Origin of the sequence: Rhizobium sp. Leaf262, from assembly GCF_001422245.1 — a bacterium.
Classification (GTDB): domain Bacteria; phylum Pseudomonadota; class Alphaproteobacteria; order Rhizobiales; family Rhizobiaceae; genus Agrobacterium.
The window spans coordinates 115,344-170,132 of record NZ_LMMM01000001.1; the positions used below are offsets into that span (position 1 = coordinate 115,344).

General features: G+C 57.1%; 61 protein-coding genes (2 of these 61 running past the window's edge). 33 read left to right on the forward strand and 28 right to left on the reverse strand.

Going from position 1 to position 54,789, the window contains the following annotated elements; translation table 11 throughout:
- On the reverse strand, positions 1–190 hold the 5' portion of the coding sequence (rpmB, locus tag ASF29_RS00535) for a 50S ribosomal protein L28 (RefSeq protein ID WP_062447429.1). 107 nt of this gene lie to the left of the window's left edge; the window shows 190 of its 297 coding nt (coding positions 1–190); its start codon is at positions 188–190; the stop codon falls past the left edge of the window.
- Positions 191–442: 252 nt separating this feature from the next.
- On the opposite strand from rpmB, the gene ASF29_RS00540 reads away from it, so the two are divergent.
- Complete coding sequence (locus ASF29_RS00540; protein ID WP_062447430.1) at positions 443–1,216, forward strand: DUF3108 domain-containing protein; 774 nt, start codon at positions 443–445, stop codon at positions 1,214–1,216.
- A 3-nt stretch (positions 1,217–1,219) separates the two neighbouring features.
- Here ASF29_RS00540 and ASF29_RS00545 read toward each other — a convergent pair whose 3' ends face one another.
- Complete coding sequence (locus tag ASF29_RS00545; protein ID WP_062447433.1) at positions 1,220–1,654, reverse strand: cupin domain-containing protein; 435 nt, start codon at positions 1,652–1,654, stop codon at positions 1,220–1,222.
- Positions 1,654–2,424, reverse strand: a complete 771-nt coding sequence (gene gloB, locus ASF29_RS00550; protein ID WP_062447435.1) for a hydroxyacylglutathione hydrolase — start codon at positions 2,422–2,424, stop codon at positions 1,654–1,656. The genes ASF29_RS00545 and gloB overlap by 1 nt, the downstream gene beginning before the upstream one ends.
- 92 nt (positions 2,425–2,516) lie before the next feature.
- Between gloB and ASF29_RS00555 the strand changes: the two genes are divergently transcribed.
- The 3 genes from ASF29_RS00555 to ASF29_RS00565 all read left to right on the forward strand — a co-directional run bounded on the left by ASF29_RS00555 (position 2,517) and on the right by ASF29_RS00565 (position 5,395).
- Positions 2,517–3,278 carry a class I SAM-dependent methyltransferase gene (locus tag ASF29_RS00555; RefSeq protein ID WP_062447437.1) on the forward strand — a complete coding sequence of 254 codons (762 nt, stop codon included), beginning with the start codon at positions 2,517–2,519 and terminating at the stop codon, positions 3,276–3,278.
- An 81-nt stretch (positions 3,279–3,359) separates the two neighbouring features.
- Positions 3,360–4,469 carry a histidinol-phosphate transaminase gene (hisC, locus tag ASF29_RS00560; protein WP_062447440.1) on the forward strand — a complete coding sequence of 370 codons (1,110 nt, stop codon included), beginning with the start codon at positions 3,360–3,362 and terminating at the stop codon, positions 4,467–4,469.
- Positions 4,466–5,395, forward strand: coding sequence for a prephenate/arogenate dehydrogenase family protein (locus tag ASF29_RS00565; RefSeq protein ID WP_062447443.1), 930 nt, complete (start codon positions 4,466–4,468; stop codon positions 5,393–5,395). Before hisC ends, ASF29_RS00565 begins: the two co-directional genes overlap by 4 nt.
- A gap of 56 nt (positions 5,396–5,451) precedes the next feature.
- Here the strand turns inward: ASF29_RS00565 and ASF29_RS00570 are convergent, their stop codons facing one another.
- Entirely contained in the window at positions 5,452–6,453 is a 1,002-nt protein-coding gene (locus tag ASF29_RS00570) for a DUF2125 domain-containing protein (RefSeq protein ID WP_062447446.1), read from the reverse strand.
- A 46-nt stretch (positions 6,454–6,499) separates the two neighbouring features.
- Here ASF29_RS00570 and ASF29_RS00575 point away from each other — a divergent pair, with 46 nt between their 5' ends.
- A complete protein-coding gene (locus ASF29_RS00575) occupies positions 6,500–7,036 on the forward strand; it encodes a gamma-glutamylcyclotransferase (protein ID WP_062447447.1) in 537 nt (178 codons plus the stop codon).
- On the opposite strand, the gene ASF29_RS00580 is transcribed toward ASF29_RS00575, so the two are convergent.
- The 4 genes from ASF29_RS00580 to ftsE all read right to left on the reverse strand — a co-directional run bounded on the left by ASF29_RS00580 (position 7,015) and on the right by ftsE (position 10,354).
- The gene (locus ASF29_RS00580; protein ID WP_062447449.1) at positions 7,015–7,806 is read right to left on the reverse strand and encodes a 1-acyl-sn-glycerol-3-phosphate acyltransferase; all 792 of its coding nucleotides are present in this window, start codon (positions 7,804–7,806) and stop codon (positions 7,015–7,017) included. The genes ASF29_RS00575 and ASF29_RS00580 overlap by 22 nt on opposite strands.
- A gap of 130 nt (positions 7,807–7,936) precedes the next feature.
- Complete coding sequence (locus ASF29_RS00585; protein ID WP_062447452.1) at positions 7,937–8,638, reverse strand: YdcF family protein; 702 nt, start codon at positions 8,636–8,638, stop codon at positions 7,937–7,939.
- Positions 8,639–8,697: 59 nt separating this feature from the next.
- Entirely contained in the window at positions 8,698–9,702 is a 1,005-nt protein-coding gene (locus tag ASF29_RS00590) for an ABC transporter permease (RefSeq protein WP_062447454.1), read from the reverse strand.
- A complete protein-coding gene (gene ftsE / locus ASF29_RS00595) occupies positions 9,695–10,354 on the reverse strand; it encodes a cell division ATP-binding protein FtsE (RefSeq protein WP_062447457.1) in 660 nt (219 codons plus the stop codon). The genes ASF29_RS00590 and ftsE overlap by 8 nt, the downstream gene beginning before the upstream one ends.
- A gap of 185 nt (positions 10,355–10,539) precedes the next feature.
- Here ftsE and ASF29_RS00600 point away from each other — a divergent pair, with 185 nt between their 5' ends.
- From ASF29_RS00600 to ASF29_RS00610, 3 genes are all read left to right on the forward strand, one after another.
- On the forward strand, positions 10,540–11,211 hold the full coding sequence (locus tag ASF29_RS00600; protein WP_062447460.1) for a DUF3426 domain-containing protein: 672 nt from the start codon (positions 10,540–10,542) through the stop codon (positions 11,209–11,211).
- Between the two features lie 81 nt (positions 11,212–11,292).
- Positions 11,293–11,838, forward strand: a complete 546-nt coding sequence (hpt, locus tag ASF29_RS00605) for a hypoxanthine phosphoribosyltransferase (RefSeq protein ID WP_062447461.1) — start codon at positions 11,293–11,295, stop codon at positions 11,836–11,838.
- Between the two features lie 149 nt (positions 11,839–11,987).
- Entirely contained in the window at positions 11,988–12,356 is a 369-nt protein-coding gene (locus tag ASF29_RS00610; RefSeq protein WP_062448551.1) for a response regulator, read from the forward strand.
- An 82-nt stretch (positions 12,357–12,438) separates the two neighbouring features.
- Here ASF29_RS00610 and ASF29_RS00615 read toward each other — a convergent pair whose 3' ends face one another.
- The 4 genes from ASF29_RS00615 to ASF29_RS00630 form a co-directional block, all read right to left on the reverse strand.
- Positions 12,439–12,804, reverse strand: a complete 366-nt coding sequence (locus ASF29_RS00615) for a response regulator (RefSeq protein ID WP_062447464.1) — start codon at positions 12,802–12,804, stop codon at positions 12,439–12,441.
- A gap of 174 nt (positions 12,805–12,978) precedes the next feature.
- Positions 12,979–14,259: a TRAP transporter large permease gene (locus tag ASF29_RS00620; RefSeq protein WP_062447467.1), complete on the reverse strand. Its 1,281-nt coding sequence runs from the start codon at positions 14,257–14,259 to the stop codon at positions 12,979–12,981.
- Positions 14,260–14,263: 4 nt separating this feature from the next.
- Positions 14,264–14,878: a TRAP transporter small permease gene (locus tag ASF29_RS00625; RefSeq protein WP_062447469.1), complete on the reverse strand. Its 615-nt coding sequence runs from the start codon at positions 14,876–14,878 to the stop codon at positions 14,264–14,266.
- Positions 14,879–14,995: 117 nt separating this feature from the next.
- Positions 14,996–15,973, reverse strand: a complete 978-nt coding sequence (locus ASF29_RS00630; protein ID WP_062447471.1) for a TRAP transporter substrate-binding protein — start codon at positions 15,971–15,973, stop codon at positions 14,996–14,998.
- 370 nt (positions 15,974–16,343) lie between these two features.
- Between ASF29_RS00630 and ASF29_RS23725 the strand changes: the two genes are divergently transcribed.
- Positions 16,344–16,490 (forward strand): DUF1127 domain-containing protein, encoded by a 147-nt coding sequence (locus tag ASF29_RS23725; protein WP_082453319.1) that lies wholly within the window; start codon positions 16,344–16,346, stop codon positions 16,488–16,490.
- A gap of 345 nt (positions 16,491–16,835) precedes the next feature.
- Here the strand turns inward: ASF29_RS23725 and nagA are convergent, their stop codons facing one another.
- From nagA to ASF29_RS00655, 4 genes are read right to left on the reverse strand one after another with little or no spacing between them, the layout of a single operon-like run.
- The gene (nagA, locus tag ASF29_RS00640; RefSeq protein ID WP_062447476.1) at positions 16,836–17,990 is read right to left on the reverse strand and encodes an N-acetylglucosamine-6-phosphate deacetylase; all 1,155 of its coding nucleotides are present in this window, start codon (positions 17,988–17,990) and stop codon (positions 16,836–16,838) included.
- 2 nt (positions 17,991–17,992) lie between these two features.
- A complete protein-coding gene (locus ASF29_RS00645) occupies positions 17,993–19,015 on the reverse strand; it encodes an SIS domain-containing protein (RefSeq protein WP_062447478.1) in 1,023 nt (340 codons plus the stop codon).
- 32 nt (positions 19,016–19,047) lie between these two features.
- Positions 19,048–19,812 carry a GntR family transcriptional regulator gene (locus tag ASF29_RS00650; RefSeq protein WP_062447480.1) on the reverse strand — a complete coding sequence of 255 codons (765 nt, stop codon included), beginning with the start codon at positions 19,810–19,812 and terminating at the stop codon, positions 19,048–19,050.
- On the reverse strand, positions 19,809–20,696 hold the full coding sequence (locus ASF29_RS00655; protein ID WP_062447482.1) for a BadF/BadG/BcrA/BcrD ATPase family protein: 888 nt from the start codon (positions 20,694–20,696) through the stop codon (positions 19,809–19,811). Before ASF29_RS00655 ends, ASF29_RS00650 begins: the two co-directional genes overlap by 4 nt.
- 208 nt (positions 20,697–20,904) lie before the next feature.
- Between ASF29_RS00655 and ASF29_RS00660 the strand changes: the two genes are divergently transcribed.
- From ASF29_RS00660 to ASF29_RS00690, 7 genes are all read left to right on the forward strand, one after another.
- Positions 20,905–21,798: an N-acetylmuramic acid 6-phosphate etherase gene (locus ASF29_RS00660; protein ID WP_062447484.1), complete on the forward strand. Its 894-nt coding sequence runs from the start codon at positions 20,905–20,907 to the stop codon at positions 21,796–21,798.
- Between the two features lie 60 nt (positions 21,799–21,858).
- A complete protein-coding gene (locus ASF29_RS00665; protein ID WP_062447486.1) occupies positions 21,859–23,118 on the forward strand; it encodes an ABC transporter substrate-binding protein in 1,260 nt (419 codons plus the stop codon).
- Positions 23,119–23,248: 130 nt separating this feature from the next.
- On the forward strand, positions 23,249–24,196 hold the full coding sequence (locus ASF29_RS00670; RefSeq protein ID WP_062447502.1) for a sugar ABC transporter permease: 948 nt from the start codon (positions 23,249–23,251) through the stop codon (positions 24,194–24,196).
- Between the two features lie 11 nt (positions 24,197–24,207).
- Complete coding sequence (locus ASF29_RS00675; RefSeq protein ID WP_062447505.1) at positions 24,208–25,047, forward strand: carbohydrate ABC transporter permease; 840 nt, start codon at positions 24,208–24,210, stop codon at positions 25,045–25,047.
- Positions 25,044–26,102 (forward strand): Gfo/Idh/MocA family oxidoreductase, encoded by a 1,059-nt coding sequence (locus ASF29_RS00680; RefSeq protein WP_062447507.1) that lies wholly within the window; start codon positions 25,044–25,046, stop codon positions 26,100–26,102. Before ASF29_RS00675 ends, ASF29_RS00680 begins: the two co-directional genes overlap by 4 nt.
- A gap of 15 nt (positions 26,103–26,117) precedes the next feature.
- Positions 26,118–27,119 (forward strand): ATP-binding cassette domain-containing protein, encoded by a 1,002-nt coding sequence (locus ASF29_RS00685; protein WP_062447510.1) that lies wholly within the window; start codon positions 26,118–26,120, stop codon positions 27,117–27,119.
- 30 nt (positions 27,120–27,149) lie between these two features.
- A complete protein-coding gene (locus ASF29_RS00690) occupies positions 27,150–27,881 on the forward strand; it encodes a copper homeostasis protein CutC (protein WP_062447512.1) in 732 nt (243 codons plus the stop codon).
- Between the two features lie 73 nt (positions 27,882–27,954).
- Here ASF29_RS00690 and ASF29_RS00695 read toward each other — a convergent pair whose 3' ends face one another.
- From ASF29_RS00695 to ASF29_RS00705, 3 genes are all read right to left on the reverse strand, one after another.
- Positions 27,955–31,146 carry an efflux RND transporter permease subunit gene (locus tag ASF29_RS00695; protein ID WP_062448552.1) on the reverse strand — a complete coding sequence of 1,064 codons (3,192 nt, stop codon included), beginning with the start codon at positions 31,144–31,146 and terminating at the stop codon, positions 27,955–27,957.
- Positions 31,147–31,276: 130 nt separating this feature from the next.
- Entirely contained in the window at positions 31,277–32,467 is a 1,191-nt protein-coding gene (locus ASF29_RS00700; RefSeq protein ID WP_062447515.1) for an efflux RND transporter periplasmic adaptor subunit, read from the reverse strand.
- 49 nt (positions 32,468–32,516) lie between these two features.
- Positions 32,517–33,314 carry an alpha/beta hydrolase gene (locus ASF29_RS00705; protein ID WP_062447517.1) on the reverse strand — a complete coding sequence of 266 codons (798 nt, stop codon included), beginning with the start codon at positions 33,312–33,314 and terminating at the stop codon, positions 32,517–32,519.
- Between the two features lie 142 nt (positions 33,315–33,456).
- On the opposite strand from ASF29_RS00705, the gene ASF29_RS00710 reads away from it, so the two are divergent.
- A complete protein-coding gene (locus tag ASF29_RS00710) occupies positions 33,457–34,413 on the forward strand; it encodes a LysR family transcriptional regulator (protein ID WP_082453320.1) in 957 nt (318 codons plus the stop codon).
- Positions 34,414–34,512: 99 nt separating this feature from the next.
- A complete protein-coding gene (locus tag ASF29_RS00715; protein ID WP_062447520.1) occupies positions 34,513–34,995 on the forward strand; it encodes a pyridoxamine 5'-phosphate oxidase family protein in 483 nt (160 codons plus the stop codon).
- Positions 34,996–35,063: 68 nt separating this feature from the next.
- On the opposite strand, the gene ASF29_RS00720 is transcribed toward ASF29_RS00715, so the two are convergent.
- From ASF29_RS00720 to phnF, 7 genes are all read right to left on the reverse strand, one after another.
- Positions 35,064–35,582 carry a DUF992 domain-containing protein gene (locus tag ASF29_RS00720; protein ID WP_062447523.1) on the reverse strand — a complete coding sequence of 173 codons (519 nt, stop codon included), beginning with the start codon at positions 35,580–35,582 and terminating at the stop codon, positions 35,064–35,066.
- 41 nt (positions 35,583–35,623) lie between these two features.
- The gene (locus ASF29_RS00725; RefSeq protein ID WP_062447525.1) at positions 35,624–35,911 is read right to left on the reverse strand and encodes a BON domain-containing protein; all 288 of its coding nucleotides are present in this window, start codon (positions 35,909–35,911) and stop codon (positions 35,624–35,626) included.
- A gap of 63 nt (positions 35,912–35,974) precedes the next feature.
- The gene (locus tag ASF29_RS00730; RefSeq protein WP_062447528.1) at positions 35,975–36,154 is read right to left on the reverse strand and encodes a CsbD family protein; all 180 of its coding nucleotides are present in this window, start codon (positions 36,152–36,154) and stop codon (positions 35,975–35,977) included.
- 161 nt (positions 36,155–36,315) lie between these two features.
- On the reverse strand, positions 36,316–37,824 hold the full coding sequence (locus ASF29_RS00735; protein ID WP_062447531.1) for a helix-turn-helix transcriptional regulator: 1,509 nt from the start codon (positions 37,822–37,824) through the stop codon (positions 36,316–36,318).
- Between the two features lie 113 nt (positions 37,825–37,937).
- Entirely contained in the window at positions 37,938–38,393 is a 456-nt protein-coding gene (locus ASF29_RS00740) for a hypothetical protein (RefSeq protein ID WP_062447533.1), read from the reverse strand.
- 76 nt (positions 38,394–38,469) lie between these two features.
- On the reverse strand, positions 38,470–39,333 hold the full coding sequence (locus ASF29_RS00745; protein WP_082453321.1) for a glucose 1-dehydrogenase: 864 nt from the start codon (positions 39,331–39,333) through the stop codon (positions 38,470–38,472).
- A gap of 99 nt (positions 39,334–39,432) precedes the next feature.
- Positions 39,433–40,158 carry a phosphonate metabolism transcriptional regulator PhnF gene (gene phnF / locus ASF29_RS00750; RefSeq protein WP_062447536.1) on the reverse strand — a complete coding sequence of 242 codons (726 nt, stop codon included), beginning with the start codon at positions 40,156–40,158 and terminating at the stop codon, positions 39,433–39,435.
- A 115-nt stretch (positions 40,159–40,273) separates the two neighbouring features.
- On the opposite strand from phnF, the gene phnG reads away from it, so the two are divergent.
- The 11 genes from phnG to ASF29_RS00805 all read left to right on the forward strand — a co-directional run bounded on the left by phnG (position 40,274) and on the right by ASF29_RS00805 (position 49,412).
- The gene (phnG, locus tag ASF29_RS00755) at positions 40,274–40,720 is read left to right on the forward strand and encodes a phosphonate C-P lyase system protein PhnG (protein WP_062447539.1); all 447 of its coding nucleotides are present in this window, start codon (positions 40,274–40,276) and stop codon (positions 40,718–40,720) included.
- Positions 40,720–41,316, forward strand: a complete 597-nt coding sequence (gene phnH / locus ASF29_RS00760; RefSeq protein WP_062447541.1) for a phosphonate C-P lyase system protein PhnH — start codon at positions 40,720–40,722, stop codon at positions 41,314–41,316. The genes phnG and phnH overlap by 1 nt, the downstream gene beginning before the upstream one ends.
- A 3-nt stretch (positions 41,317–41,319) precedes the next feature.
- Positions 41,320–42,411: a carbon-phosphorus lyase complex subunit PhnI gene (locus ASF29_RS00765; protein ID WP_062447543.1), complete on the forward strand. Its 1,092-nt coding sequence runs from the start codon at positions 41,320–41,322 to the stop codon at positions 42,409–42,411.
- The gene (locus ASF29_RS00770; RefSeq protein ID WP_062447546.1) at positions 42,408–43,289 is read left to right on the forward strand and encodes an alpha-D-ribose 1-methylphosphonate 5-phosphate C-P-lyase PhnJ; all 882 of its coding nucleotides are present in this window, start codon (positions 42,408–42,410) and stop codon (positions 43,287–43,289) included. The genes ASF29_RS00765 and ASF29_RS00770 overlap by 4 nt, the downstream gene beginning before the upstream one ends.
- Positions 43,286–44,059 (forward strand): phosphonate C-P lyase system protein PhnK, encoded by a 774-nt coding sequence (phnK, locus tag ASF29_RS00775; RefSeq protein WP_062447549.1) that lies wholly within the window; start codon positions 43,286–43,288, stop codon positions 44,057–44,059. The genes ASF29_RS00770 and phnK overlap by 4 nt, the downstream gene beginning before the upstream one ends.
- A gap of 2 nt (positions 44,060–44,061) precedes the next feature.
- Positions 44,062–44,808 (forward strand): phosphonate C-P lyase system protein PhnL, encoded by a 747-nt coding sequence (gene phnL, locus ASF29_RS00780; protein ID WP_062447552.1) that lies wholly within the window; start codon positions 44,062–44,064, stop codon positions 44,806–44,808.
- Positions 44,805–45,419 carry an acetyltransferase gene (locus tag ASF29_RS00785; RefSeq protein ID WP_062447554.1) on the forward strand — a complete coding sequence of 205 codons (615 nt, stop codon included), beginning with the start codon at positions 44,805–44,807 and terminating at the stop codon, positions 45,417–45,419. Before phnL ends, ASF29_RS00785 begins: the two co-directional genes overlap by 4 nt.
- An 83-nt stretch (positions 45,420–45,502) precedes the next feature.
- On the forward strand, positions 45,503–46,345 hold the full coding sequence (gene phnC / locus ASF29_RS00790) for a phosphonate ABC transporter ATP-binding protein (RefSeq protein ID WP_062447557.1): 843 nt from the start codon (positions 45,503–45,505) through the stop codon (positions 46,343–46,345).
- Positions 46,346–46,370: 25 nt separating this feature from the next.
- Positions 46,371–47,366 carry a phosphonate ABC transporter substrate-binding protein gene (phnD, locus tag ASF29_RS00795; protein ID WP_082453322.1) on the forward strand — a complete coding sequence of 332 codons (996 nt, stop codon included), beginning with the start codon at positions 46,371–46,373 and terminating at the stop codon, positions 47,364–47,366.
- 64 nt (positions 47,367–47,430) lie between these two features.
- Positions 47,431–48,240 carry a phosphonate ABC transporter, permease protein PhnE gene (gene phnE, locus ASF29_RS00800; protein ID WP_200925496.1) on the forward strand — a complete coding sequence of 270 codons (810 nt, stop codon included), beginning with the start codon at positions 47,431–47,433 and terminating at the stop codon, positions 48,238–48,240.
- A gap of 32 nt (positions 48,241–48,272) precedes the next feature.
- The gene (locus tag ASF29_RS00805) at positions 48,273–49,412 is read left to right on the forward strand and encodes an alpha-D-ribose 1-methylphosphonate 5-triphosphate diphosphatase (protein ID WP_062448559.1); all 1,140 of its coding nucleotides are present in this window, start codon (positions 48,273–48,275) and stop codon (positions 49,410–49,412) included.
- Positions 49,413–49,419: 7 nt separating this feature from the next.
- Here ASF29_RS00805 and ASF29_RS00810 read toward each other — a convergent pair whose 3' ends face one another.
- Positions 49,420–49,857 (reverse strand): Lrp/AsnC family transcriptional regulator, encoded by a 438-nt coding sequence (locus ASF29_RS00810; protein WP_062448561.1) that lies wholly within the window; start codon positions 49,855–49,857, stop codon positions 49,420–49,422.
- 124 nt (positions 49,858–49,981) lie between these two features.
- Between ASF29_RS00810 and rocF the strand changes: the two genes are divergently transcribed.
- Complete coding sequence (gene rocF / locus ASF29_RS00815) at positions 49,982–50,902, forward strand: arginase (RefSeq protein WP_062447560.1); 921 nt, start codon at positions 49,982–49,984, stop codon at positions 50,900–50,902.
- A 19-nt stretch (positions 50,903–50,921) separates the two neighbouring features.
- Complete coding sequence (locus ASF29_RS00820; protein ID WP_200925509.1) at positions 50,922–52,001, forward strand: ornithine cyclodeaminase; 1,080 nt, start codon at positions 50,922–50,924, stop codon at positions 51,999–52,001.
- Here the strand turns inward: ASF29_RS00820 and ASF29_RS00825 are convergent.
- Positions 51,989–52,873 carry a DMT family transporter gene (locus ASF29_RS00825; RefSeq protein ID WP_062447564.1) on the reverse strand — a complete coding sequence of 295 codons (885 nt, stop codon included), beginning with the start codon at positions 52,871–52,873 and terminating at the stop codon, positions 51,989–51,991. The two genes, ASF29_RS00820 and ASF29_RS00825, sit on opposite strands and share 13 nt — an antisense overlap.
- Positions 52,874–53,109: 236 nt before the next feature.
- Here ASF29_RS00825 and ASF29_RS00830 point away from each other — a divergent pair, with 236 nt between their 5' ends.
- Positions 53,110–54,258, forward strand: coding sequence for a mandelate racemase family protein (locus ASF29_RS00830; protein WP_062447567.1), 1,149 nt, complete (start codon positions 53,110–53,112; stop codon positions 54,256–54,258).
- 6 nt (positions 54,259–54,264) lie between these two features.
- A protein-coding gene (locus tag ASF29_RS00835) for an SGNH/GDSL hydrolase family protein (RefSeq protein WP_062447570.1) crosses the window boundary here: on the forward strand, positions 54,265–54,789 show its 5' portion. Its footprint extends 105 nt past the window's final position; the window shows 525 of its 630 coding nt (coding positions 1–525); its start codon is at positions 54,265–54,267; the stop codon falls past the right edge of the window.

The following is a 54,789-nucleotide window of genomic DNA, read 5'->3' on the forward strand; positions in this document are numbered from 1 at the left end:
CACCGCGGTGCTCGACAGAGCGCAGAGCAGCAGCAGAAACGCGCAAACGGAAGCGCTGGCCGAGAGAATCGGAAATCAACGTAACCTGGCAGAGGTTCGGAAGGAACCGGCGCTTGGTTCTGTTGTTGGCGTGGCTGACGTTGTTGCCCGTCTGGACGCCCTTGCCGGTCAATTCGCATACACGGGACATGGGTACACCTATTTGTTGTCGTCTGTTTCACCAGCGGCCTGCTAACCGGCAAAGTCCGGTGCGCAATCCATCTGGCAATGATTGGAAAGTTGCGGTTCTATAGTCAGACAGGAACTTGCAGTCAAGCCGCTCGCTCTTTTTTGTGAGCGATTTCACCGCATTTCCGCGTCGCTCCGCTTTTTTATTGCCATAACTCGGCGTATATCATCGCCGCAGAGCGCGACTTTTTCGGCTCGTTGAGGTGTTACCTGAATGAATGTCAAGGCACAAAGGTTTTTCATGGCCGCCGCCCTTATCGTGGTGGGCGCGTCCCCGACCATGGCTGCGGAAACGCGACATGACAGCGAATACTCCATCAATCTGGGTGTTCTGCCGATTGCGCGCGCCAATTTCTCCACCAGAATGGACGGAGCGACCTACTCGATTTCAGGATCGTTCAGCGCGGCTGGGATCGCCAGCGTGCTCAAAGACATTTCTGGTCGCACCGTCGTTTCCGGTGCAAAGCGCGGAAACCGTATGCAGGCGAACGAATATTCCCTGGTTTACAAGGACGGAAAGCGGACGCGCACCTATGATGTGCAGTACCGAAACGGTAACGTTACCTCTACGACGGTCAAGCCGGAGCCGAAAGCACGTCCCGACAATTGGGTCGATGTGAAGGACCGCGATCTCCGCTCGGTACTGGATCCTATTTCAGGGCTTATCTTTCCGGTCGGAGGACGCATCTGCCCCAGCAGGCTTCCGATCTATGACGGCGAGTCGCGGCTGGATCTCGTATTGAGTTCCGGCGGCACGAAACCGTTTACCACCAACGGATTTACCGGTGATGCAATCGTCTGCAACGCGCGCTACGTTCCCAAATCGGGCTTCCGCAAGGGTCGGAAAGACATCGAATATCTAAAGTCGATCTCGATGGAAATATGGTTCGCTAAGGCTGGCGACATGAATGTCTATGCGCCCGTCTACGCCCGCATTCCAACCAAGGTCGGTCAGGTCTATATCACTGCGACGAAATATGGTGGCTGAACCTCAACCCGGTGCCCAGCCGGGTTCAGCCATCACGAAGCTCTCGAATGTGAAACCGGGCGCGACCGTGCAGCCGACGAGCGTATAGTCGCCCAGTGTTTCCGCCGACTGCCAGCAATCTGCTGCAACGATGGCTTGTGGCCTCTCTCCTTCCAGAACGGATGGGCCGAGCCTGACCGTTTCCGTTGCCTTCCCATCGACACTCAAGTGCAACAGAAGGGCTGCGCCGGCATAATAATGCCAAATCTCAGCTGCGTCGATAACACGGTGCCAATGCGAGCGCTGACCCTTTTCCAGAAGATAGTATATAGCCGTTGAGTGGCCTCGTTCCCCTTCGGCGGCATCGCGGAATGTCTGGCGGTAGTACCCCCCTTCCGGATGGGGCTCCAGGTCGAGTTCACGAATGATGTCGGCAACTGATAGCGTGGTTTCAGTCATTAGAAACTATCTTTCCGGCTTCTGATCTCGGCAAACACCTCTGCATCTGTGGCATCCGGCAGGCCAAGATGGGAACGAATGCCTTTATCCGCAACGCGCATGTAGGGATTGGTCTGTTTCTCTAGCCCGATCGTCGTGGGAATGGTGAACCCGCCTTTGTTCCGTAACGCTTCGACCTCGCTTGCGCGCTGCTTCAAAGCTGCGTTCTCGGGATCGACGGTCACTGCAAAACGGGCGTTGGACAGAGTGTATTCATGGCCGAAATAAACCTCGGTGGAATCGGGTAACGCCATGAGTTTTTGAAATGAGTGCCACATATCGGCGGCGGGGCGTTCGAAAAGACGCCCACATCCCATGGCGAACAGCGTGTCGGCGGCAAAAAGCAACGCGTCATCCGGGAAGTGGTAACAAATATGTCCAGCGGTATGGCCTGGCGTCGCGATGACCTGAACACGCCTGCCAGAGAATTCGAATTCGTCACCATCTGCTGCGGAGCGGTCCAGACCAGGTATCGCGATCGCCTCGTCGTGCGGCCCGCGAATTTCGCAGGTGTATCTCTCCTTCAGAGTCAGATTGGCCTCGACATGATCCTGATGGTGATGTGTCGTAAAAACATGGGTAAGCTTCCAGCCGCGGCGATTGAGCGCCTCGATAATCGCGGCTTCCTCGGGCGCATCGATCGAAACCGTCTCGCCGGTGTCGCTGTCGTGCAGAAGAACCCCAAAATTATCGCTGCGACACAAAAAGACTTCTATTTCCAACGGCTTCATCTTTTCCCTCCATCTGCTGCGCACAGGCTATCGTGCCGTCAATGTAGGCCACCATGGCTTGAAGTCCAACCGGGGGCTGCTACATTCTGTCGATGAACACCGATATTGTCGATCTGCGCGAATTCTATCATTCTCCGCTTGGCCGCTCCGCCGAGCAGGCGATTACCATGGCGCTCTCGACATTGTGGCCACCTCTTCCCGATGAGCGGCTGGTCGGTGTCGGATATGCAGTGCCTTTTCTCGACCGCTTCCGGCATGACACCGAGCGAACCTTTGCTTTTATGCCAGCCGGGCAGGGCGCGGTAAACTGGCCCGCGGGAGAGCTGTCGTCGACCGCGCTTGTTTTTGACGAAGAATTGCCGCTGCCCGACTCTTCCATAGACCGCGTCCTGATGGTGCATTCGCTGGAGTTTGCAGAAAATCCGCGTGAGACGCTCAAGGAATTGTGGCGTGTTCTTGCGCCCGGTGGGCGGCTGGTCATCGTTGTGCCGAATAGACGTGGCGTGTGGGCGCGTGTCGAGCATACGCCGTTCGGTTCAGGTCGTCCTTACTCACGGGGCCAGTTGACATCTCTGCTGCGCGAAACGAATTTCACGCCCGGGGCAACGTCTGAAGCGCTGTTCTTTCCCCCGTCCAAAGTCAGATCGGTTTTGAAGTTTCGCCGCTATATGGAAAGTACAGGGCGCAAGCTGTGGCCGGTGTTTTCCGGCGTCATCATCGTGGAAGCGCAGAAGCGGCTTTATCAGGGCCTGCCGGTCAGTCAACGGGCATCACGACGGGTTTTCGTGCCAGTGATGGCACCACAGGGAATGCCCACCACCCGCACTTCGCCGCCTTCGCAAAAGCCGCGCTGACCCTCGACAAAGCGCCTATTCCGGTCTAATGCCTCCGGCATTGTCTTGCCGGTCTTCCGGCGTTTTTCAAAGGTCGATGAAATGAGTGCAGAGCTTAACAAACCTGTCCCGCGCCCCGGTATTCTGGATATCGCAGCTTACGTTCCCGGCAAGGAACATGCAGACGGCGTGGCCAAGGTTTACAAGCTCTCCTCCAACGAAACGCCGCTGGGGGCAAGCCCGAAAGCCATCGAAGCCTTCAAGGCGGCGGCCGCGAATTTGGAAATCTACCCTGATGGTCAGGCAACAGCGTTGCGACAGGCCATTGCTGACGTGCATGGGCTGAACACCGCCAACATCTTGTGCGGCAATGGTTCGGATGAGCTGCTGGGGTTGCTGTGCCATGTCTATCTCGGCGCAGGCGATGAGGCGATCATTACCGAACACGGATTTCTCGTCTACAAAATCCAGATCATGGGTGCGGGCGCGGTGCCGGTGACAGTGAAGGAAAAGGATTGCACCGTCGATGTGGACGCAATCCTTTCTGCCGTGACGCCGAAAACGAAAATGGTTTTCATCGCCAATCCAGGCAATCCGACCGGGACCTATGTCCCGGTCTCGGAGATTCGCCGTCTTCAAGCGGCGCTGCCGGGGCACGTCGTTCTCGTACTTGATGCTGCCTATGCCGAGTATGTTCGCAAGAACGACTATGAGGCAGGGCTTGAACTGGTTTCCGGCAGCAGCAACGTGGTCATGACGCGCACTTTCTCGAAGGTGTACGGTCTGGCAGCGCTCCGGGTCGGCTGGATGTATGGTCCCGCGGCCATCATCGACGCCTTGAATAGGGTGCGTGGTCCGTTCAACCTGAACGCTCCAGCCATTGCAGCTGGTGCGGCGGCCATTCGTGATCAGGCTTTCATGCAGCAGGCCGTCGCGCATAATCTTGAATGGATCGAGAAGCTGACACAGGCCTTCGGCGACCTTGGTCTTAAAGTGACGCCGTCGGTTACCAACTTCGTCCTTATCCACTTTCCCGATGTCGATGGCAAACGCGCTGCCGATGCGGACGAATTTCTGACTCGACGCGGGTACATATTGCGCGCCGTTCGCAGCTATGGCTTTACCAACGCCTTGCGCATGACGGTTGGATCGGAAGAAGCCAATATCGGTGTCATAACCGCACTCAAGGAGTTTCTGGGGAGTGATCGATGAGTGCCGCCCTGTTTGAGCGTATCACGCTGATCGGTATCGGCCTGATTGGCTCGTCCATCGCTCGCGATATCAAGGAGCTCGGCATCGCGAGAGAGGTGGTGGTTTCGACGCGTAGCGAAGAAACCTTGCAGCGCGCAAAAGAACTTGAACTTGGCACATCCTATACGACGTCTGCTGCAGAGGCGGTCGATGGTGCAGACCTGATCATCGTTTCGGTTCCCGTCGGTGCATCCGGCGCTGTCGCTCAGCAGATTGCTCCTCACTTGAAGGCTGGTGCCATCGTCACGGACGTCGGTTCCACAAAAGCGTCGGTTATCGCCCAAATGGCACCGCATATGCCGAAAACGGTTCACTTCATTCCTGGCCACCCGCTGGCGGGTACGGAAAAATCCGGCCCGGATGCCGGGTTCACGGGGTTGTTTCGCGATCGGTGGTGCATCTTCACGCCTCTGCCTGAAACGGATGCTCAAGCTCTTAGCCGGCTTAAGGCCTTCTGGGAGATGCTTGGCTCGCGGATCGACGAGATGGACCCGGAGCATCACGATAAGGTGCTGGCAATCGTTTCGCATCTGCCACACATCATCGCCTATAACATCGTTGGCACAGCCGATGATCTGGGAACGGTGACCGAATCGGAAGTCATCAAATATTCCGCCTCTGGCTTTCGAGATTTCACGCGACTTGCGGCTTCGGATCCCACCATGTGGCGAGATGTTTGCCTGCACAACAAGGATGCCATTCTCGAAATGCTCGCACGCTTTTCCGAGGATCTGGCCTATCTTCAACGGGCGATCCGCTGGGGTGAAGGCGACAAGCTGTTCGAACTCTTCAGCCGCACCCGCACCATTCGCCGTTCCATCGTGCAAGCCGGGCAGGATGTGGATGCGCCCGACTTCGGGCGTCACTCCATGGATCAGAAGAAGTAAATTGAACCAACTGCGACCGGCGCAGGGATTGTGCCGGTCAGCCCATACACTGCCGATCAGATCGGTGGAATTTTTCCCAAGGGAATGAAGCCGCTGACGGTTGCGCGACCGCGATCAACTACGAGATCGACCGAAGTCCTGTCGCCACCGCCCGCCAGCGCGCCCAAAAGCTTGCGTGCGGTATCGATGGTGGACTGCAACTGTGGAAATGCCTGCTTGGCATTGTTGGCCCAATCGCCCAGTTTTTCGATTTCCAACTTGAACTGGCCGGACAGATAACCCTGATCGTCGAAGGAGAACGGGCCACTGATACGCATGGTGCGCCCCTCGCCAATATCAAGCATAACACGACGCAGCTCACCATTGGCACCATAAAGTCCGGAGCGATCGCTGCCGTCGATCATTCCCGCCTTTCCGGCCAGGGTCACATCGGCAATCGCGTTCAGGCGCGGAAGAAGTTGTGGCCAGTCCTTGATTACGGTTGAAGCGTCGGTCAGTGTAATGGCGCCGTCGAGGTCCGCACCGTTCTGGCGCAGATGAACTTCCGTCTTGGCAGCATCGAAATCGATGGTTTGTGAGGTGACCGAAGAGACGGCGGTCGCCTTCAACCCGTCGATCACAAGTGCGGTTCGATCAATTCCCTTCAGCTTTTTCACAAGGCTGGATTGAAGGCTGGACCATTGCGCGGAAATACTGAGCCCGTGCTGGGTCTCGATCTTGGCAGGGGAATCGAGTTCCCAGACAACGTGGCCTGGCGCGTAAATCTGCGCCGCTGAACGGAGCGCACCGAAGGAGCCTGAGACACCATTGCGGGTATCAGTGACATCGACTTTCGAGCAGAACAGGCCGATGCGGAAGGGGTAGCCCTTGAAGGCCATGTCTTCGCACTGGGCGCTGACGGGCGCAGTGCCGCCGGGTGCGATGACCCTGACGACGGTTTCCTGAAGTTTATTGGCCGCGTAAAACCAGGCGGCAGTATAGATGGCAACGAAAACTATTATCCCAATCGCGAGAAAAACGAATTTTCTGCTGCTGCGGGATTGGCTTGACGCTGCCATGATGATCTCCAATGGTAATCACAGGTGATTTGGTTTGGCTTGGGATATGGACGATTTTTGGGTCTTTGGCTACGGTTCGTTGATGTGGAATCCGGGCTTCCCGTTTGAGGAACGCCAGCAGGCGCGTCTCTACGGCTATCGGCGTGCCCTATGCATCCGTTCGAACGTGTATCGCGGAACGGATGAAAACCCTGGACTGGTACTGGGGCTGGAGCGGGGCGGTTCGTGCCATGGCGTGGCGTTTCGTGTGGCAGGGGTGAACCGCGAGCCGGTCCTTCAATATCTGCGAGAACGCGAGCTCGTCAGCCATGTCTATAAAGAGCGCGTGATTGCGGTTGGCCTGGCTGATGGCAGGCGGCTACCAGCCCTAACCTACGTGGCCGATATCAAGCATTCGCAATATGTCGGCGGACTTGCACTGGATGAGGCGGCCCACATCGTTCGTCACGCGGCGGGTCAGTCCGGCCCCAATGTCGATTATGTGTTCAATACGGTCAGGCATCTCAAGGAGATGGGAATCCGCGACGTGGTGCTGGAGCGTGTTGCAGCCAATGTCGAAGCTCAGTGCGCTGTCGTGCCCTGAAGCTCCGCCAGCCGTTTCACCGCAGTTGGCGGCAGCGGAAGTGACGGATTATCCCGCGCAGCGTCGAGCAACAACTCGTCACTGGCTTTTTCGGTGACGTCTATCAGTTGTTTGAAAAACACATCCGGGTCGAGACCGGGCTGGATCGCCGGAAGAATACGGACCTTGAAGTGTCCCGGATAGCGCATTGTGGACCTGCGCGGCCAGAAAAGGCCGGGATGCATGGCGACAGGAACGACGGGAACCTGCAGGTCGCGGTAAAGACGCGCTATGCCATAGCGATATTCCGGCTCTGCACCCGGCGCGCGTCGTGTTCCCTCGGGATAGATGATGAGTTCACGACCCTGCGCCATTTCCTGCTTGGCGCGCTCCATGACCTTGAGCATCACTTTACCGCGCGCCGATCGATTGACGGGGATCATTCTCTGCTTGGCGACATACCAGCCGAAGAGCGGAATCCATGTCAGCTCCCGTTTGAGAATATAAACAGGGTCCTTGAGGTTCGGTAGCAGGGCATAGGTATCCCAGAACGACTGGTGCTTCGGCGCAAAAATGCAGCCGGATTCGGGAATGTTTTCCAACCCCTCGATTTCGAACGTCGTCCCGACGATCTTTTCCATGAGCCAATGATTGGAACGCGCCCAAGCCTTGGGAATCTCATAGGCCAGCTTTCTCGGGACGAGGAAATAGATCGGCGTCAGCACGATCATGCGCAGAATGAGGTTCAGATAGAATGCCGTATTGAACAGGATGGAACGCAATCTGAGCATGAAAAAGGCTTCTCCAGGCGCATCCTATAGACATGCTGAAGCGATCTTCACTGTCGTGCGCAGAGCTGAACGCCTACACGAAAACAGGGTGTTTCAGCAAGGCCCATCAGTATGTAGGAAGGCCTTAACGTCAGGTCGACGTTGCACTATTGCGCAGGCCATCTCCTTTGCCGATGCCAGTCAGATCACGGGCGGCGACCGCGACGAACTTGATATATTCGTAAATCATGATGCGAACGACATCCGGGTTGGAGAACCAGTTGGTGCGCGCCAGATCCGAATTGATGACCGGATAGGCAATGAATGTCGTGTCGGGACTGGAGCTTCTCAGTTCGTGGAGGCTGCGATGCATGTGGTAGTTGTTGGTGACCACGACGACCGATAGATAGCCCTTGTCCCTGATCCATTTGGCGGCTTCGCTGGCGTTGCCGATCGTGTCGACGGCCTGATATCCCATGTCGACACAGCAGGCGAAAAGATCAGAGGAACTCTGTGTCATCTTGCGGATCTGAGCGCGCGTCGTGGCTGGATTGACACCTGAAATCAGCAGACGTTTACCGACACCATCGCGTAAGAGCCCAACTGCCTGATCGATCCTGAGATATCCACCGGTCAGGACGATGATGGCGTCGGCCTTGGCGCCGGATGGCGGGCGCATCGAGGCGACGGAATCGGCAAACCACAGAAAGCCGCCGAACAGAGCGCCAAGCACCACGAGGCAGACCAGAAGGACGCTGCGCACGAACCGGCGCAAGCGCCCGCGCCGCGAAAGCAGACCGTTGCGCGGCGTCTGGGTCGGTTGATCATCCGGGCCTGTGCGACTCATTACCATCCGATATCGGTAAGCGTGGATTAAGGCAAGGAACGGGCGGTTGAAGCAACACTGATAGCTTAAACGCCCTCGCTCTTGGACGGGTCCGAGCGAACACGATCAATGTCGTCAATTGTGCGGATGACGGTCACTCTTGCCGTGATCGTCGTCAGCAATGCGATCACCATCATCGTTGCGAAAATACCCAGATAGCCTTCCATTCCGACGGAAAATGAACCGAAAAGCGCGCTTGCCTGGTCGCTCTGCGGTGTCGCAAGCGAGCGGGACTGCCAGAAGCCGGCAGCCAGAAAGACGCCAGCTGCCAAAGCGCTTCCTGCCCCGGAGCCTTTGAGGCTGATCTTCAAAAAGTGCTTTTGAAATTCACGGGCCACGAAACTGCTTTCCGCGCCAACGAAATGCAGGACCTCGACGATATGGCGATTGCCAGAAAGCGCGCCGCGGGTTGCAAAGACCACGGTCAGCACCATGGCGCTGAAAACCAGGATCAAGACGCCAAGGCCGATCATCACAGTGGTATGGGCCATGGAAACAAGACGGTCGACCCATGTCCGGTGGTCATCGAGAAAAGCCTGGGGAATTTCCGCCTTCAGCATGGCACGCATTGCCGCGAAGTCGGGTGGATTGGTTTCGTCAATTGTGATGATTACCAGACGCGGTACGGGCAGTTCGGACAAATCGAGCCCGGCGCCCAGCCAGGGCTCCAGCAAACGCGCGGTCGCTGCCTCATCCATGATGGTGCCTTCACGCGTGCCGACGAAGGACAGAGCCAGATTGCGTGCCTTGTTCAAGGCGGCGTTCATGTCCAGACCCTCTTCCGGTTTTATCTGGATGGTGATTTCGCGGGAAATCTGACTTTGCCAAGTCGACGCAGTCGCCCGTACCATGCTGACGGCACCCAGCGTCAGGCAGGCGAGAAACGCCATGATGGCGATGACGACGATCAACGCATTGCCCTGAATGTTGGAAGGCGGCAGAATTGGCGCCATGGGCCTGATCCGCATCTGCGGCAGTTTGGCTGCTGGCTTCTGTTCGGGTTTAAGCGGCTTTCGGTTCATCTCATTCATAGACGTCGAGCCGCCCTTCGGTCAGAATCATGCGGCGCGCATCCACCTGATCCATCAAGCCAAAATCGTGGGTCGCGATGACGACCGCAGTGCCCAGGCGATTCAATTCCAGAAAGAGATTGAGCAGCCGCTTTGCCATGGGCGGGTCGACGTTGCCCGTGGGCTCGTCGGCCAGAAGGATTTCGGGTTGGTCCATCAAAGCGCGGGCTATGGCTGCGCGCTGTTTTTCGCCACCAGAGAGGATAGGCGGCAGCACATTGACACGCTCTCCCAGTCCCACCCATTTCAAAAGCTCGATCACGTCGTTGCGATAGGCGCTTTCTTCCTTGCCGCGCACGCGCAGCGGTAGCGCGACGTTTTCATAGGTGGTGAGGTGATCCAGCAGTCGGAAGTCTTGAAACACGATGCCGACGCGCCGCCGCAATAGGGGCAGTTCGCTGCGCGGAATGCGCGATACGTCGCGGCTGAACATGCGAATGTTGCCACGTGTCGGCTGCAGCGACATGAGAAGCAGGCGCAGCAACGTGGTCTTTCCAGCGCCGGAAGGGCCGGTCAGAAACTGAAAGGACCCTTTCGGAATATCGAAGGTCATGTCCCGCAGGATTTCCGGGCCCATCCCGTAGCGCAACCCGACATTTTCGAAATGGATCAACGAACTTCCAGTCTTTTGTTTATCATCGTGTAGCCGCCGGTCCGTCCGTCATATCAGGAATCACGTCGGCTGCCCTCAAGCGATCTTTGCGAAGCATTAACCAATTAAATTTACGACTAGGCAGGATTTCATTCAATGCCCAAGTTTTTCGGGGCCGAAACACTGATCGAGGGAACTTCATGGCTATGTTCCGTTCATCCCGCCGGCACGCGACACCTGATTTGGATCTCCTGATGCCTGATGCGCCGCTCCGTCAGACCTGGCGCACGCGCACTAGCAACGACATTCTAGATGCCGAGTTTGTCACGATAAAGGAAACGCCCTTTCGTGACTATGGAAACGACAATCGGCATCGCGCTTATCAACAAGCCAAGCCGCCGCAGTCCGTTTCCGCATTGAGCGCACTTAGGTCTCTGGTTGATTGGATAGACAGAAAACTTTCCAGCCTTTCCGTCGATGGTTACTCGGCCATTGTCGCTGCAGCGGTCGTGGGCGTGTTCTTTATCTCGGGTGGATTTACGATGCTGATGCATCAAAACTCTGCCCGTGCCGCGCCTGTCGATCCTCTTGCGATCACCCATATCTCCGTAACGCCGCAGGATGCGGGTGGCATGGACGTACTGGTGATCAACGGCATCGTGGAAAACAACGGCAGGACATCGCAACAAGTCCCGACCATCCGCGCCGACTTGTTCGCCTCAAAGGGTGAAAAAGTGGCCAGCATGCTGATCGAGCCCCCGGTCACAGAGATGGAAGCCGGTGTGAGCCATGGTTTCTCCGCGAAACTGCGCCATCCCGGTGGAAAAAACCCGGAAATCAAGCTTTCTTTTGCCAAGCCGGGTGTTTCCGAGCGTTGATTGTGCTACCGGACGCCCTTCGTTTCGTTCCTGGCGACAGTCTTGAGAGGGACGTTGCAGCGGGAAAGCGCAGGAGAAAACATGCCCGTCGTTCGTGGAAAAAATATCGAGCCGCTTTACACTGCCGAGCAGATTGCGGAGCGCAATCGCGATCTGGCCAAGCGTATAGCAACTGGCCCCACCAACGATCTGCTGGTGATTGCCGTGTTGAAGGGCTCGTTTATTTTCGCAGCCGATCTCATTCGTGCGCTGCACGATAGCGGGCTGGCGCCTGAAGTGGAATTCATCACCTTGTCGAGCTACGGCACGGGCACGGTTTCTCAAGGCGTCAGGATCGTCAAAGACATCGACAGCGACGTAAAGGACCGTGATGTCCTGTTGATCGATGACATTCTGGAATCCGGCCGCACTTTGCTATTCGCCAAGGAATTGCTCTATGAGCGCGGTGCACGCAACGTCTCGATTGCCGTTCTTCTCGACAAGAAAGTGAAGCGCAAGGAGCAGCTGGAAGCGGACTATGTCGGCTTCGAATGCCCCGACTATTTTGTGGTCGGCTACGGCATGGACGTTGCTTACGCGTTCCGTGAACTCCCATTTGTGGGCGTTGTGACCGGCGACGCGGAGTAAAGTCCGGTTGTTGGAAATCGGCACAACCTCCGGCAATACAAGCATGGATTGTTAACCATGCCGCCCGGATGCCGGGTTCCATTTACCTCTTGCAAAGGGAAATGACCGAGTTTGTTGCTCGCTGGAATGAATACCAGGAGCAATGGAAAATGGCAAAAATACTGATTACTGAAGATGAAGATGCGCTGCGCACATTCGTAGCGCGTGCGCTTCGTCTGGACGGACATGAGACTTACGAGGCCGCCGATGGCGAACAGGGTTTCGAGAAGCTGAGCGAACAGGCGTTCGACCTTTTGCTGTCCGATATTCGCATGCCTGTCATGGATGGTATCGAACTGGCTCATCGCGCATCATCGCAATTTCCGAATCTCAAAATCCTTTTGATGACCGGCTATGCGGAACAGCGCGAACGGGCAGATGACCTGATGGAAAAAATCATCGACGTCGTGCCGAAGCCTTTTGCGCTGCCCGATATTCGCAAAGCTGTTGCGCGTGCGCTGGCCGCTGTTCCGGCTTGAATCGAACAGGCGAGCCTCTCGCCTATTTTTTCAACATATTCGTCAGATTATGAGTTGCCTCAATACTTGAGGAAGCCACGGTTTATTGCCGGGATGTCGCTTCGGTCATGGCATTCAGGCGCGAGACGATCGATGAGAAATCATATGGTTTTGAAAAAAACTCGGCTGAAGCGGGAAGATCGATATCGTCGGGCGTCAGGCGACCGGACGCCACGATGATTCCCGCTTCCGGAAATCTTTTGGCGACGACATGAGCCAAATCTATTCCTGTCATGTCTCCCGGCATCTGAATGTCGGTAAAAAGAAGGTGGACGGTATGTTCGGCGATCAAATCCATCGCCTCATCAGCGGTCTCGGCCTCGATCACGCGAAATCCCGCATCTTCAAGAGCATCGATCAGCGTAAGCCGTATCAGAGGCTCGTCTTCGACCACTAGAACCGTAGGCACAGGACACCTCCATTGATGTATTGTGCTCAAACCCTAGATCATTGAAAGGGTTCCATAAAGTTCAGTGCGCATGGCAGGAGATGCAGGCTTTTTTTGGTATTGAGGCGGCGAAAATTGCAAAGCCGCTTACGCCGGAAGACGTAAGCGGCTCGATATGCCTGGCATCAGCGGTTCTTATTTAAAAACGCTCGGTAGCCAGAGAGACAAGGCCGGGATGTAGGTCACCAATCCCAGAACGACGAGACCTGCGCCATAGAAGGGCCAGATGGAACGCATGGCTTCCCAGACACTGATCTTGCCCACAGCGCAGGCGACAAATTGCACCCCTCCCACCGGTGGCGTATTGAGGCCGATGCCATAGTTGAGAATCATGATAACGCCGAAATGGACGGGATCGATGCCATAGGCGCTGGCGATGGGCAGGAAGATCGGCGTTGTGATGATGATCGTTGGACCCATATCCATGAAGGTGCCCAGCAGCAACATCAGGACATTGAGCAGGAGAAGGATGACGATCGGATTGTCCGACAATGTCTGCATCCACACGACAAGCGTTGCCGGCACTCTTAAAAATGCCATCAGCCAGGAAAATGCGGCTGCACAACCGATGATCAAGAGGACCATGGCCGTCGTGCGCACCGCGCCCATGGTGGCGTGGACGAAGTCCTTCCAGCTCAGTTGACGATAGATCAGGACTGTCACCAGAAGTGCGTAGATGACGGCGATGCAGGAGCTTTCAGTGGCGGTGAAGATGCCGGAGCGCACGCCGCCAAAGATGATCGCAATCAACAGAAGGCCGGGAATGGCAACGGCGAGAAGGTGGAGAGCGACTGCAAAGCCGGGGAAGGGCTCGGTTGGATAGCCGCGGCGGCTCGCGACGATGTAGGCCGTTACCATCAGCACCGCAGCAAACAACAGGCCAGGAATGACGCCTGCGGTAAAGAGGTCGGCGATGGAAATCTTACCGCCTGCGGATATCGAGTAGATGATCATGTTATGCGATGGCGGCAGCAACAGCGCGATCAGTGCGGCCATAGAGGTCACGTTGACAGCATAATCGGCTCCGTAACCGCGTGCTTTCATCTGGGGGATCATCAGCCCGCCGACAGCTGCGGCCTCGGCCACGGCGGAGCCGGAAATGCCGCCGAACAGTGTCGACGTCACGATATTGACCTGCCCCAGCCCACCGCGCAAATGCCCGACGATAGAAGCCGCAAAAGCCACGATGCGCCCGGCAATGCCACCGCGGACCATCAGGTCACCTGAATAAATGAAGAACGGAATGGCGAGCATGGAAAACACGCTCATGCCAGAGTTCATTCGCTGAAAAACGACCAGCGGCGGCAAGCCCATGTAAAGCACGGTCGCCAGGCTGGAAATTCCCAGGCAAAAGGCGATGGGCGTACCGATCAACATCAGCAGCGTAAAGCTGCCGAACAGAATCCAAAGTTCCATCGTGTCATTCCCCCTTCACGATGTGGGATGGGCTTTTGGGATCGAGTTCTGCCGCGTCGCGACGGACATCCTCGATATTTTCAAGTTCCACGGCGATTTCCGTCGGTGCCATTTCGTCGAGGGCATCGTCGATCGGAGCACCCAGCGCGCGCGCGATGATCCGTTCCAGCGCAAACAGGGCGATGAGCACACCGCCGCCGACGAGCGGCACGTAATCCCACGCCCCGGAAATGCCGAGCGCGGGCATGGTTGTTGCGGCTGTCAGCCCCACGAGATTGGCACCGTACCAGATCATTCCGACACCGAAGGCGAAGATGACGATGTCGGAAACCATGCGCAGCCATTTCTTGCCCCAGGGCGGCAGAACATAGAGCAGGACATCGAAGCCCATGTGATTGTTTTCCCGCACGCCGACGGCTGCACCGAGAAAGATGAACCAGCTCATCAAAATAACGGCACCGGGTTCGGTCCAGCTGGGAGAATCGTTGAGGACGTAGCGGCAAAACACCTGCCAGGCGACAATCACCGTCATGGCGACGAGACCAGCCCCCGCCAGATAAAGGATGGCAGTATTAAGTTTTGTAAGGATAGGCAGACCCGATTTCAGTGGGATCGACATGGATTTTCGCCTCCTGACCTTTTGCACGGCAAAAGGCCGGACCTGAAGCCCGTTGCAGTGGTTGGATGACATGTAAAAAACCCCTCGGTCGATAAACCGAGGGGCTAAAATCATTGGTTATTGCGTGGCCTGCACGTCAGCGACGAGCTTCTTCAACACCTCGTCCTTGATGTGCTTGTCGTAGACCGGCTTCATGGCGTCGATGAAGCCCTGCTTTTCGACCTCATTGATGGTTGCGCCGCCCTTTTCCACCGTGCCGCGGGATTGGGCTGTTCTTGCCGACCACAATTCGCGCTGCTTGGCGACGCTATCCTTTGCCGCTTGTCTGAAGATCGCCTGATCTTCCGGCGTCAGCTTTTCGAAGGCGGCCTTGTTCATGACGAATACTTCCGGGAGAATCGTGTGCTCATCCAGCGAATAGTATTTAGCGACTTCGAAATGCTTGGCGGAATCGTAGCTCGGAAAATTGTTTTCCGCGCCGTCGATAACGCCGGTTTCAACGGAAGAATAGACTTCCCCATAGGGCATCGGCGTTGCGTTGGCGCCGAGTGCGGTCGCCATATCGACGAAGATGTCCGACTGAATGACGCGGAATTTCATTCCCTTGATGTCGGCAACGGTTTTGATCGGCTTTTTCGAATTGTAGAACGATCTTGAACCCGCGTCGTAAAATGCCAGCGCAACGAGCCCGGCAGGCTCAAAGGCTGCCTTGATCTGATCGCCAATCGGGCCGTCCATGACCTTATGCATGTGGTCTTCCGAGCGGAAAATATAGGGCAAGGCTGGAATGATGGTTTCCTTGACGGTGCCGTTGAATGGCGCCATCGAAACGCGGTTCAGTTCGATAACACCTGAGCGAACCTGCTCGATCGTATCTTTTTCCTCGCCCAGCTGTGCGGAATGATAGATTTCGACCGCATAGCGACCGCCGGTGCGTTCTTTGAGCAGCTCGCCGAAATACTTCACGCCTTCGACCGTCGGATAGCCGTCGGGATGCGTGTCCGATGACTTGAGCACGGTTTGGGCGGACGCCGACCCCAAGGCCAACATCGTCACCACGGCTGCGCTTGTCCATAATTTTGTAAGATACAACATAGTCTCCTCCCCGGAATGCGGACGTGCGTCCGCCGTTGTCGCGATAGCCCATTGGAAAACCGCTCCGCAGCCAACTCGCCGGGAACGTCTTCTCTGCATGCAATGAACCAGCCGATCCTCCCTCGGCTAGATATGATTGGTATGGGCGAAAAACCCTAATGTCAACATATCAGAAAGTATAAGATGTATGATGACATCAAAATGCGATAGTTTGCATAAGTCAAAATGAATATATGCATTCAGTGCATGGCGGCCCTGATGTCTTGTGCCTTATCGAAAGGCCGGTAAAGGCCTACATCACAAGCATCGAAACGACGTTGGGGCCGTGACAAGGTTGCTGGCGTCAAGAGACCTCTGAAAGGGGATCATCATGAACGTAGCACGCTCTTTCAACAATTGGCGCAAGTATCGTCAGACCGTGACTGAACTCGGTCGTATGAGTTCGCGTGAGTTGCAGGATCTCGGTATCAACCGCGCCGATATCCATAGCGTCGCTCGCGCATCCGTCGGTCGCTAATCTATTCCGGTAGAAAATGTCTGCTTGACGCCCGCCAACTGCGCGGGCGTTTGCGTATCTTGTACCCAACCGGGCAGCGCTGAAAATGCGATCCTTCAAATTTGCATAGCTGCGCTGCAATGTCGTCTGTTTATTGGGCGGTAAAAAAAAGATATCTTCTACTCATCGAAGCGATGCACCTCCTCCCGCAAAGCTTCGAAATCAGACGGCCCACTCCTCCTCCCAAGGGACGTCTGTAGGAACAGCAGCACTCCTCCTCCCAGCTGCTGTTCGGTTCTTTTCGAAAAGCCTGCCGCACCTCCTCCCGCGGCAGGCTTTTTCGTTAAGGGGACTTTCTGACTGTCTTCATGCCTCATAGACCTGTTGACCACTGATCCACGTGCTTTTCATCCGAAGGTCGGCGTCGAGCACCACGAAGTCGGCATCGTAGCCAGCAAGCAGCATTCCCTTGCGCTCGCCTATTCCGATCGCTTGCGCCGGATAAAGGCTCGCCATACGAACCGATTCCTCAAATTCGATACCAAGTTCACGATGAACGAACAGGACAGACGACAACATGTCGATGTCTGCACCGGCCAACGTTCCATCGGCAAGCGTCAGGCGTCCGTTCTTTCGGTAGATCTGCCGATCGTTCAGCAGGAGTCCGTCGAGATTAGTGCCGATCGTGGACATGGCATCCGTGACGATGAAAACATGACCAGGGCCGCGCTTCGAGCGAATGGCCGTGCGCATCGATGCAGGGTGGACGTGAAAACCATCTGCAATGATGCCACAGGAAAGCTCGCCGAGGTCAAGTCCTGCACCGACCAACCCGGGAGACCGATTTTCCAGCGGGCTCATGGCATTGAACAAGTGGGTAACAAGGCGAGCGCCTGCCTCTGCATAGGCTTTCGCCGTTTCGTAGGTCGCATCGCTATGACCCAGGCTGACGATGAAGCCCCCCTGAGCGAGGGCTTCGACCTGCTGAAGCGTCACGTTTTCAGGAGCAATGGTGATCATTCGCGTGCCGACGTCATTGCCGATGGCAAGCAACCGCTGCAGATCGGTGTCTTCCATCGGCCTGATCAGCCTGGGATGGTGCGTTCCTTTGCGGGCGATGGAAAGGTGTGGCCCCTCCAGATGCAGACCGAGAAAGCCGGGGATCCTTGCCTGTCGTGCTTTCACGCCGGCATCGATTGCCGCTGCCGTAATATCGGGCGTGTCGGTTATCAGCGTCGGAAGCAGGCCCGTGGTACCGAATTTCGCATGCGCCTCACAAATCTTTCGAATGCCATCGACGGACCGGTCGTCGTTGAGCATGACGCCGCCTCCGCCATTGACCTGTAGGTCGATGAAGCCCGGAATCATTATGGCTTGCTCCGAATCGACGATTGTCACCCCCGGGCTCAGATCATTTTTAGCGACGATGCCCACCACCTTGCCGTCATCGACGACGAGTGCCCGGTCTTCGTGCCAGCCGTCTCCGTCGAAAATCCTGGCATTGGTGAATGCTGTTGCCATGGTCAGTGCGTCTCCGTGACTTTCTTGAGGGCGGCTGGCGCGTCTGGATTGAAGCCTTTTGCACGCGACCACGCTTCGACAAACCCGTAAAACGGCAAAATAAGTGTCAGCGAATCGGTCAGGGGATGACCGGTTTCCACGAAGGGAAGGCGACGGGCATACTTGGTGCCATCAGCCGTAATGAAGGACAACGCACCCTGCTGCGCCAGCCCTTCCGCCGTCTCGAGTACCGAAGGTGTTGCCGCGTCGCGAGCTGCGAAGGTGATGATGGGGAACCGGCGATCGACCAGTGCTACCGGACCATGATGCACTTCGGCACTGGAATATGCCTCTGCATGCATTTCCGATGTTTCCTTGAATTTCAAAGCGGCTTCACTGGCAATGGCAAGAGACGGGCCGCGTCCCAGCATATAGAGCGACTCCGCTTCACCCAGTTCCGCAGCCAGACCATTCCAGTCCAGCGTGACTGCCTGGCGGAGTTTTTCCGGCAGTTGCGAGATAGCGCGCTGCAACTCCACGTCCAACGTCCACTCCGCCAAAATGGAAAGGCCCGCCAGCACCGAGTTGAAAAAGGATTTCGTTGCGGCCACCGCCAGTTCCGGCCCCGCATTGATATCGACGGGATAGGCGGAAGCATCCGACAACGGGGAGGGCTGCGTATTGGTGAGCGATATCGTCAGAGCGCCGGACGCGGCGGCGGACTGCGCGAGCGCGACGATATCTGGGCTTTTGCCGGATTGAGAAATGGAGATGGCCGCCGCCTGATCAAGCTTCAGCGATTTACCATAGATCGAGGCCAATGAGGGACCTATCGACGCAACCGCACGCCCTGCCTGCTGCTCGATGGCATATTTCAAAAAATGTGCTGCATGGTCCGAAGAGCCACGCGCGATGGTGATGAGGAAAGCCGGGTCGCGCTCCCGGAGTGCCTGTCCGGCTGCGCATAGAAACTGTCGGGAACTGTCAAGCAGCCGGGCGGCTGCCTCAGGAATTTCATTTATTTCCTGGCGCATATGCGTGGGCATGGCACTCTCTTTCAGGTCGTTCGTGGAGGCAATCAGCCATCTGTAAGGGTCATTTCAGCAACGAAATCATAGGCGTCGCCGCGATAGAGCGACCTCGTCAACTCCACTACGCGGCCAGAATCGAGATAGGATATGCGCTCGATAGCCAGCCCCGCCGATCCCTCGGGAACAGCGAGCAGCGCGGCATCCTCGCGCGTCACATTGCAGGCGGAAATCCGCTGCACGGCGCGCACGGGTCTTTGCCCGGTGCGGTGCAGCTCCGCATAGAGTGAGGTTCCGACGGCCAGTGGGTCGGGTAGGATATCGGAGGCGAGGCTTGCGCGCTCGATGGCCAGCGGCAACTCGTTGGCGATGCGCAGGCGTTCCAGTCGCGCAACCATCATGTCCACCTTCAATCCCAGCATCATCATTTCATCCGACGATGGATGAAAGAGACCGCGTCCCAGCCATTCGGAGCGTGTCACATATCCGCGCCGTGCCATGTCTTCCGTAAAAGAGGTCAGTCTGGACAGTGGTTGCTGAAGACGTGAAACCGGCTTCATAACGAAGGTGCCGGAGCCGTGCCGTCGCGTCAGCAGGCCGTCCTTGACGAGGTCATCGACGGCCTTTCGAACTGTGACCCGGCTGACATTGGCGAATTCGGCGAGGTCACGCTCCGGCGGGAGTGCTTGCCCATGTCCGAGCTTGCCCGACAGGATCGCCTGCTCCAGCGACTGGCGCAACTTCAGATAAAGCGGTCCCGAGCCGCTTGATTGAAGGTCGTCCGCAGACAGGAGTTCCGTCAAGGCCGGGATCATGCCACACCTCGCTCTTGATGGATAAAAGTGCCTTTCGCCAGTGCAATCGCGCCTGACAGCGCGTCGGCCACGGGTTCCACGAGGCGTTCTTTATGACGGGCAGACAGGAACGGTGCGTAAAGACCAGATAGTCCTCCGAGCAGGCAGAGCCTGCCGCCACCGGTGATCTCAGAGACGCGATCCAGTGCGACATCGATGAAGCCTGCGGACTGATGCAGGATTGAAAGCGCTGCCTCGTCTCCAGCAGAGGCGAAGTCGAACACCCGCGGTGCGTAACGGCCAAAATCGCCTGGCTTTGCGGCTTGCGAAAACGCTACCATCCTTCGCGGCGACGCCTCGAACTCCTCAAGCAGGCTACGGGTGAAGGGCGTGCTGGCAGCAATGCCATCATAGGCAAGCAGGCTTTGTTGCAATGCTTGTTGTCCGAGACGTGCACCGCTTCCCAGATCACCTAGATGATAGCCCCAGCCGCCGATCGTGTGAATATCGTTTCCCGTGCGGGCGAGGTAGATCGTGCCCGTTCCAAGAATGGCTACCGCGCCGTCGCCTTCTCCCAAGGCTCCCTGCAGCGCAATCATTCCGTCGGATTCGATCAGCGACTGTGCAAAGGGTAGGCGCGGCAGGACGTAAGAGACGGTATTTTCGACATTGTTACCTGCGAGCCCGAGATAGGCCGACGCATGGCTTAGCAGCCCGATATCAAGGCCGGCATCGGCGAAGGCGGCTCTTGCGGCATCCGTGATGTTGACGATAGCCTGGTCGGGCGCGCTCATGATATTGGACGCGCCGCTTTTGCCTCGACCTAGTATTTTGCCGTCTGCATCTGCAACGGCAGCCCTGCAACTCGTGCCGCCGCCGTCCACTCCCACGAGATATCGCTGCATGAAATCGTCTCCTTATTGGAAGATACCAAAAAAATACCAATTTCCAAGAGCTTAATTTCAGATTTAAGTTCGATTTGAATTATTCATATTTTTCAGTAATATAAATGTGAGGCTTGCTGTTTCAGCCTAAAGAAATAAACCTCTTGTTAAAAGATGCTGGACAATTGGTATTTTTTTGGCATTAAATTCGCGCCGAGGGAGTTTATTCATGAACGCTGGTGGTACGGAAGGTTTGCACGAGAAAGCGAAAGGGCTCGACACGATGTTGCCGGGCGATGTCCTGTCGCTTTTGAGCGCCGGCCAGCAGCAGGCAGCGCGCTCGGTCGACCTCGCCCTTGACGCTATTGCTCAAGCCTCGTGCTTTGCGGCGGACGCTGTCGGTGCCGGTCACAGACTGGTTTATGTCGGAGCTGGCAGCTCTGGCCTGATGGCAATGGCAGATGCCCTGGAACTACCGGGAACCTATGGTATTGGCCGCGAACAGATAGCCATCCTGTTTGCAGGTGGCACCAGCAATTTATCCGACATGCCGGGTGGGCCCGAAGATGATATCGAGCAGGCCGCCATGGACGCCGAGCTTGCTATCGGCGAGGGCGATTGCGTCGTTGCGATTTCCGCAAGCGGATCGACCCCTTATGCTTTGGCAGTGGCTCAGGTGGCCCGCGCCAAAGGTGCGACCGTCGTGGGAATAGCGAATAACCCGGATGCAAGGCTTTTCCAGCATTCCGATGTTGCCATTCTGTTGCAGACCCCCCCGGAATTCGTCTCGGGTTCGACGCGTATGGGCGCAGGAACGGCGCAAAAAATAGCCCTCAACATGTTCTCCACCCTGATGGCGATCCGCCTCGGCCATGTCTATGATGGCTACATGGTCAACCTTCGGGCTGACAACAAGAAGCTCGTGGCGCGTGCTGCAAGAATTGTGTCGGGTATCGGAAATGTCAGTATCGAGGAAGCCGGTCTTCTGGTGGAGAGGGCGACCGGTTCGATCAAGATCGCCATCCTGCTTGCAGCAGGAGCAAAAGACAAGAATTCAGCCGAAAGCATATTGCGGGAAAGCGGCCAGAACGTTCGGCGCGCACTTCAATCGATCGGCGGATAAACTGGGAAAATCACAAGTGATGGGCGTCGCTCAGACGTTACACCAAGAGGGAGAACAAGAATGACCCGTAATCTCACCAAGGCGTTGCTGTTGGGCGCCAGCCTTTTTAGCTATTCCGGCATGGCATCGGCTGCGGATGTGACATTGACCATCGAAAGCTGGCGTAATGACGATCTGGCAATCTGGAAAGACAAGCTCATTCCGGCTTTCGAAGCGAAGAACCCCGGCATCAAGCTCGTCTTCCAGCCTATGGCACCCACCGAGTACAACGCTGCTCTCAACGCGAAACTTGAATCCGGCTCGGCTGGCGACCTTATCACATGCCGTCCATTCGATGCCTCACTTGAACTGTTCAAGAAGGGTTATCTCGGTGATCTGACCAAGAACCCTGGCATGGAGAATTTCTCCGACGTTGCGAAATCCGCATGGTCCACGGACGATGGTGCTTCGACCTTCTGCGTGCCTATGGCGTCGGTCATCCACGGTTTCATCTACAACAAGGACGCCTTCGATTCCTTGAAGATAGAGGTTCCGAAGACACAGGCCGAGTTCTTTGCCGCCCTCGACAAGATCAAGGCTGACGGCACCTATGTTCCCATGGCTATGGGAACAAAAGACCTCTGGGAAGCAGCGACCATGGGGTACCAGAACATCGGTCCCAACTACTGGAAGGGTGAAGAAGGCCGCCTCGCACTGATCAAGGGCGAGCAGAAGCTGACTGATCCCGATTGGGTCAAGCCTTTCGAGGTGCTGGCGAAGTGGAAGGACTATTTGGGGGATGGTTTCGAGGCGCAGACCTATCCGGACAGCCAGAACCTCTTCACGCTCGGTCGCGCTGCGATCTATCCCGCAGGCTCATGGGAAATCTCTGGATTTAACACTCAGGCACAGTTCAAGATGGGCGCGTTCCCCCCACCGGTCGAAAAGGAAGGCGATGCCTGCTACATCTCTGACCACACCGATATCGGCATGGGCGTGAACGCAAAGTCGAAGCATCCGGAAGAGGCAGCGAAGTTCCTGACATGGGTCTCCTCGCCGGAATTTGCTGATCTCTATGCAAATGCGCTGCCTGGCTTCTTCAGCCTGAACAAGACTGCCGTGAAAATGGCGGATCCTCTCGCGCAGGAATTCGTCTCCTGGCGTGAAAAGTGCAAGCCGACGATCCGTTCGACCTATCAGATCCTGTCGCGCGGAACGCCCAATCTCGAGAACGATACTTGGGTCGAGTCGGCAAACGTCATCAATGGCACGGACACGCCAGCGGTGGCTGCTGAAAAGCTGCAGAAGGGTCTGGACGGCTGGTACAAACCTGCAAAATAAATGCGGTCACCGCAGACATGGCAGCTTATGCGCTGCCATGTCTGTCGACAGCTGAGCTTTTTGATCGCTGGCGATATAACGCCTGCGCTGCTAAGCCTATCTTGTCCTCAAAACAGTCCGGACTGATCTCATGAGCCTCGACGATATCTCAAGCGACCAAAGATCGTCCCGGCGGCCGTTTCGCTGGCATATCATCGTCTTCATGCTGCCAGCCTTTCTCGTCTACACCGCCGTCATGATCATTCCGTTGGGCGGCACCTTATGGCTGTCCTTCTTCCGCGACATCGATGGACAGCGGGTTTTCGTGGGACTGGACAATTTCAGGGCGCTGTTTTTGGAAGACCGCTGGTCTGCGAGCTTCTGGAACGCGCTCGTCAACAACATCATCTTCTTCGTCATTCACATGCTGGTGCAAAACCCGATCGGTGTGGCGCTAGCCGCATTGCTGTCGCTGCCCAAGCTTCGCTTTTCAGCATTTTACCGGACGGCAATCTTTCTCCCAACATTGCTTTCCTTTGTCATTGTCGGTTTCATCTGGAAGCTGATCCTGTCGCCGCTCTGGGGCATTGCGCCAACGTTGCTGGATGCCGTGCATCTGAAGTTTCTGTTCGCGCCATGGCTTGGCCGACCCAATTCGGCGCTGATTGCGGTGTCGCTGATATCCGTCTGGCAATATGTCGGAATCCCGATGATGCTGATCTATGCGGCACTTCTGAACATTCCTGACGAGGTTATCGAAGCTGCCGAAATGGACGGCATCACCGGCTGGAGCCAGTTCTGGAAAATCAAACTGCCACTGATCCTGCCCGCCATCGGCATCATTTCCATTCTGACATTCGTCGGAAATTTCAATGCTTTCGACCTCATCTATACCGTGCAGGGCGCGCTGGCTGGACCGGATGGCTCGACGGATATTCTTGGCACTCTGCTTTACCGCACCTTTTTCGGTTTCCAGCTCCAGCTCGGTGACCGTTCGATGGGAGCAGCGATTGCGACCGTAATGTTCCTGATCATCCTCGCTGGGGTCAGCTTTTATCTTTTCACCATTCAGCGCCGCATGCGCCGCTACCAGTTCTGAAGGGGAGAACGATGTCCAAAGCACGCTCGTCCCTTGCCCGTACGGCCAGTGCCCACGCCATCCTGCTGGCCTACACGGCAATTTCGTTGTTTCCGGTCGTTTTGACGATCATCAATTCGTTCAAATCGCGAAACGCGATTTTTCGCGATCCGATGCAGCCACCCTTGCCTTCGACGTTCGATCTGGTCGGCTATGTCACTGTTCTCGGGCAGAGCGACTTCGTACACTATCTGCAAAACTCGCTGATCGTCACGGTCGTTTCGATTGCCTTGGTGCTCCTGTTTGGTGCGATGGCCGCTTTTGCGCTGTCCGAATATCGTTTCAAGGGAAATACACTGCTCGGCCTGTATATGGCGCTCGGGATCATGATTCCCATTCGTCTCGGTACGATCGGCATTCTTCAGGGCATGGTGGCGACTGGTCTGGTCAATACCCGCACGGCGCTCATTCTGGTCTATACGGCGCAGGGCCTGCCGCTTGCCATTTTCATCCTCTCGGAATTCATGCGTACCGTTTCCGATGATCTGAAGAATGCAGGCCGCATCGATGGCCTGTCCGAATATAAGATCTTTTTCCGGCTGGTCCTTCCGCTCGTTCGTCCGGCCATGGCGACGGTCGCGGTCTTTACGATGATCCCGATCTGGAACGATCTGTGGTTCCCCCTCATTCTGGCACCGAGTGAGGCAACGAAAACCATCACGCTGGGCGCTCAGATATTTATCGGGCAGTTTGTCACCAACTGGAATGCAGTTCTGGCAGCGCTGTCGCTGGCCATAGCGCCTGTGCTTGTACTCTACACGATCTTTTCGCGGCAACTGATCCGCGGCATCACCGCAGGAGCAGTGAAATGACCGAACGACCTCTCAAGGTTCTGGTGGCCGGTCTTGGCAATATGGGATTGAGCCACGCATTGGCCTATGCAAACAATCCTGGTTTCGACATCGTCGGTCTTGTCAACCGTTCGACGCCTGTCTTGCCCGAGCCGCTTGCGGCCCATACAGTGCTGCCGTCATTCGACGCGGCCTTGAGCGAGCTGAGGCCGGACCTCTGCTCGATCAATACATATTCAGACAGCCACGCCGATTTTGCCGTACGGGCCATGGAAGCAGGCGCCCATGTCTTCGTGGAAAAACCATTGGCGACCACAGTGGCCGATGCGGAGAGGGTCGTGGCCTGCGCGCGGGCGAATGGACGCAAGCTGGTGGTCGGTTACATCCTGCGGCATCACCCGTCATGGATGAAGTTGATCTCGCTTGCCCGGGAACTGGGTGGACCTTACGTCTTTCGCATGAATCTCAATCAGCAGTCCTCAGGAAAAACCTGGGAGACGCACAAGGCGCTGATGCAGACCACTCCACCTATTGTCGATTGCGGCGTCCATTATGTCGATGTGATGTGCCAGATCACCGATGCCAAGCCGGTGTCGGTGCGGGGTATGGGTCTGCGCTTATCGGACGAGATCGCGCCTGACATGTACAATTACGGCCATTTACAGGTGACATTCGATGACGGATCGGTCGGCTGGTACGAAGCGGGATGGGGTCCGATGATTTCGGAAACCGCGTTCTTCGTCAAGGACGTGATGTCGCCCAATGGCTGCGTTTCGATCGTCATGGACCCGAACGCCAAATCCGACGACATCGATACCCATACCAAGACCTCGACCATTCGCCTGCACAGAGCCCAGACGGATTCCAGTGGCCGGTTTATGCAGCCGGATCAGTTTCTGCAGATGGCAGGAGAACCGGGCCACCAGGAATTGTGCGACAGAGAGCAGGCCTATGTTCTAAAAGCCATCCGCGAGGACATCGATCTCGACCGTCATATGACCGACGCCGTGCAATCCCTGCGCATTTGCCTTGCTGCCGATGAAAGCGCCCGTACTGGCCGCATGGTCGACCTTTGAATTTGGAGAAGCGCTTTGGGTAACCTGACATTGAAATCTCTCGCCAAGTCCTTTGGCACCGTCGATGTGCTGAAAGGAATAGATCTTGAGGTCCAGGATGGGGAGTTCGTCATTTTCGTCGGACCATCGGGCTGCGGCAAGTCCACGCTTCTGCGCACGATTGCTGGTCTCGAAGATATCAGTTCTGGTGAAATCATCATCGACGGTCGCGAAGTGTCGGCGGTTCCGCCAGCCAAACGCGGCATTGCCATGGTCTTTCAATCCTATGCGCTCTATCCACATCTCACCGTCAAGGACAATATGGGGCTTGGCCTCAAGCAGGCCGGGACTGCCAAGGACGAGATCGATACGCGGGTGGCGAAAGCCTCTTCCCTCCTGTCGCTGGAGCCTTATCTGGAACGACGCCCTGCCGAATTGTCCGGTGGTCAGCGGCAGCGGGTTGCCATCGGTCGTGCCATCGTTCGCGAGCCGACCCTCTTCCTGTTCGATGAACCATTATCCAACCTCGATGCGGCGCTGCGAGTGCAGACACGATTGGAAATTGCCCGACTGCATCGACGCCTGAAGGCGACCATGATCTATGTCACCCATGACCAAGTCGAGGCGATGACGCTTGCAGACAAGATCGTCGTTCTCAACGCAGGACGCATCGAGCAGGTCGGCTCTCCCATGGAACTTTACAACAGACCGGCCAATCTGTTCGTCGCAGGTTTTATCGGCTCGCCCCAGATGAATTTCATCGATGCCGATCGTCTCGGCGAAAGCGGATACAAGACACTCGGCCTTCGACCGGAACACATATCGCTGTCGCGGGAGACAGGTACATGGTCTGGCAAGGTCGTGCATGTTGAACATCTGGGTGCTGATACGATCGTCTATCTGGAAAGCGAAACCGTTGGTCTTTTGACCGTGCGACTGTTCGGCGAACATCCTTATGCTGCGGATGATGTCGTTTACGCGTCTCACGGCGGGACTGCGACCCACCGGTTCGATACAGACGGAAATGCCATTCGATGAGCCGGCTATCGAGTGCCTTTCAGGTGATTGATGGCTGATATTCTTCTGGAAGTCTGTGTCGACGATGTTGCGGGTCTCGAAGCGGCCATCGAAGGCGGGGCGGATCGTATCGAATTGTGCAGCGCGCTCGCGCTCGGCGGATTGACGCCTTCACCTGGGTTGATGAGCCTTGCGGGGCGTTCCCCCGTACCCTGCTACGCCATGATCAGGCCCCGCGCGGGGGACTTTGTCTATACGTCTCAAGAACTTGCCATCATGGAAGAGGATATTCTATTTGCGGCCACAAGCGGCATTTCCGGCATTGTGTTTGGTTGCAATCACCCCGATGGCCGATTGGACGAGGCCGCGCTGACAAGGCTTTCCCAGCTCGTCAGTTCGATGCCGCGCACCTTGCACCGATCCTTTGACCTCGTACCGGATCTGGCTCCCGCCATCGAACTGGCCGTTGGCTGTGGCTTTGAACGGATCTTGACGGCGGGGCGCGCCCGCACGGTCTGTGAGGGTATGGAGGATTTAAAAACCTCGATCAAGCTCGCAGCCGGACGTCTATCCGTCATGCCGGGCTCTGGCGTCAATCTCGACACGATTGACGCCTTACTTGCGACACTGGATTTAAAAGAGGTGCATTCCTCCTGTTCCGCCAGCACCGATACCGGCCACCCGTTTGTCGCTGCCTTCGGTTTTTCATTGCCGGGGCAGAAGCGGACCGATGTCGATCTCGTTCGTAAGATGAAAGCTCGCCTGTCCGCCGCGAAATCCTGATTGTTGAATGCTGTAGAATGACGAAAAGCCGCGGGACTTTCGACTCCCGCGGCTTTGAGGTCATGTGGATGGCTTAGATCGCCTGGTCCAGTTTGTAGTCCGTATTCGCAGGTTCGTCCTTGTGCTGGATAAGCGGACGGTTGCCCGAGAGTTTGCGCACCAGCACGTAGAAGACCGGTGTCATGAAGATACCGAAGATCGTCACGCCGATCATGCCCGAGAAGACCGCGACACCCATGGCTTGGCGCATTTCAGCACCTGCACCGGTAGAGATCACCAGCGGCACCACGCCCATGATGAAGGCGAGGGATGTCATCAGGATCGGGCGCAGGCGAAGACGGCTTGCCTCGATGGCTGCGGCAACGGGAGAGCGTCCTTCGAACTCCAGTTCCCGGGCGAATTCCACGATCAGGATCGCGTTCTTCGCCGATAGTCCCACAAGGACGATGAGGCCGATCTGGGTGAAGATGTTGTTGTCACCTCCCGTCAGCCAGACGCCGGTCATGGCGGCGAGCACGCCCATGGGCACGATCATGATGATGGCAAGCGGCAGCGTCAGGCTTTCATACTGTGCCGCCAGCACCAGATAGACGAGCAACAAAGCCAGCGGGAAGACGAGCAGCCCCGAATTTCCAGCCAGAATCTGCTGATAGGTCAGGTCCGTCCATTCATAGGAAACGCCCGATGGCAGGGTTTCGGCGGCGATGCGTTCAATCGCGGCCTGTGCTTCGCCGGACGAGAAGCCCGGTGCCGGACCACCGTTTATATCGGCGGCAAGGAAGCCGTTGTAACGCGTGGTGCGTTCCGGTCCGGTCGTGGCGTCCACCTTCAAAAGTGCCGACAGCGGGATCATCTGGCCATTCGAAGAGCGTACCTTCAACTGGCCGATATCCTCCGCCTGCGCCCTGAACTTCGCGTCTGCCTGTACCCGCACGCTGTAAGTGCGGCCAAAGGCGTTGAAGTCATTGACATAGAGCGAGCCGAGATAGATTTGCAGGGTCTCGAACACGTCGGTCACGGAGACGCCGAGCTGCTCTGCCTTGGCGCGATCAAGATCGGCGTAAAGCTGCGGCACGTTGATCTGGAAGCTGGAGAACAGTCCTGCCAGTTCCGGCGTCTGATAGGCTTTGGCGAGGAACGCCTTCGTCACGTCATCGAGCGACTGATAGCCGAAGCCAGCACGATCCTCGATCTGCATCTTGAAGCCGCCCGTGGTGCCAAGGCCATTGACCGGTGGCGGCGGGAACATGGCGATGAAGGCATCCTGAACGGCACCGAATTTCTGGTTGAGCGCCATGGCAATGGCACCACCAGACAATTCAGGTGTCGTGCGCTCTTCAAAGGGACTCAGGCCAACGAAAACAACACCCGCATTGGAGCTGTTGGTGAAGCCGTTGATGGACAGACCCGGAAAGGCGATCGCATGCTCGACGCCCGGCTGCTGCATGGCGATATCGCTCATGCGCTTGATGACATCTTCCGTACGATCGAGACTGGCGGCATCCGGCAATTGCGCAAAGCCGATCAGATACTGCTTGTCCTGCGCAGGCACGAATCCGCCCGGCACAGCACTGAACATGCCATAGGTCGCGCCAGCAAGAACCACGTAGACCACCATCACGATGCTTTTGCGGTTCAGCAGCCCACCGACGCTCTTGCCGTAACCGCTCGACGCTGCGCCGAAGGCACGGTTGAAGCCACGGAAGAAACCGCCAAGTACCTTGTCCATGCCACGCGTCAGCCAATCTTTCGGCGCATGGTGATCCTTCAGCAGCAAGGCTGCCAGGGCAGGAGACAGTGTCAGTGAGTTGATTGCCGAAATCACCGTCGAGATGGCAATGGTCAGCGCGAACTGCCGATAGAATTGGCCCGAGAGGCCGGAAATGAAGGCAAGAGGCACGAAGACGGCAACCAGCACCAGTGCGATGGCAATGATGGGTCCCGAGACCTCCTTCATGGCGCGGTATGTCGCGTCACGCGGAGAGAGACCATTTTCGATGTTTCGCTCGACGTTTTCCACCACCACGATGGCGTCATCCACGACGATACCGATGGCCAGCACAAGCCCGAACAGGCTGAGCGCGTTGATCGAAAAGCCGAAGACATACATTACCGCGAATGTGCCGATGATGGAAACCGGTACGGCAATCAGCGGAATGATCGAGGCGCGCCATGTCTGGAGGAACAGGATGACAACGACGACGACGAGCGCGATGGCTTCGAGCAGGGTGTCTATGACCTTGTCGATGGAAGCGCGTACGAACTGCGTGGTATCGTAGACGATCTCGTATTTCACACCGTCCGGCATGGCCTTTTGCAGGTCCTGCATGGTGGCGGCCACCTGGTCGGAAATGGTGATGGCGTTGGAACCCGGTGCCTGGAAGACGGGAATGGCGACGGCGGATTCGCCATCGAGCAGCGAGCGAAGCGAATAGTCGGACGCGCCGAGCTCGACGCGCGCGACATCCCGCAGGCGGGTGATTTCGCCATTGGTCCCGCTTTTCACGATGATATTGCCGAACTCCTCCGGTGTGGAGAGGCGGCCCTGCGCATTGACGTTGAGCTGAAGATCGACGCCTATCAGACTTGGCGATGCGCCGATGGTGCCGGCTGCGGCCTGCACGTTCTGTTCGCGAATGGCATTGCTGATATCGCTGGCGGCTAGATTGTGTTCGGCAGCTTTCTGCGGATCGATCCATACGCGCATGGAATAATCGCCCGCGCCGAAGATTTGTACCTGGCCTACACCTTCGATGCGTGCCAGCCGGTCCTTGATATTGAGAACGGCATAGTTCCGCAGGTAGGTCAGATCATAGCGGTTTCCGGGCGAGACCAGGTGCACGACCATCATCAGATCGGGGGAACTTTTGACGGTTGAAACGCCAAGGCTCCGCACTTCTGCAGGCAGACGTGGCTCGGCCTGCGAGACACGGTTCTGCACGAGCTGCTGGGCCTTATCAGGATCGGTGCCGAGCTTAAACGTTACCGTCAGCGTCATGACGCCGTCGGATGTCGCCTGGCTGGACATGTAAAGCATGTCCTCGACGCCGTTGATCTGCTCTTCCAATGGCGTTGCCACCGTTTCGGCAATGACCTTGGGGTTGGCGCCGGGATAGGTGGCGCGCACGACGATGGATGGTGGTACGACTTCGGGATATTCCGAAATCGGCAGCGCGCGCATGCCGATCAGGCCTGCGACCACGATCAGGACCGATAACACGCCGGCAAAGACCGGCCGGTCCACAAAAAATCTGGAGATATTCATAGCAAAGGCCCTCTCGCCTCCGGGTGGAATTTGGATGCAAAAAAACCGCTCCGGCAGCATTTGCCACCGACGGGTCTTCCTTATTTTGGAAATGCTTGGCGGGCCCTTGGGATTGGCCCGCCGTAATCGATTACTGCGAGGTGGCGACCTTCTCTTCGCTCTGCGGCGCAACGATTGCGCCGGGGCGAATACGCTGAAGGCCGTTGACGACGATCTTGTCTCCGGCCGCAAGGCCGCTTTCGATGATCCGCTGACCGTCGGCGATCGAACCGGGCTTGACCTGCCGGTAGTTCACCTTGTTTTCACCATCCACGACGAAGACGAACTTCTTGTCCTGATCGGTTCCGATGGCGCGATCGGTGATCACGATACGGTTTTCGGATTTCGGTTCGCCCATGCGAACCCGCACGAACTGGCCGGGGATGAGGTGCCCGTCGGTGTTGGCAAATACGGCCCGCACGCCGATGGTACCGCTGGCAGCGTCCACCTGGTTGTCGATGAGGTGCAACGTGCCTTTGATCGGTGTGCCTTCATCGGCAAGCGTGCCGACTTCGACCGGGATCTGTTCCAAAGCCCGAAGCGCGCCGTCTGCAACGGGCAACTGGGACAGGGCCTTTGCTACCATTTCCTCACTGGCATTGAAGCTGGCGTAGATCGGATCGACGGATACGATCGTGGTCAGCGCTGGAGATGTGGAGCCAGCGGCAACGAGATTGCCGACGGTGATGTCCAGCTTGCCGACGCGTCCAGAAACCGGTGCGCGAAGCTCGGTGTAGCTTAGGTCCAGCTGGGCAGTCGTCAGTGCTGCACGTGCGGCCTGCAATTGTGCTTCTGCATCGGCGACGTTGCTCTGCCGCTGGTCGAGATCGCTTTGCGAAATCGTGCGGTTGTCGGACAGTCTGCGTCCGCGTTCCAGTTCGGTTCGGGCAAGGCCGACCTTCGCCTCGGCAGAGGCCACCTGTGCTTGTGCACCGGCAACCGTTGCCTTGTAAGGTGCTGGATCGATGGTGAACAGGGCGTCGCCTGCCTTCACCAAAGCGCCTTCGCGGAAGTGAACGGCCTGAATTTGGCCAGCCACGCGTGAGCGAATCTGGACACGCTCGACCGCTTCCAACCGGCCGGAAAACTGTTCCCAATGGGTAACGTCGCGGCTTTCCACGGTCGCGACGGTCACTGGAATGGCAGGAGTTTCAGCCGGGCCGGATGCAGCAACAGCGCCCGTCGTCATGGGAAGATCGAACAGGAATGCCGCCGCCGCAGCGGACATAGCGAGGCCGATGCCGGCACCCGCAAGGGCCCGGCGCTTGTTCTTGAGCGTCATGGGTATCTCCTTGGCTCCATCAGGAGCCGATCACTAATCTCGAAAAATGCTAATGCTTCAGGTCTTGAACGAAATCCGCAAACTCGGTGCAAACAGCCGAAAGCCACTTGCCACCTTCACCGCGATAAAGCCCTGTCCAGCCGGAGCCAGTAGGGAAAACATGCTGCCGAACCTTCACCCCCGCGTCACTCAGGCGACCGGCATAATTGACGGTCTCGTCGCGCAGAGGGTCGTCCTCGGCTGTAAATATCAGCGCAGGTGCCACGAGGTTGAGCCGTGTGCACAGGCAGGGCGCGGCATAGGGGTGGGCAAACCCGCAAGCCTTTGCCAGATAATGGCTCCAGCCTTCCGCCCAACGCTGCCGCATCCCGATCTTGTCAGCATCCCGAAAGGATGCAGTCGCCATCAGCGGGTCGATCATCGGCGACAGCAGAATTTGCCCCGCCAGTTTTCCCGGCATCCGATCTCTCGCCTTAAGCGCCAGACCAGCCGCCACGTTGCCGCCCGCCTCTTCTCCGGCAACGAATAGCGGCGATTTTGCGCCGCCATAGCGTTTTCGGTTTCTGCTTAGACAGTCGAGGGCGTCGAATGCCGAATTGATCACGCCGGGAAACTCGTTGCAGGATGTCGTACTGTAGTCAGCTTCAATGACGACAGCACCGCTATCAGCAAGTGCTTGGGCAACCGGTAATTCGGGGCATGCGCCGCCTTGTTCCAGAAAAGACCCACCGCGCAGATAAAGAACGAGCGGAGGCGTCCGGTCTTCAGTTTCCTTCTTGTAGACACGCACCGATAGTGGCGGGCGTGTATCGCCGCCGGTTTCGATAGTGTGCCATTGGCTGGTCATAAGATGCCCTCGGATGACGTTTGGTCGTCACCCCTTGTGGTAATTTCTAATTTAGATATTATTATTCGGGATAAATTGCACAAGCATGCAAAATTGAAAACACTATTCCAAAAATATGGATAATAGCCTCAAGAGGTGAATAATGGATCAGCTATCGGCAATGCGTGTCTTCGCGCGGGTTGTGGAAACGGGTAATTTTACCCGTGCTGCCAATGCGCTGGACATGCCAAAGACAACCGTTACCAACATGGTACAGGCGCTGGAGGCGCATTTGCGCACCACATTGCTCAATCGGACGACGCGTCGCGTTATGCTGACGACCGACGGAGCACTCTATTACGAGCGAGCGGTGCAGATCCTGTCGGAAATAGATGAGCTGGACGGCAGTTTGTCCAACACCAATACGCAGCCGTCCGGCAAATTACGCGTGGAGATGGCTGGCGCTTTCGCTGACAGCATCATTATACCCCACCTCTGCGACTTTCATCAACAATATCCGCTTATCCGCCTCGATGTCGGCGTTGGGGACAGGTTGGTGGACTATATTGCAGAGAATGTGGACTGCGCGCTTCGGGTTGGAACACCCCGCGACCAGTCGCTGATCGCCCGAAAGGTCTCAGAACTGGAATTCGTGACATGCGCCTCACCGGCATACATCGAGCGTTTCGGCATGCCGCAACAGCCCGAAGACCTCGAGGGTGACCACTACTGCATCGGATATCTTAACGCCACCTCGGGACAGGTCATGACGATGCCATTCGACAACGGCATCCGCTCGGTGGAAATTTCCCCCCGCTACATTATTTCTGCCAATGATAGTCGGACTTACCAAAACGCGGCACTGGCTGGCATGGGTGTCGCTCAGCTCGCGCCTTTCACCATTCGCGAGGAGATCGCAAGTGGTCGTCTGGTGCAGGTGTTGCCAGAATGGAAACGTGAGCCCATGCCCGTCTACATCGTCTACCCGCAAACACGCCACGTCACCAACAAAGTCCGTGTTTTCGTCGACTGGTTAGCCAAAATCCTGCACAAGGGCGCGCTTGGAAAGCTGGAGCTACAGACGGGGGCGGAAACGCCAGAGCGCCGTCAGGTGGCCTGATCGCGCCATCGCTGGCAAGCCATTCTTGTCTCCGAGCGTCCTGCCATGGAACGTTGCTGCATAAAGGCCGTTTGCTGGGCATACCAAAGGAGACCACACATGGCCAACACCGATAATGACATCACCAAGGTATGGGAACTGGCAGACAAGATCGGCTTTTGCATGCTGACCACGCAAACAGGCTCGGATTTGCGCGCACGTCCCATGTCTGCCTATGCGGAACAACTGGAGAATGCGTTTTATTTTCTAACGGATGTCGCAAGCCACAAGGATGAGGAGATTTCCCGGTCACCCAACGTTTGCCTCGCATTTGCCGATTCCAAGGGCCAGAAATATGTGTCGATTTCCGGTACTGCCGAGGTCCAGAACGACAGGGAGAAAATTCGCGAGCTTTGGGCGACACCTGCCAAGGCGTGGTGGGATGACGCCGACGATCCATCTATCCGCATCCTCAAGGTCACGCCGTCTTTTGCGGAATATTGGGACAGCCCCGGTACGGTCATCAGTTACATCAAGATGGCTGCCGCTGCCGTGAGCAATACGCGCCCGGATATGGGTGAGAATGCAAAGGTCGAGATGTAGTTTAGGCGATACGCCTGCATTTTGAGCCAAGAGGGTAGGGCGCACGACATGATCGTGCGCCCTCTTATTTATTTGATGGAGCGCAACTGGAGGCGTGAAACGCCGGCTGCGACATTGAGGCCCGTTCCGGCTTCGGCACTCAGGGGCTGAAGACCGAAATTCTTTGAGTTGCCGCCAACAAGTGCATTGGCGCCGAGACCCACGCCGACCGAAGCGCCTGCCGAGGCGCCGACATAAGTGCCGGCTAGGCTCCCCTGGCCAACCGTGGTCGGTGCGGTGTTGACGACAATCCAGCTCAGATAGGACTTCCCGGTCACGCCGACATCGATGCCAAGCTTGCCGATTGTGCCCGTATAGCGCTCGACCTTGCCTGTTCGTTGCTTGAACTGGCACTCGACAGACTTGCTGGAGCCGATCAACAGGCCTACGCCGCCCGCCACCTCACAGGACAGCGTGCCAAGACGCTCTTTCGGCTGTGTCGCAACCTGCTCGCCTGCGCGTTTCTTGTTGTGATGGGTGCTGGCGGCAGTGGCAGCCGAGGTCATCGTCAAAGTAGCGGCAACTGCGAAAATGAGTGCATTCTTCATGTTGATTTCCTTGTGTGTTGGATTGTGTTGTCGCCGTCTGCCTAGCCGAAAGTGGGGTAAAGGGCAGGATCAGACAGCGCTGGTCTGGTGACGTGAATGAGGCTCCTGACGGGTTTCGATGTGAACTCCGCGGCGATTTTCGTGGCCATCTTGGCCGCTGCGGGACATGGAGCACTCCCGGTGAGCACGATGCCGCCGTCCGAAACCTCGGCGTCGATACGGCAATCTTCCAGACCGTAGGTGTAGGCCAGAAGGCACTTCAAGGCAGCGCTCGTTGCCACATGTTCGGGAAACGACAGGGACAATGGGGATTGAAGCGGGATGAACATCGCGATCGGCCTCCGGCGGGCGCCGGGTCCGCGGTTGGCGAACCCTGGCGCTGTACTCAAAGCTTACTTTAGGGCGTCTCGGACGGCGTCCTTGCCGCGGCCCAGAGCGCTCTGCACATGACCGGCAGTCTTGTCGGCCTTGCCTTCAGCTTCGAGTTTCTGATTTCCGGTCAATTTGCCTGCGGCTTCCTTGAGTGTGCCCTTGAGTTCCTTTGCGGCACCTTCGATCCGGTTCTTATCCATGATAAATCCTTTCGATACAAAGCGTTCGTTCAGGTGACCCCAGCGGATGCCAGTGTCATGCCATATGAAATACGCCGTCTCGGCAAGGATTTGCAGATTGGAAAATACTAGTTAGCCTGGTAAAAAATGACCTTTTTTATGCGTGGCATCACGATTTTCGATTATGTCTTCGTTTTTTTGCGGGATTTCGTCTTGACGTCGCCCAAGCCTGTAAAGCCGCGTTCCCGCGCCCAGATAACCGCAGCTGCGCGGCGGTTGACGCCAATCTTGCCGTATAACGACGCGATGTGGTTTCGGATGGTGTTCTTTGACAGGTGCAGGGTCTCGCTCATCTCCGCATCGCTTTGGCCGTTGCAGATCAGGCCCAGAATTTCGCGCTCGCGGTCGCTCAATTCCATCAACTGAGCGGTGGGAGCTGATGTCGAGGTCTGCTTCAAGGTTGCCAGACGATCAACGATCGAGCGACTGAACCATGACGTATCAGCCATGACGCTCTCTATGGCCTCCACAAGCTGCGCTTCGCTGCGCCGACGTTCCGTCACATCCTGAAGGGCCCAGATAACGCAGAGTTCATCGTTGATCTCGACGCGTTCTGCAGACACGAGGCAATCCGCAGAGCCTCCGTCTTTCTGCTTCATCCGCATCGGCTCGTTGCGGATGAATGTGTTGTTGCGAAGCTTCTCCTCAAGAGCGCGTCTGGCCTGCACATCCTCCCATAAACGAAGATCGCTTGCCGTCCGGCCGATCACTTCGGCGGTTGCATAGCCAGAAATCTGGAGGAAAGCATCGTTCGCTTCAGTGAAGACAAAGTCGTCCAGACGAGAAATGGCGGCAGGAGCGGGGGACAGACGAAAGGATTTGGAGAACCGCTCTTCGCTCTGTCGCAATGCGTTCTGGGCTTTCCTGCGCGCATCCAGATCTGCGAAGGTGAAAAGCATGCAGGGCTCTTCTACCACCGAAATCGGTTCGCCCGCCACAATCACCAGCCGGTCTCCTCCGTCAGGCAAGGGAACGAGGGCCTCCCGGTGGCGGATCACCCGTCCTTCGCCGAGCTTCACCAAAGCGTCCTCACCCGTATCGCAGTTGACGAAAAGCCCTACGGCTTCGACGGTTTTTCCAATAATGTCTTCCTTGATAAAGCCCGTCATTTCAAGGAAACCCTGATTGACACGGATGAAACGCTGATCATCTATCCGACAGATGAGGCCGGGGGCAGGATTGGCGTTGAATGAACGCTCGAAACGCTCCTCTGCCTCGAAGCGAGGGGTCTCGTCCCGCAGGATTAGAGCCAGGACATCTGCCTTGTCTCCGGGCTCGGAAATGATCATGCTGCGCACTGTGTGCACCCAGACGAGATCGAGGTCTGCCGAAGGCGATATCTCCACAGTCACATCGTCGATCGTTTCGCCCGCAAGCAGGCGTTCCATGGGATACTGGCCCTCTTCGAGCGGATGGTTGTTGCGATAGTGCAGCGTGAAACGACGACGGTATTCGGTTGCGTTAAGTCCCAACTCATCAAGGGCGGATACGCGGTGCATCTGTAGCGCTGCCAGATTTGCCCACAAGATGCTCCCATTCTCGCCAACGAGAATGATGCCGTCGCTTAACCCGCCGACGAGTTCCTGCAAACTGCCGCGATTGATCTTCGGTGGGGTGGGCGTATCGTCCATATCGCTCTCTCAGTTAGGAAAGCAGACCGTCGCACGCCTGTCGCCAGTTTGAAAGAGGGGGATGACTGCGCAGTGAGCTGTGTCGGAGCCAGCTCTGGAAGATCGAAAAAATCTCAGACCTGTGTCGGCCTGATGGAGTCGATGCCGATATCGCCCTCCAGTATACCGCGTTTCAAATCGCTTCGATGGCTTTCGATTTCGATGACGGTGTATAGCAACTCGTTGCGAAACGAACTTGCATGCGACGTCGTCGATCCTTCCGCCGGAGCCGCGTCGATGTCCATGTAGTCCAGCTCTCTGGCGGCGGCCACGATGCGAGCATCGCCCGATGTTCTCGCAGCAACCACGACTTCGCCAAAGCCGGGCGCGTTGTCCCATCTTGGGTCGTCAACCTTTGCAACGGGGACAAGCCTGTAAACGTTGAGGGTTTCGCCGCTCGTGCCGTTGGCGATATTGGCGGCATCTTCGATCTGCGCCTGACTTTCCACCGATTGTCCAAAGGTTGTGTGACTTGTTCCGTTGGACTGAGATTGGGTGCCGCTGGTATCTGAACGCGTATTGTTAGACATCACATTGCTCCACTGTTTCATGCGTTGGGCAGGGCATCGTCGAGTAGAGCCCTGCCAATGTTTGGGTGACTGATCTTCAGATCATGATCTCTCCCCCAGTGACCGGGATGACCGCGCCCGTCATGTAGCTTCCCAGATCGGAGGCCAGCAGGACATAAGCACCAGCAAGTTCGGCTGGTTGGCCCGCGCGCGCCAAGAGGGTATTCGCGCCAAATTTGGCAGCTTTTTCTGCAGGCATCGTGGACGGTATCAACGGCGTCCAGATAGGGCCTGGCGCAACCGCGTTGACGCGAATGCCCTTCTCCGCGACCATCTCTGCAAGGCCTGCGGTGAAGTTGGAGATCGCTCCCTTTGTCGACGCATAAGCGAGCAATGCTGGCGATGGCTGGCGAGACTGAATGGATGTCGTATTGATGATGGCGCTGCCAGGTCGCATCAAAGGCACGGCTGCTTTCGACAGGAAGAATGGTGCATAAATGTTTGTGCGGAAAGTCTCGTCCCACTCGTCTGCTGTGATGTCTTCGATCGAGCCGTACGTGCGCTGAAACGCGGCGTTATTCACCAGAATATCAATGGCCCCGAGCTTTTCGACCGTTTCTGCGACCAGTGCCTTGCAATGCGCTTCCGACTTTATGTCGCCAGGCACTAGAATGGCTTTGCGACCGGCTTCCTCGACCCATTTGGCGGTGTCCTCGGCGTCCTCATCTTCGTTGAGATAGGAAATCAGGACATTGGCGCCTTCCCGTGCAAAGGCAATGGCGACGGCTTTGCCGATGCCTGAATCGGCGCCGGTGATCAAAGCGACCTTGCCGGCCAATCTGCCGTTGCCGCTATAGGAGTGCTCTCCATGGTCGGGCACGGGGCGCATCTCCGCGGTCTTTCCAGGCGGCTCCTGCTGTTGTTCGGAAAACGGCGGCGTGGGGCGATTCGTGTCGGACATGGTGCTTCCAATCCTATCGATGGCGGGGTGGGTTCCCTGCGCTAACAAGCGACAGTGCGATCAGTTCCCGTTCGAATAGCCTCCGGCTTTTGTGTTAGCTCAATCCGGGTTTGTAAAAACCAGTTCCATACGGTCGGCCAGAAATCGCGTGACGATGCTTTGGATGGGCTTGAGATCGACGTCCGTATCGATGGCCTTGCTGACCAGGACGATGCCGTCTGCTGCACAATTGAGAAGTTCGATGTCACGCGAAGATGCGCGGTCGGCGGTCAGCCGTGTTTCCTTGCGGCGGTAATCCTCCAGCCCCTCCCGTTGCAGTGCCTTGGTAATAGAGCCCGTCTCGGCATATGCGGTGATGATGTCGGGAAAGCGATCCGCTGAAAACAGCGAGACCGAGCGGGAGATGGGTATGCCATCGGCTACGGCCAGATGTTCGAGACGGTGAAGCGGAGAGCCCGGACCACAGCCAAAAAGTTTTGCCTGCGTCACATCGGCTGCAACGATCTGCGCATGAATGAGACGACCGGACGGCTCGAGCGACTGGCGTGCTATATTTTCTGAAAACCGCGCTCTGGTCCCGATGGGATAGACGATCCGCGTCTGGACCGCATTGACGAAGGTTCCACGCCCTCGCTCTGCTCGAAGAAGTCCATCCGAAGACAAGACGGATATGGCGCGTCTGACCGTGTGCCTGTTGACGCCAAATTCGGCGGCGAGTTCCATCTCCGGCGGAAGTTGGTCGACGATCGTACCTTCGGCGATGGCGCTGCGAATTCCATCTGCGACGCGGCGCCATCTCGATATCCCGTCCTCATGTGCGTTCATTTTTCGCGCGCCCCTCAACATTGTCATTTTAACGTCACTGATCAGGGTGTATAAATGCGAAAAGATTAGTTGTCTATACAAATAGACAAGTTTGTGAGAACGGTCGGGGCAGGTGATGGACGAATTCGATAGAAAGCAGGCGCTCGACATCCTCAATAGCGCACCGGCTGATTTCCTCGCGCAGCGCTATGCCGCGATTAAAGCGGAGGCACCCGAGGCGATACCGGTGCGCGGCCCGGATATCGGCACCGTCATGGTTCGGGGCAGGATCGGCGGCGGTGGCGGTGCGTTCAACCTGGGCGAGGCGAGCGTGACGCGTGCGACGGTCCGGCTTGAGAGCGGCGAGGTGGGTCATTCCATCGTCCTGGGGCGTGATGAGCAAAAGGCCCGCACGGTGGCGCACCTTGATGCGCTGCGCCAGCAGTCCCCGTGGGCAGCCAAGATCGATGCCGACATCGTCGCACCTGCCCTCGCTCCCATCAAGGCCGAGAAGCTTCGCCTTGCGGAGGAAACGGAGGCAACCAAGGTCGACTTCTTCACCGTTGCTCGAGGAGAGGACTGATGAACGCAGCCCATGTCGACGGCGGCTTTGCCGACCCCGTTTTCGCAGCACAGGATGTTTTCCATGCCATCATGCATGCATTTTCGCGTCCCGGAAAGATTGCGACAATTGGTGATCGGGCCTCAGCACCGGCTCCGCTTTGCGACGCAGCGGCCTCCATTTTGCTGACCCTTGCCGACTACGATACGCCGGTCTGGTTCGAAGATTCACAAGAATGCGATGAGGCTGCGGCATGGCTGACATTTCATAGCGGAGCGCCGATCGTCTCTCAGCCAGAAAAGGCGAGCTTCGCTGTTCTGTCCGAGGCGACCGATACCCTGTTATGGAGAATGTTTGCCCGTGGGACGGAAGAATATCCTGACCGTTCCTCCACACTCATTCTGCCGGTTTCGGCCATAACCGGCGGACCATCGCTGGAACTTACGGGGCCGGGTATCGAAACGTCCTGCATGATTTCGCCCACCGGTCTGCCCGGTGGATATGCCGACGCGATGCTGGCCAACAAGGCGGCCTATCCGCTGGGCTTCGATGTCCTTCTCGTCTGCGGGAGTCAGGCGATAGCCCTGCCGCGCACCACACGTATCAGGGAGGTGTGATCCATGTATGTCGCAGTCAAGGGCGGTGAAGCAGCCATCGACAAAGCTCATAAATTGCTGGCGGATCGTCGGCGCGGCGATCGCGATGTTCCGGCACTTACGCTGGACCAGATTGCCGGCCAGCTGTCCCTGGCTGTGGACAGGGTCATGGCGGAAGGTTCGCTATACGATCCGCAACTTGCAGCCATGTGCGTGCGGCAGTCACGCGGTGACCTCATCGAGGCGATCTTTCTGCTGCGCGCTTACAGAACCACCTTGCCGAGGTTCGGATATTCTCGGCCTCTGGCAACTGAGAGCATGCAGATAGAGCGGCGTGTGTCTGCGACATACAAGGATATTCCCGGCGGCCAGCTTCTCGGCCCAACATTCGATTATACCCACCGCCTGATCGATCCGGAGATGGCGTCAGACGAGGCGGTCGAGCTGCCGGCGCGGCGCGTCGTTGAGGGTGAGAAATCCTATCCACGCGTGACGGATATTCTCGATGATGAAGGGCTGATCGAACCGGACGTGCCTTCAGACAGAGAGCCAGGTGATCTGACACGCGATCCAACAGCATTCCCCGTCGATCGGGATCGCAGACTGCAAGCGCTGTCGCGCGGCGACGAAGGCTTCCTCCTGTCGCTCGCTTACTCCACCCAACGGGGCTATGGCCGCACGCATCCTTTCGTTGGGGAAGTCCGTATCGGCTTGGTGGAGCTGGAAATCGACATTCCCGAACTCGGCTTTGCCGTTTCGGTAGGCTCGATCCGCATCACCGAGTGCCAGATGGTTTCTCAATTCAAAGGTCAGGGTGAGGCGGGTCCGCGCTTCACCCGTGGTTACGGCCTGGTTTTCGGCCAGTCAGAACGCAAGGCGATGGCCATGAGCCTGGTCGACCGTGCCCTGCGGGCCGACGAATTCGATGAACAGCGTAACGCACCGGCGCAGGATGAGGAATTCGTGCTGGCCCATTGCGATAATGTCGAGGCGACCGGCTTCGTCGAGCACCTGAAATTGCCGCACTACGTCGATTTCCAGGCTGAGCTCGGTCTGCTGCGGCTGCTCCGACGCGAAAATGAGGATACCGCACGCAACAAGGAGGCTGCGGAATGAACCTGCCAGCTTACAATTTTGCTTACCTGGATGAGCAGACGAAGCGGATGATCCGCCGCGCCATTTTGAAGGCAATCGCCATACCCGGTTATCAGGTGCCTTTCGCCTCGCGCGAAATGCCCATGCCTTACGGCTGGGGCACCGGCGGCGTGCAGGTAACAGCTGCGATCCTCGGGCCAAATGACGTTTTGAAAGTCATCGATCAGGGTGCCGACGACACGACCAATGCAGTGTCCATTCGCGCCTTCTTCGCAAAAACGGCGGGCGTCGCGACAACGACAAAGACTGGCGATGCGACGGTTATTCAGACACGCCACCGCATTCCGGAGACACCCCTGAAAACCGGGCAGACCATCGTCTATCAGGTTCCCATCCCGGAGCCTTTGCGTTTTCTGGAACCTCGTGAGACGGAAACCCGCGTCATGCACGGGCTGGAAGAGTACGGCCTCATCCACGTCAAGCTCTACGAAGACATTGCCCAGCATGGCCACATCGCGACGACCTACGCCTATCCCGTAAGGGTCGAAGGCCGCTACGTCATGGACCCGTCGCCAATCCCCAAATTCGATAACCCGAAAATGCATAATTCTCCGGCCCTTCAGCTGTTTGGAGCAGGCCGGGAAAAGCGGATCTATGCGCTCCCACCGTTCACCGACGTCGTCAGCCTGGATTTCGAGGATCATCCGTTCGAAGTTCAGCGCTTCACCTCTTCCTGTGCGCTGTGCAACGCCAATGGCGTCTATCTCGATGAGGTGGTGACGGATGATCGCGGTGGCCGGATGTTTGTCTGTTCCGACACAGACCATTGCGAAACGCGCCAGTCGCAGGGCCATCATGGCCCCGGCTTGCCGCAGTTGGCCAGAGGAGACCAGCAATGACAGACCCGATCCTTTCCGTGCGCAATCTGGAGCGCCGTTACGGTAACTTCATCGGCTGCACGGATATTTCATTCGATGTCTGGCCGGGTGAGGTCGTCGCCATCGTCGGCGAATCCGGGTCTGGAAAAACCACATTGCTCAATTGTATATCCGCGCGGCTCGAACAGTCGTCCGGCAGTATTTGTTACCGCATGCGCGACGGCCGGTTTCCCGATCTTTCAGAGCTTTCGGAAGCCGAGCGCCGATTTCTGGCACGTACCGATTGGGGCTTCGTCCACCAGAATCCCGCAGACGGCCTGCGCATGCGGGTATCAGCCGGTGCCAATGTCGGTGAGCGTTTGATGGCGGTTGGTGACCGACATTATGGCGATATACGCCGTACGGCTGGTGAATGGTTGTCGCGGGTCGAAATCGCAGCAGATCGTATCGACGATCAGCCGGTGGCGTTCTCGGGTGGCATGCGCCAGCGGTTGCAGATCGCACGCAATCTGGTCACCCATCCACGGCTGATCTTTATGGACGAGCCGACAGGCGGCCTCGATGTTTCCGTGCAGGCACGCGTGCTGGACTTGCTGCGCGGCCTCGTCAACGATCTCGGCCTGTCCGTCGTCATCGTCACTCACGATCTTGCCGTGGCGCGTCTGCTGTCTCAACGCATGATCGTCATGAAGAGCGGACGTATTGTGGAGCAGGGACTGACCGACAGGGTCCTGGACGATCCGCAGCATTCCTACACCCAGCTTCTTGTTGCTTCGATTCCGGAGAGCTGACCATGACGGTTCATCAAGCCTTTACAACGCCTGCCGAAGACGTCGTTCTCTCGGTCAGCGATGTCACCAAGTCTTTCACCATGCATCTGCGCGATGGCATCGTTCTGCCTGTTGTCAAAAACGTCAGCTTCGACCTTCGCCGCGGTGAGTGCGTCGTGTTGGGTGGCCCGTCCGGTGTCGGGAAATCGTCGATCCTACGAATGGTCTATGGCAATTACGCTATTGATCACGGCCGGATTCTCGTTCGCGACGGATCAACCAGGACGATGCAGGATCTTGGCACTGGCGATCCGCGCCTGATCCTGCAACTCAGGCATACCAGCATCGGTTATGTCAGCCAGTTTTTGCGGGCGGTACCACGGGTTTCGGCGCTGGAAATCGTTGCCGAACCGCTGACCGCGCGGGGCGTGTCCCGCACCGATGCAATTGGGCGCGCTGCCGAACTGCTTCTTCGCTTGAACCTGCCGGAGGCGCTCTTCGGTCTGCCTCCCGCGACATTTTCCGGCGGTGAAAAGCAACGCGTCAATATTGCCCGGGGCTTTATCACGGATCATCCGATCCTGTTGCTCGATGAACCCACGGCTTCCCTCGATGCGGAAAACCGAGATGTCGTGGTGGCAATGATCACTGAAAAACTTGCCGTGGGGACCGCAATTCTCGGCATTTTCCACGATGTGCCCGTTCGCAATGCCGTGGTGACACGCATGCTGGATGTTTCGAATTTTTCAGCCAGAAAGAGTGCAGCATGACGAAGCTTTCCATCGCACCGCTCATTCACGAAAGCGCCGAGGTCATGGACTGCGATCTCGGTCGCTATACGGAGATTGCCGAAGGCTGCCGGATCCTGGAAACCGAAATGGGCGACTATTCCTACATAGAGCGCGGCGGGCAGGTATGGTGTGCAACGATCGGTAAATTTGTGAATATCGCAGCGAGTGTGCGGATCAACGCCACCAATCATCCCATGGATCGTGCCAGCCTTCACCATTTCACATATCGCGCTGGCGATTATTGGGATGATGCAGGCGATGAGGCGGAATTCTTCGCTGCACGCCGCGCAAAACGTGTCGTGATCGGGCACGATGTCTGGATCGGTCACGGTGCCACGCTGCTTCCCGGATTGCATGTCGGAAATGGTGCCGTGATCGGGGCAGGGGCCGTCGTGTCGCGCAATGTCGCGCCTTACACAGTTGTCGGTGGCGTCCCCGCCCGCCTGATCCGGGCGCGCTTTACGAGTGACATCGGGGCGCGGATGGACCGTCTGGCCTGGTGGGATTGGTCGCATGACGCGCTGTTTGAAGCACTGCGCAACTTCCGCGACCTGTCCGCGGAAGAATTTCTCACACGATACGATGGTTGACACAAAAACTTCACCCAATCGTCACCGTACGATCATCGAAAGCCGCCCAATGTCCTTCAAACGACCGGCGTCAGGAGCATGATATGACCGCTATCACCGTGTCTCAACTTTCGAAAAAATATGGCAGCACTCGGGCCCTCGATAATGTGAGCGTGACGCTGGAGCGCGGGGAGATGGTCGCTTTGATCGGCGCATCCGGTTCGGGAAAAAGCACGCTCATCCGCCACATTGCAGGCCTCGAGACAGGTGACGGACAAGGTGGCCGTATCGAAATTCTCGATACCGTATCGCAAAAAGCCGGACGTTTGACCGGATATGTCAAACGCGGCGCTGTAGCCGTGCTTTTCCAGCAGTTCAATCTCGTCGGCCGTTTGTCGGTCCTGACCAATGTCCTCATCGGCCTGCTCGGTCGCGTGCCACAATGGCGCGGTACGCTTGGTCTGTTCAACGCGGCTGAAAAAGAGGCTGCCCGCGCAGCGCTCAAGCGCGTCGGCATCCCGCAGGTGGCCATGCAGCGCTCATCGACCCTGTCCGGTGGGCAGCAGCAACGTGCGGCAATTGCCCGGACCCTGGTTCAGGGGGCCGAAATCCTGATCGCCGATGAACCTATTTCCGCGCTCGATCCATCCTCCGCACGCCGTGTGATGGATGTGCTGGCCGACATCAACGCGCAAGACAACATCACAGTGCTCGTATCGCTGCATCAGGTCGAATATGCGCGGCGATATTGCAAACGCACCATTGCGATGCGCAATGGCGCCATTGTGTTCGATGGTCCGTCGAGCGCGCTTTCCAACGCATTCCTCGCCGAACTCTATGGCTCGGCATCGGAAGAACTGGTCCTGCCGGATGCCCCGGCGGAGCAAACTGCTCCCGTGCCTGTCACGGGTCTGCCCAACCGTCAGTCGGTCCTGACGACCGCCTGATTTCACCCGATATCGGAGACCTTCCATGAACGCGATACTGAAAAGCATGGCGGCGGTGTTCATCGCCTTGACGATGACCACTGCGGCACTTGCGCAGGAAACAATCAACTTCGGCATCATCTCGACGGAATCCCAGCAAAACCTCAAGACGACCTGGGACCCCTTCCTCGCCGACATGAAGACCAAGACCGGTCTCGACGTAAAGGCCTTCTTTGCCTCCGATTACGCCGGTATCATCGAAGGCATGCGCTTCAACAAGGTACAAGTCGCATGGTACGGCAACAAGTCTGCCATGGAAGCCGTCGACCGTGCCAATGGCGAGATCTTCGTGCAGAGCGTCGCGGTTGGTGGTGAGCCGGGTTACTGGTCTGTTGTCATCGTTCCCAAGGACTCACCGATCCAGTCCATCGACGACGTCCTGAAATGCGACAAGTCGATCAATTTCGGTCTCGGTGACCCAAATTCGACGTCCGGCTATCTCGTCCCGATGACCTTCGTGTTCGGTGCACGCGGCATTGACCCCAAGGCGTGCTTTAAAAACGTTACCAACGCAAACCACGAAACAAATGCGATGGCCGTTGCCAACAAGCAGCTGGATGCAGCCGCCAACAACACGGAAAACATGGCTCTGATCAAGCAGAACAAGCCGGATGCCTATGCTAATATTCGCGAAATCTGGCGCTCGCCGCTGATCCCGTCCGATCCGATCGTATGGCGCAAGGACGTGTCGGAAGACACCAAGGAAAAGCTGCGCGATTTCTTCCTGACCTATGGCACCGACAAGTCCAAAGGCGATGTCGCTGCCGAAAAGAAGATTCTCGCCGGGCTGAAGTGGGCACCCTTCCGCGCTTCAACGGACAAGCAGCTGCTGCCCGTCCGCGTCATGGAACTGTCGAAGTCGATTTCCCAGACAAAGGCAGACCCATCGCTTTCTGCCGATGCCAAAGCCGCCAAGATCAAGGATCTGACCGATCAGAAAAGCAAGTTTGAAGCCGAACTCGCCACTGCATCGAAGACCTGATCCCTCCTGATGTCAAAAGGGCGGGACCTCTGGGCCCGCCCACTCCAGCACTGGAACGACGACGATGAGCGAAACCTCCCTGGAAACCAAACTGATGCCTGCGGGTTCCGCCAGACAGCCTGGTGGTTTGCGCAATGGTCTGCTCATGCTGGCACTGGTTGCCGCGCTGGCCATCAGCTGGGGCCCGGCAGAAATGAGCCGATGGACCTATCTCTTTACCGATAGCGGTAATATGGCGACCTACGCCAAAGATTTTCTCAAACCCGATTTTTCGACGTGGCAATATTACCTCGAGGAAATGATCGTCACGGTCCAGATCGCGGTCTGGGGTACGTTTCTGGCGGTTCTGTTGTCGATTCCTTTCGGTATCCTGTGCGCCCACAACATGGCACCGTGGTGGGTCAACCAGCCCGTTCGCCGTCTTATGGATATGTTTCGCGCCATCCACGAAGTCGTCTTCGCGGTGCTTTTTGTCGTCGCAGTCGGGCTTGGTCCGTTTGCCGGCGTCATGGCGCTGTTCATTCACACAACGGGCATTCTGGCCAAGCTGTTTTCCGAGGCTGTCGAAGCCATTGATCCACGGCCAGTCGAAGCCATCCGCACAACGGGTGCATCCCGGATTCAGCAGGTTGTTTTCGGTGTCATTCCACAGGTGTTGCCGCTGTGGATTTCGTTTTCGCTGTATCGGCTGGAATCGAATATCCGCTCGGCAACTGTTCTCGGGCTGATCGGCGCTGGCGGCATCGGCCAGGTCTTGTTCGAAACCATCCGCGGCTTCTATTACCCGCAGGCCTCCGCCATCATCATCATCATCGTTCTGACTGTCACGCTCATGGATTTGATCTCGCAGCAATTGCGTAAGATCGTCATCTGACCCTTTAAAACTCGTCAACCCGAATGAACATCATGCAAAACGATCTGATCTTTACAAATTGTGCCATCGTCCTCCCCACTGAAATCATTGAGGGAACGCTGTGCGTTCGCGATGGCAACATCGCAGATATTGCGCACGGACGCTCCGCCACCGGTCTCGATCTCAATGGCGATTACGTTATTCCCGGCTGCGTCGAACTGCACACAGACCATCTTGAAACCCATGTCATGCCGCGACCGAAAGTGCGCTGGAACATGGACGCGGCATTGCAGGCGCATGACGGGCAGATCGCGACGGCGGGTATTACGACTGTGTTCGACGCGTTGCGTGTAGGCATGGACGGCGATACCGAACTCGGTTCTGCCGACATGTCGATGATGGCGCAGACCATTTCGGCAGCATCTGCGGCGGACCGCCTCAGGGCGGAGCATTTCATCCATCTGCGCTGCGAGGTCTCGATGCCGGATGCGGCAGAGCATTTCGATGAGATGAAGAGAAATGACAGGGTGCGGCTCGCATCCCTGATGGACCACGCGCCCGGCCAGCGGCAGTTCGTAAGCCTTGATGCATACCGCATCTATTATCAGGGCAAAAAGAAAATTTCCGACGCAGAATTTGCCGCTTTCAGCGAAAGACGGATCGCTCAGTCTGAGGCCTATTCCGCCAAAAATCGTCAGGCGATCGCCCAGCAATGCCATGCGGCGCATATAGCCCTTGCGTCCCACGACGACGCGACGGCGGAACACGTTGCGGAAGGGATGGAACTCGGTGTCTCACTGGCAGAATTTCCAACGACAGTGTCGGCAGCTTTGCTGTCGCGGGATGCTGGACTGCAAGTGTTGATGGGCGCGCCGAATGTGGTGCGCGGCGGGTCTCACTCCGGCAATGTCTCGGCCCTTGAGCTGCTGGAGAAAGGCGCTCTCGATATTCTCTCGTCCGACTACGTGCCCTCCAGCCTAATACAGGCGGCGTTCCTGTTGTGGGAAAAGGACATCATCGATCTCCCTCAGTCCGTCCGCTTGATTTCGGCCAATCCGGCACAGGCAGCCAAACTGGACGATCGTGGGTGTATTGAAATTGGGCGCCGCGCCGATCTTGTCAGAGTCCGCGCGACTGCAGGTTTGCCCCCTCTCGTCACAGGCGTCTGGCGGCAGGGAATGCGGATTGCCTGACACTATGTCACAGCCGCGCCCGGGTAGAGCGTGGCGTCGACAAAAGCAGGCTCGTTTCGCTCCCGGTTATGCCGGGAACGAGGCGGATGCGGCGTAAAACAGAATCGAAATCGCTCAAGGTGGCGGCGCTCAATTCGACGATGAGGTCCCACCGGCCATTGGTCGTGTGGATTTCCGAGATTTCGGAAAAACTGCCAAGGGCGCGAATGACGCGGTCGGTCACATGCCCCTCGATCTCGATCATCATAATTCCGCGCACGGCCTCATCCACTGCATCCGCTCGCAGGATGACCGTGTAGCCGAGGATCGCGCCACTTTGTTCAAGACGCTCGATTCGCGCCCGAACGGTTGCGCGAGACGTTGCCGTTTCCACGGCGAGATCGGAAATGCTGCGGCGTCCATTGTGACGCAAAAGGGTGATCAGCCTTTTGTCGAGATGATCCATTGTTACCACTTTGGCTTCCATATTTTTCATTATGATAAGATACTAGTTGCTTTTTGCCAATATTACCTGTTCGTTCTGCCATGCAATCATGGTTTGCTTCCTTTAGAAAAGAAAGGGAACGCTCATGGAATGCAGGCTTATCGGTGTACCGCTGCAAATCGGTGCCGGACAACTGGGTTGCGAGATGGGGCCGAGTGCGCTTCGGATCGCGGGGTTGAAATCGGCTCTGGAAGAGCTTGGCCATTCTGTGATCGATGTTGGCAACATCACGCCATCGCCTCTGCGCGAATTCGCACATCCCAATCCGGCGGTCCATCACCTGTCAGAAACGGTTGCGTGGACCGAGACCCTGATGGAGGTCGCCTACCGGGAAAGCGAAGCCGCGATGCCGATCTTTCTTGGCGGCGATCATGCCATTTCTGCCGGTAGTGTTGTTGGGATTGCAAGGCGGGCAGCAGAGCTTAGCCGTCCGCTGTTTGTCCTTTGGCTGGATGCGCACACGGATTATCATACGTTGGAAACGACGCGCAGCGGCAATCTGCATGGAACGCCGGTTGCCTATTACAGTGGACGCCATGGCTTTGAGGGCTATTTTCCACCCGTTTCAAATCCAGTGGACCCGAAAAACATCTGTATGATCGGCATTCGTAGCGTCGATCCTGCCGAAAGCATCGCGCTGGACGAAAGCGGCGTGACCATCCACGACATGCGGATGATCGATGAACATGGTGTGGCGGTTCTGTTGCGCGAGTTTCTGGCGCGTGTCGAGGCGGCCAATGGTTTGTTGCATGTCAGCCTAGACGTTGATTTTCTCGATCCCTCCATTGCACCGGCGGTGGGAACCACCGTGCCTGGTGGCGCAACCTTTCGCGAGGCGCATCTGGTCATGGAAATGCTTTGCGACAGCGATCTCGTCTCCAGCCTCGATCTGGTGGAACTCAACCCGTTTCTCGATGAACGTGGACGCACTGCGCGCCTGATGGTGGATTTGACGGCAAGCCTTATGGGCAAACGCGTCATGGATCGCCCGACGCGAGCCGGTTGAGGGGAAATTTCAGATGTCTATCACACAAAATCTCAACATCGTGCCTTTCGTCAGCGTGGACAACATGATGAAGCTTGTCCTGACCGTCGGCATCGATACCTTCCTGACGGAGCTTGCCGATACGATCGAAGAAGACTTTCTTCGCTGGGAAAGTTTCGACAAAACGGCGCGCATCGCGTCCCACTCTCAGGACGGCGTTATCGAACTGATGCCGACCAGCGACGGGCAACTCTACGGTTTCAAATACGTCAATGGTCACCCAAAAAATACCAGACAGGGTCGCCAGACCGTGACCGCCTTCGGCGTGCTGTCGGACGTCGGTAATGGCTATCCCATGCTGTTGTCCGAGATGACAATCCTCACCGCTTTGCGGACGGCCTCGACATCTGCGCTGGCGGCAAAATATCTCGCCCGCAAAGATGCCCGCTCTATGGCCATCATCGGTAATGGCGCTCAAAGCGAGTTTCAGGCGCGCGCCTTCAAGGCCATTCTCGGGGTAGATCACCTGCGTCTATACGATATCGATCCGCAGGCCAGCCTGAAATGCCAGCAAAATCTCAAGGCCCAAGGCTTCAAGATCACCATTTGCGAAAGTGCAGAAGAGGCGGTCGAGGGCGCAGATATCATCACAACCGTTACAGCCGACAAACAATATGCGACTATCCTGACCGACAACATGGTCGGCCCCGGCGTTCACATCAATGCAGTCGGCGGCGATTGTCCCGGAAAGACCGAACTACACGGCGACATCCTCCTACGCTCGGATATTTTTGTGGAGTACCCGCCGCAGACCCGCATTGAAGGCGAAATTCAGCAATTGTCTCAGGACCATCCGGTTTTCGAATTGTGGCAGGTCATGGCTGGCAGGATTGAAGGACGCAGGACCGACCGCCAGATCACGCTGTTCGACAGCGTCGGCTTTGCGATCGAGGATTTTTCGGCCCTTCGCTATGTCAGATCTAAACTTTCCGCGACGGGGCTTTACGCCGAGCTCGATCTGCTCGCTGACCCCGACGAGCCACGCGATCTCTACGGTATGCTGTTAAGATGCGAAGCATCCATGGAAGGCAGAGCGACTGCTCTTACTCAGGACGCTTGATATCGTTTTCTGCGGGCCACCATCTGCTCTCGCCAGATGGTGAAAAGCCCGGCGGAAATGACGATGGCCGCACCGATGACCATGTGCGCACTCAGCACTTCGCCATAGAGGGTAACGCCCACAATGGAGACCAGCACCAACTGGTAATAGGAGAATGGCTGGATGGATGCGGCATCGGCGACTTCAAAGGCGCGGATCAGAAGATAGTGTCCGCTCATGCCTGTCATGCAGAGCGCCAGCATCCAGCCCCAGTCGGATGGTGCCATGTCGACCCAATAGAAGGGTCCGACAAGTGTCAGAACCACAGCGCCGGGAACGCCGGTATAAAAGAAACTTGTCGTGGCCGGGTCGGTCCGTCCCGCCAGTCGCGTGAGCACGCTGTATATCGCCAGCAACAACGTGGCGGCAAAAGTCACCAGAAGTGTCAGGTCAAAGCCGCTGTCATCGGGTTTTAGGATGATGAGGACGCCGACAAACCCGACGAGAATGGCCAGCCAGCGCCGCCACCCCACCTGCTCGCCAAGGATGGGTACTGAAAGCGCTGCCACGATGAGCGGGGCGGATGCGAAGATGGAGTGCGTATGCGCCAGCCCCACGACGGAAAAAGAGAAGATCGACATCACGATCTGAACCGCCAGGATGACGCCCCGGCTTGCCTGCAGAAAAAAGCGCTTCGTGGAAACGGCCTTCCGGATGCCGCCCTTCGCGCGCAGCGCCAGGAAAATCACAAAAAGCGCAAATGCCCAGTATCGCAGCATGGTGACGAAAACAGGCGGATAGGCCGAGCCGAGATGCTTTGAAATGCCATCCTGTGCAGCAAAAATCGTAAAAGCCGCTAACGCGTAGAGATAACCAACGGATTGGGGAGGCATGGGGTGCTCTATGTTCAGGCATTGTCTCTGCCGGGGATATGTCGGTCTTACCCCATTATCGTGGCAGGCAAAACCATTGATGCGATAATTTGGCATCTTAATCCCCATCGCCGACTGACCACGTGGCAGGATATCTAAAGACAACATGTCATACATGTTTGACAATTATTGCAATATCTGTCTAATAGGAACCATTACAGATCGACGATAGCCGCCGGGCTGCATTGGGAGGACAGATGATTATTACCGACGTAGAAGTGCGGGTTTTCAAAACGACGACGCGTCGCCACTCGGACAGCGCAGGCCATGCACATCCAGGCCCCGCCCATCAGGTCGAACAGGCAATGCTGACGATCCGCACCGAAGACGGTAATGAAGGGCATTCATTTACGGCGCCGGAGATCGTTCGTCCCCACGTCATCGATAAATTTGTGAAGAAAGTCCTCATTGGTCAGGACCATCGAGACCGCGAGCGGTTGTGGCAGGATCTTGCCCATTGGCAGCGCGGCTCTGCGGCACAACTGACCGACCGCACACTTGCCGTGGTGGACTGTGCATTGTGGGATCTCGCCGGACGTAGCCTCGATCAACCTGTATACAAGTTGATCGGTGGTTATCGCGATAAGGTGTTGGCCTATGGTTCCATCATGTGCGGGGACGAACTTGAAGGCGGTCTGGCAACGCCGGAAGACTACGGACGCTTCGCGGAAACGCTTGTCAAACGCGGTTACAAGGGCATCAAGTTGCATACATGGATGCCACCTGTCAGTTGGGCTCCCGATGTTCGCATGGATCTGAAGGCCTGCGCCGCCGTTCGCGAGGCCGTTGGTCCCGATATCAGTCTGATGATCGACGCATTTCACTGGTACTCGCGCACCGACGCTCTTGCATTGGGGCGCGGTCTCGAGAAGCTCGATTTTGACTGGATCGAAGAGCCGATGGATGAGCAGTCCATGTCGTCCTACAAATGGCTCGCCGACAATCTCGATATCCCCGTCGTTGGTCCGGAGAGCGCTGCAGGCAAGCACTGGCACCGCGCCGAATGGCTGAAATCCGGCGCTTGCGACATTCTTCGCACCGGTGTCAACGATGTAGGCGGCATAACGCCCGCCTTGAAGACGATGCATCTGGCAGAGGCATTCGGCGTGGAGTGTGAAGTGCATGGCAACACCGCCATGAACCTGCATGTCGTCGCAGCCACCAAGAACTGCCGCTGGTACGAGCGTGGCCTGCTGCATCCATTCCTGGAATATGACGACGGTTTCGATTACCTGAAGTCTCTTTCCGACCCAATGGACAAAGACGGTTTCGTGCATGTGCCCGATCGTCCGGGCCTTGGCGAGGACATCGATTTCGACTTCATCGACAATAATCGCGTGAGGTAGTTTTTGATGAAGACGATCCTTGCTTTCGGAGACAGTCTGACCTGGGGCGCGGATCCTGCAAGCGGACTGCGTCATCCATCGGTCTATCGCTGGCCAACTGCACTGGAGGCGGGGCTGGATGGCGAAGCCGAGGTGATCGCGGAAGGACTTGGTGGACGCACGACCTGCTATGATGATCACACTGGTCCGTCCTGCCGCAACGGCGCAAAGGCCCTGGAAGTTGCGCTCGCCAGCCATATGCCACTCGACCTCGTTATCATCATGCTGGGCACGAATGATCTGAAGCCGATGCATGGAGGGCAAGCGGAGACAGCGGTATCGGGCATGCGTCGCCTGGTGCAGATCGTCGAAACTTTTCCTTACAAGCCCCGGTCTGCGCAGCCGAAGTTGCTGATCTTAGCGCCGCCACCCTGCGTCGCCGGGTCAGCTGGTGTCCCTGCTGCCGGTCGTCGCATTGCCGAGTCCGAACGCGTAGCGGCACTTTACGAGAAACTTGCAGGAGAATCGAACTGCGCTTTTTTTGATGCCGGT

Bases quoted from the DNA above. Each gene is read 5' to 3' on its own strand.
- ASF29_RS00730 (WP_062447528.1), bottom strand. From the start codon at position 36,154: ATGGATAAGAACCGGATCGAAGGTGCCGCAAAGGAACTCAAGGGCACA.
- rocF (WP_062447560.1), top strand. From the start codon at position 49,982: ATGGAATGCAGGCTTATCGGTGTACCGCTGCAAATCGGTGCCGGACAA.
- ASF29_RS00665 (WP_062447486.1), top strand. From the start codon at position 21,859: ATGACCCGTAATCTCACCAAGGCGTTGCTGTTGGGCGCCAGCCTTTTT.
- ASF29_RS00625 (WP_062447469.1), bottom strand. From the start codon at position 14,878: ATGTCGATCCCACTGAAATCGGGTCTGCCTATCCTTACAAAACTTAAT.
- ASF29_RS00630 (WP_062447471.1), bottom strand. From the start codon at position 15,973: ATGTTGTATCTTACAAAATTATGGACAAGCGCAGCCGTGGTGACGATG.
- ASF29_RS00825 (WP_062447564.1), bottom strand. From the start codon at position 52,873: ATGCCTCCCCAATCCGTTGGTTATCTCTACGCGTTAGCGGCTTTTACG.
- ASF29_RS00675 (WP_062447505.1), top strand. From the start codon at position 24,208: ATGTCCAAAGCACGCTCGTCCCTTGCCCGTACGGCCAGTGCCCACGCC.
- ASF29_RS00555 (WP_062447437.1), top strand. From the start codon at position 2,517: ATGAACACCGATATTGTCGATCTGCGCGAATTCTATCATTCTCCGCTT.
- phnE (WP_200925496.1), top strand. From the start codon at position 47,431: ATGAGCGAAACCTCCCTGGAAACCAAACTGATGCCTGCGGGTTCCGCC.
- ASF29_RS00660 (WP_062447484.1), top strand. From the start codon at position 20,905: ATGAACGCTGGTGGTACGGAAGGTTTGCACGAGAAAGCGAAAGGGCTC.
- ASF29_RS00695 (WP_062448552.1), bottom strand. From the start codon at position 31,146: ATGAATATCTCCAGATTTTTTGTGGACCGGCCGGTCTTTGCCGGCGTG.
- ASF29_RS00540 (WP_062447430.1), top strand. From the start codon at position 443: ATGAATGTCAAGGCACAAAGGTTTTTCATGGCCGCCGCCCTTATCGTG.
- phnF (WP_062447536.1), bottom strand. From the start codon at position 40,158: ATGAACGCACATGAGGACGGGATATCGAGATGGCGCCGCGTCGCAGAT.
- ASF29_RS00585 (WP_062447452.1), bottom strand. From the start codon at position 8,638: ATGGTAATGAGTCGCACAGGCCCGGATGATCAACCGACCCAGACGCCG.
- ASF29_RS00785 (WP_062447554.1), top strand. From the start codon at position 44,805: ATGACGAAGCTTTCCATCGCACCGCTCATTCACGAAAGCGCCGAGGTC.
- ASF29_RS00565 (WP_062447443.1), top strand. From the start codon at position 4,466: ATGAGTGCCGCCCTGTTTGAGCGTATCACGCTGATCGGTATCGGCCTG.
- ASF29_RS00810 (WP_062448561.1), bottom strand. From the start codon at position 49,857: ATGGATCATCTCGACAAAAGGCTGATCACCCTTTTGCGTCACAATGGA.
- ASF29_RS00570 (WP_062447446.1), bottom strand. From the start codon at position 6,453: ATGGCAGCGTCAAGCCAATCCCGCAGCAGCAGAAAATTCGTTTTTCTC.
- nagA (WP_062447476.1), bottom strand. From the start codon at position 17,990: ATGGCAACAGCATTCACCAATGCCAGGATTTTCGACGGAGACGGCTGG.
- ASF29_RS00580 (WP_062447449.1), bottom strand. From the start codon at position 7,806: ATGCTCAGATTGCGTTCCATCCTGTTCAATACGGCATTCTATCTGAAC.
- phnG (WP_062447539.1), top strand. From the start codon at position 40,274: ATGGACGAATTCGATAGAAAGCAGGCGCTCGACATCCTCAATAGCGCA.
- ASF29_RS00655 (WP_062447482.1), bottom strand. From the start codon at position 20,696: ATGCAGCGATATCTCGTGGGAGTGGACGGCGGCGGCACGAGTTGCAGG.
- ASF29_RS00645 (WP_062447478.1), bottom strand. From the start codon at position 19,015: ATGCCCACGCATATGCGCCAGGAAATAAATGAAATTCCTGAGGCAGCC.
- ASF29_RS00830 (WP_062447567.1), top strand. From the start codon at position 53,110: ATGATTATTACCGACGTAGAAGTGCGGGTTTTCAAAACGACGACGCGT.
- ASF29_RS00600 (WP_062447460.1), top strand. From the start codon at position 10,540: ATGTTCCGTTCATCCCGCCGGCACGCGACACCTGATTTGGATCTCCTG.
- ASF29_RS00710 (WP_082453320.1), top strand. From the start codon at position 33,457: ATGGATCAGCTATCGGCAATGCGTGTCTTCGCGCGGGTTGTGGAAACG.
- phnK (WP_062447549.1), top strand. From the start codon at position 43,286: ATGACAGACCCGATCCTTTCCGTGCGCAATCTGGAGCGCCGTTACGGT.
- gloB (WP_062447435.1), bottom strand. From the start codon at position 2,424: ATGAAGCCGTTGGAAATAGAAGTCTTTTTGTGTCGCAGCGATAATTTT.
- phnL (WP_062447552.1), top strand. From the start codon at position 44,062: ATGACGGTTCATCAAGCCTTTACAACGCCTGCCGAAGACGTCGTTCTC.
- ASF29_RS00575 (WP_062447447.1), top strand. From the start codon at position 6,500: ATGGACGATTTTTGGGTCTTTGGCTACGGTTCGTTGATGTGGAATCCG.
- hpt (WP_062447461.1), top strand. From the start codon at position 11,293: ATGCCCGTCGTTCGTGGAAAAAATATCGAGCCGCTTTACACTGCCGAG.
- ASF29_RS00735 (WP_062447531.1), bottom strand. From the start codon at position 37,824: ATGGACGATACGCCCACCCCACCGAAGATCAATCGCGGCAGTTTGCAG.
- ASF29_RS00670 (WP_062447502.1), top strand. From the start codon at position 23,249: ATGAGCCTCGACGATATCTCAAGCGACCAAAGATCGTCCCGGCGGCCG.
- ASF29_RS00805 (WP_062448559.1), top strand. From the start codon at position 48,273: ATGCAAAACGATCTGATCTTTACAAATTGTGCCATCGTCCTCCCCACT.
- ASF29_RS23725 (WP_082453319.1), top strand. From the start codon at position 16,344: ATGAACGTAGCACGCTCTTTCAACAATTGGCGCAAGTATCGTCAGACC.
- ASF29_RS00725 (WP_062447525.1), bottom strand. From the start codon at position 35,911: ATGTTCATCCCGCTTCAATCCCCATTGTCCCTGTCGTTTCCCGAACAT.
- hisC (WP_062447440.1), top strand. From the start codon at position 3,360: ATGAGTGCAGAGCTTAACAAACCTGTCCCGCGCCCCGGTATTCTGGAT.
- ASF29_RS00620 (WP_062447467.1), bottom strand. From the start codon at position 14,259: ATGGAACTTTGGATTCTGTTCGGCAGCTTTACGCTGCTGATGTTGATC.
- ASF29_RS00610 (WP_062448551.1), top strand. From the start codon at position 11,988: ATGGCAAAAATACTGATTACTGAAGATGAAGATGCGCTGCGCACATTC.
- ASF29_RS00720 (WP_062447523.1), bottom strand. From the start codon at position 35,582: ATGAAGAATGCACTCATTTTCGCAGTTGCCGCTACTTTGACGATGACC.
- ASF29_RS00700 (WP_062447515.1), bottom strand. From the start codon at position 32,467: ATGACGCTCAAGAACAAGCGCCGGGCCCTTGCGGGTGCCGGCATCGGC.
- ASF29_RS00680 (WP_062447507.1), top strand. From the start codon at position 25,044: ATGACCGAACGACCTCTCAAGGTTCTGGTGGCCGGTCTTGGCAATATG.
- ASF29_RS00765 (WP_062447543.1), top strand. From the start codon at position 41,320: ATGTATGTCGCAGTCAAGGGCGGTGAAGCAGCCATCGACAAAGCTCAT.
- ASF29_RS00705 (WP_062447517.1), bottom strand. From the start codon at position 33,314: ATGACCAGCCAATGGCACACTATCGAAACCGGCGGCGATACACGCCCG.
- ASF29_RS00590 (WP_062447454.1), bottom strand. From the start codon at position 9,702: ATGAATGAGATGAACCGAAAGCCGCTTAAACCCGAACAGAAGCCAGCA.
- ASF29_RS00690 (WP_062447512.1), top strand. From the start codon at position 27,150: ATGGCTGATATTCTTCTGGAAGTCTGTGTCGACGATGTTGCGGGTCTC.
- ASF29_RS00770 (WP_062447546.1), top strand. From the start codon at position 42,408: ATGAACCTGCCAGCTTACAATTTTGCTTACCTGGATGAGCAGACGAAG.
- ASF29_RS00745 (WP_082453321.1), bottom strand. From the start codon at position 39,333: ATGTCCGACACGAATCGCCCCACGCCGCCGTTTTCCGAACAACAGCAG.
- ASF29_RS00650 (WP_062447480.1), bottom strand. From the start codon at position 19,812: ATGATCCCGGCCTTGACGGAACTCCTGTCTGCGGACGACCTTCAATCA.
- phnC (WP_062447557.1), top strand. From the start codon at position 45,503: ATGACCGCTATCACCGTGTCTCAACTTTCGAAAAAATATGGCAGCACT.
- ASF29_RS00715 (WP_062447520.1), top strand. From the start codon at position 34,513: ATGGCCAACACCGATAATGACATCACCAAGGTATGGGAACTGGCAGAC.
- ASF29_RS00545 (WP_062447433.1), bottom strand. From the start codon at position 1,654: ATGACTGAAACCACGCTATCAGTTGCCGACATCATTCGTGAACTCGAC.
- phnH (WP_062447541.1), top strand. From the start codon at position 40,720: ATGAACGCAGCCCATGTCGACGGCGGCTTTGCCGACCCCGTTTTCGCA.
- phnD (WP_082453322.1), top strand. From the start codon at position 46,371: ATGAACGCGATACTGAAAAGCATGGCGGCGGTGTTCATCGCCTTGACG.
- ASF29_RS00740 (WP_062447533.1), bottom strand. From the start codon at position 38,393: ATGTCTAACAATACGCGTTCAGATACCAGCGGCACCCAATCTCAGTCC.